A 57671-nucleotide genomic window follows, 5' to 3' on the forward strand; every position below is an offset into this window, starting at 1 on the left:
TTGCGTATTTTGCCGCATTGCCTCGACCGGAGGCGTAAGTGCCGCCGCGCGGGCAGGCCAAAGGGAACCGATGATCGTCACCAAAATGCCCACGGTTAAAGCCAGGAGGGTAATGGACCATGACCAGCCGATTCTTAGCGCGTCGAAGCCGGATTTTGCCAAACCCCAAGAAACCGCGCGGGTGAGCAGATATCCGGCTCCTACCCCGATTACGGAACCTATGATGCCTACTAGCAGGCCTTGCAGAGCCACTATCGAAAATACTTGTCCCCCACCAGCCCCAATAGCCCGTAGCATCGCGAACTGGGATTGCTGGGCACGCACCATCATCTGGAAAGTGTTGGTAATAATAAATGCCCCTACAAACAGGGCTATGGCCGCGAATACCAGTAAAAACACGTTCACAAAATCTAGAGAACTGGCAGCTGCGGTATTGATTTCATCGTTATATTCCGCCTGGGTCATCACCTCGGCAGTGTCCGAAAACTCTTTATTGAGTCCCGCGCGCAGCGCTTGGGAAGACACTCCCTTTTCAGCGGTGATAGCAATCGCGGTAGTGGCTACCGGCTTTTGAGCCAGGACTGCAAAAGCGTCCTCGGCTACGAAAACATAGTTAGTAAAAGCCACCGGGGAGGGGAAACGATAAATCCCGGTAACCCTTACCGATTTCCCCTCGCTGGAAACATAAACTTTCAGGCGCTGATCAGTGGTTACCCCTAGGCGTTTAGCTGCAGATTCCTCTAAAGCAACCTCGCCGTTACTCTGGGGAGCCTGGCCTTTTACTAGGCGCGGCTGAGCGGAATGACCCGGATAAATCGCTTGTAAAATCGAAACTTGTTTGCCGTTACCCAGACGCTTATTGTCCTGGTCAGCCAGCATACAAACATCTACCAAATAGGGGTCGGCATATTTAACCCCAGAAACTTTCTCGGCCTCACGCGCCGCCTGCACGGGCACGCTGGATCGCACCGGTGCTTGCCCTTCCACTTTTTCGCCTTGCACCTTTCCTACCAGGTAATAGTCGTAGGTGTTGGTGGAGGAAATCAGAGAATTGTAGGAGTCGGCGAGGGTGGCGCGGAGGGCGAAAATCCCGGATAAGAAAGCCACCCCCAGCACTACCGCCAGCAGTGCCATTTGGAAACGTAGCAGGTGGGCGCGTAGATTCCGCCAAGCTATTCTAATCATGCTTTATCCTGGGGAGCCTCAAAAGATGCAATCGCGTCCTGAGAGGAATCGAGCAGTGCCTCCGCCTTCTTGATCATGGCCAGTAGGCGCTGTTTTTCCTGATCCAAGGTTTCTTCCGGAGTCCGCGGTATCGGCCTGTTCTTTTCGCTTCCCTCAGCTTTTTTGTCGGTTTGGACATTAAAATCACCGGTGCTACTGGTTTTCTTAATAGGGGTATTGCTGGGGTTGGCGACTGCACTTGTCGTTTGGCGCTTTGCTGCCGCCTCGCTATTGGGACTTTCTCCCGAACTTACTGGGCTTTTAGTCGCCGAAGTTACCTGCTTCCCGGAGGGTTGTACCTCGCTTTTACCCGTGGGCGTGTCCTCCCAAAAACCAGAAGTTTCGTTCACGGGATTAGAAAATACTGAATAAAGGTTTGACCAGCGTTTATTCTCGTCTGGTTGGCGAGAATCTTTCCCGGAGGGACTTTTTGACGACTGCTGGGGGCGGGTAGCAGCGACTGGCGAGGCAGAAGACTTAGCAGGCGTCGGTTTTTGACTCTTTTCTGGCTCGGGCGCCGGTACCTGCTGTTTCTTTACCGGCAATTTCCTGGTGTCGCCACTACCAGTAACTTTGCTCTTAGAGGTTGCCAGATTCGGTTGTTGCTTACGTTGAGGTAGGAAAGAATCTGCAGGCTTGGGGGAGGCTCCCCCTTTATTCTTGCTGGTTTTTACCGGCTCTTGGCCCGGTTTAGGAGTCCACCCCTGCCAAGTGGTACCCCGCTCATCATGGGTTTCCCACACGCTGCCACTAAGTTGTGGCGTGGTTTTCTTAGAGAGTGCCGTGGGTTTGGCTGGAGGGGTAAGTTTGCCGGTAGAGGGGGTTGGTCGCTGTGAGGCAGTTTTCTTAACTACTTTGGGGGCTAGCTTGTCTCCTGCGAGGGCGCGTCGTGCTCCCTCCTTAGTACGAAGTTCCGCAGGTACCACCGGTTTAGCTGGCCCCATTAAAGCATTTAGCGCCCCGGGATCTATACCTGCTACCGAGTTGGCGCTTGCCGGGGTAGAAAGCGGTGGGCTTAGCTTCGGGCTAGTTTTAGCTTCGATTTTGGCTCCCCGTGCCACCTGTAAGTTTGCCAGCTTTTCTTGCATCTTTTCGCGATCAGGCCAAGACCCCGGTTTACCACTTGCCGGTAAAAATTCCTTACCTTTTTGCGCAGTGGTTTCTAGATCGCTAGAACGCTCCTGCGACCTTCCCAAAGCATGTTTTTGCACGAACTGTGGCAGCTCGGTTTGTGCTGCCAACACCCGTTCGCGTTCAGGATGATCTAGTTCGGCAACGATTTTGCCGTCTAAAAGGAAAAGTACCCGGTCGGCATAGGCGGCAGCCGACGCCTCGTGGGTAACCATGACTACTGATTGCCCAAAATTATTGACTGCTTCCCGCAGATAACGCAACACTTGCTCAGAGGATTCAGAATCTAAGTTTCCGGTGGGTTCATCCGCAAAAAGCACTACTGCATCTTGCATTAAGGCACGGGCGCAAGCCACCCGCTGTTGCTGGCCCCCCGATAGTTCTGAAGGGCGATGAGTTAAGCGATCTTCCAGCCCTAAAGCCGCAACCACCCGGTCAAAACGTTCTTGCGGGACTTTGCGGCGGGCAATCTCGAAAGGTAACAGGATGTTCTCTTTGGCGCTCAGCGTGGGAATTAGGTTAAATGCTTGGAAAATAAAACCGATATGGTCGCGGCGCAGCCGGGTTAGGCGGCGTTGATTCATCCCTACGATTTCGGTGCCATCAATCTTGATAGAGCCAGAAGTAGCAGATTCGAAACCCGCTAAACAGTGCATGAACGTGGATTTTCCGGAACCAGACGGTCCCATAATTGCGGTGAAGCGGCGCCGGGCGATCCCTATGGAAATATGATCGAGGGCGCGCACCTTGCCGGCACCAGAAACGTAATCTTTGGTCAAGTTATTGACCGTAATTACGGGATCAGAAACGCTGGAAGGCAATTTGAGTCCAGTTTTGAGGCGGGCGTCTGCGGGGTTCACCATGTGTTTTATGTTATCGCATCTGGCAAGAGGTGCTGGTAGTGCCACTCGCGCCATCCGTGCACAAGGGTGAATAATCCTTCGGTTTCCTGGCTTAGTTATCGGGCGGTAGCCCCCAAAATATTCTGCGGCTATGGTGCAAACAGCTAGCTGAAAGGGGAAAATATGGCGAGCGAAGTGGCGATAGCCGCCAGTATCAGCTCCGATATGAGGCAGGCGGCAAAGCTGGCTGCTACCAGTGCGGGGCAACTGGGGGGAATGGATTTGCGGAATCAGTGGGAATCTCGCGCAGCTGATCATGCTCAACGAAAGTTGCGAGACAGCGAAACCGAAATGTCCGGGCTTGCGCAGGCGGCAATGACAGCAGCCAGGTTAGCAGAACAATCTGCGCGCGTATTGCTGGCGTTGCAGCAGGCGGGAAAGATGTAAGCAAGCCCGTGTCTAGCAATAGTAAACTGCCACCTATCAGCGTTATTGGCGGGCATCAAATGGGTATTGATACCGCCACTATCCGCGCCAGTGCTCACGGTTTAACGCAACCGGCAGCCAGTGCCTCGCGGATAAACCAGACCGCGAACGACGCCCTCGCGGCTGCCGCCAACCTGCCGCGCATCCCTGCAGTGGAAGCGCTAATCCAATCCTTGCTGACACTGCAGCAAGCAGCCGCCGATACTAGCTCCCACATTGCTGTCCTGCGACGCAAGCTACTGACGACAGCCGACCGTTACGAAAACAGCGAAGCTCGCTCACGGAAATATATTTCCTCCCTAGACTCGTTTCCACTTCTGGTACTTGGCGGGGGCATGATTGGCACCTTAGCCTGGAAAGAATGGGATAAGAAACTGGCCGCTGATCCGCTGTGGATTAACCGACCCACCTGGTGGAACGATAATCCTCTGCTGGCATTTATAGGAAACGCGAATCAGGAATACCACGGAATGCTGCTCGCTTTCCCTTCTGCCGCTTTAGCCGGGGACATAAAACAATCCCGCGGACCGAGCAGCATTAAAGTAGCGCCAAAAATTGGCGGTAAACGCAGCAAACTTCCGGTTCCCCTGGATGCTTACGGGTTGGTTAACCAGTTCAACCAGGCGAAAGCCTATCAAGATCATGGGGAAATCCGGGTAGTTAAATACCGTACCGGGAAAAAGATTGCCTGGCGGGTTGATATTCGCGGCACCCAGGTGTGGAGCGCTCGCGGGCCGCATCCACAAGATATGCGCACCAACCTGCAAACTAATGCTTCGGGATTGGCGGGCAGTTCTGATATGACAAAAGCGGTTACCCGCGCCCTCGATCAGGCCGGATATCATCGCGGACAGCCGGTAGAACTGATTGGACATTCCCAAGGGGGAGCCGTGGCCGCGCAGATGGGATCGAATCCCTATTTAGCGAAGAAATATAACGTTAAAAGCGTGGTGACTATGGGATCTAATATCGGAAGTTTTCGCCCGGCGCGGGGAGTGCATATGGTGGCGTTGGAAAACGGTGCCGATGTGGTGCCCCGTCTAGATGGGCGAGCCAATTCCAATGTTCCTAACCTGACTACCGTGCAGACCTACAAGGATCATCAGTCTCTGGGTGCCAATCACTCTAAAGAACTCTATGCGCAGATAGCGAAGGCTTGGCAACGCTCGGGTGATGGTGACTATTACCGTTTTGTGGAGGCGCGTAACCGCAACTTAGGGATAAATAAGAGTACTACTGCCAGCGCGCAATCCTTTGTAGTGAATCGGGTGGAAGCTCCGCAGCCGAAAAGTTCAAAGGCTTTTGAAAAGTTGGTGCAATCTTGGGGAAAGAGTTAGCCCAGTAAAGCGGTAGCTTGCTTTTAAAAACAAGTGACCCAAACGGCGGCGATTAGGCGGGAGAAAATCTGCGGAACTTAAACCAGCAGGGTAATTAGCGTCAGCATCGCCACTGCAATCTCGCAGAATCCTACTCGCGAAACTGTAACTAGCTGCGGAGAGCGCCGCTGGAGCAGGGGTACTGCCAATGAGCGCGCAAATAGCAGCACCCAAACCAGCAGGTGCCACCAGGTTACCCAGCCCAAAATAAAGAACCCTACGACGACTGCGGTTAAGACGGCGTGACAGGCGACCGAAAACGCCAAGAATGACTGGGAGCCGCGTTGGCGTATTAGGGAACGTACATAGGGAACAGTTGACCAATAGTAGGAGGTGACTATCCAGGCCACTACCAGCATCCAACTCCAGCCTTGCAGGTTGCCAGTGGGGGAAACTACCCATTCAATATTGCTGGTGGCAGTATGTTCTAGCCAGGAAATCGGGGCAAAAGAACGAGCAAATTGAGTCCCAATGTCATAGGCGACTAGGGTCATTACTCCGGTTGCCAAGATGGTGCTAGTGCGTGCCAATAGGGAACGTTCGCGGTGACGTACTGATTCGGTAACCGCAATTATGATCAGCGGGAAGAATACTATTGCCCACTCCAGTAAGGGAGGGGCTAGCAAAAGGCAAATAATTCCTAAAATCAGGGTTATTGTCCCGTAGATTTGCAAGGGCTTGAAGTAGCGGTCTTTACGACGGGAGCGCAGCCAGATTCCCCCCACGTTAAACGCGAAATATCCGCAAATCCACAGCGCGAACACTAACCAGTGGATCCAGCGCAGTGAAGATTCGATGACTCCAATCCAGTAGGGCAGCAGTGCCATCGCATAGGCACCCTCTTGCGCAGGTACCCACCCGGCACGTGCCCACCGCCCCCAGCGGTAATCGCTTTTACCTGTTCGCTTTACTGATTTACTGCTTTTGTCTTTACCTGCTTTTTTCTCTTTGAAGGAGGTATCGTCGCTCTCTGAGGGCTTAGAAAGTTGCGAAAACTCGGTGCTAGTAACCCGCCGAAACCGAGAAGTACGCGCTTTTACTCCCGGCAGATGCAGTTTTTCTAAGGCCGGTGACACTTCTTCCTTCACCGACGTGACCTCGGAAGCAGCCGGAGTGTCTTCTACAGGCTTCTCGGAGTTGCTATGAACGGCATCTCTCAGCAGAGGAGCCCGAACCTTTTGAATATTTCCGGTGTTGGGTACGGCAGTCACCCCGCCAGTGGCGGTAACTGCCGATCCGTCCTCGGCGCTAAATCCCTGAGGTTTTCGGGCTAATAGTGAGCGACGTTGTGGATGATTCTTAGGGTTCGGAAAAGCATCTTGGGCGGCGGGCGCATTTAGAGAAGAGTTGGGAATAGTGCTGTGCGGCTCTAGCTCCTGATAAGGGACATTAGCTCGCTTTTCCCCATCCTCGCCCGAAATATTTTCGGGTTTTTCGGCTCCGTACGCTTTTGACACAAGGGTAACGGTACTATGAACTAATGAGATTCGGCTTAACGCTGGCTCACGAAGCGGCAACGATTCGGTATCAATTAGATATATAAGCGCCGGCTACAGTACTTAATAACACTTTGGTCACAATTTTAACAAGGGTTCAAAGCGCGATTTTTCTTATTTAAGATACATTTGCGTCAGGGAATCCTGTGCTTTTTATCCGAGCTTTGATTATTAAAAGTGCTGGTAATCGCGTTTTAAAAAAGAGATAGCTTTTTGGCGGGATCGCCGCCCTAAGGTGAAAGCATGACTGAAGTTCGTATTCATGGCAGAGGCGGACAAGGGGTCGTAACTGCAGCTGATCTCATTGCCTTCGCGGCGTTCACCGATGGGCATCATGCGCAGGCGTTCCCTTCCTTTGGTTCCGAGCGCACCGGCGCCCCGGTAGTTTCCTACTGCCGTATTGAAGATAAAGAGATCCGTACCCGCGAACCCGTTCAGGAACCTGACCTGGTGGTGGTACAGGATGCCACCCTGCTGGCAATCATGGACGTATTTTCGGGGCTGAAACCGGACGGCTTCGCCCTGGTGAACTCGGCAAAATCTGCCTCTGAACTGGGGATCGAGGAAGTGGTTGCTGCCCACCCGCAAGGGCATGTGGTGATGATTCCGGCCACCGAGATCGCGAAGAAACACCTGGGGCGTCCCCTACCGAACGCGGTGATGCTGGGGGGAGCGGCCGCCCTCACCGGGCTGGTGCGCCTATCCAGCGTTACCCAGGCGATTCAAAACCGTTTCCACGGCAAAGTGGGCGAGGGGAACGTGGCCGCCGCGGTTGCCGCCTACGAAATGGTCAGCTCGATGAAAGAAGAGGCCAAGTAACGTGCTAAAACAAATTGAAGGTTCGCAAGCTATTGCGCAATCAGTTGCCGCCTGCAGCCCGGAAGTTATCAGCGCCTACCCGATTAGCCCCCAAACCCACATCGTAGAAGCACTATCTGCGCTGGTAAAAGCGGGCAAAATGGGCAGCGCCGAATACATCAACGTTGAATCCGAGTTCGCGGCCATGTCGGCGTGCATCGGAGCTTCGGCAGTGGGGGCGCGCACCTATACCGCCACCGCTTCCCAGGGACTGCTCTATATGGTTGAAGCCGTCTACAATGCCTCGGGCCTGGGCTTACCAATAGTAATGACCGTGGCTAACCGGGCAATCGGTGGACCAATCAATATCTGGAATGACCATTCCGATACTATGAGCCAACGTGAATCCGGGTGGCTGCAACTATTCGCCGAGAACAACCAGGAAGCCTCGGATCTGCACGTGCAAGCCTTTAGGATCGCCGAAGAACTTTCGGTTCCGGTAATGGTGTGTATGGATGGCTTCATTTTGACCCACGCGGTGGAACAGGTAGATGTACCGGAAAAAGAGCAGGTAGAAAAGTTTTTACCTCCCTATAGTCCTCGCGTCGTCCTCGACCCGGCTGATCCCATTACTATTGGGGCAATGGTGGGTCCGGAGGCCTTTACCGAAGTTAAGTACCTTCAACACGTAAAACAGTTGCAGGCCTTAGAGCTCATCCCCAAAGTACAGGCAGAGTTTAAGGAGGTTTTCGGGCGCGATTCGGGCGGTCTAGTTCGCCCCTACCGGCTCGAGGACGCCGAAACCGTAATCGTGGCGATGGGATCGGTGCTGGGCACCATCAAAGACGTAGTCGATGAGCGGCGGGACAAAGGTGAAAAGATTGGGGTGCTGGGGATTTGCTCCTTCCGTCCCTTCCCCTTCGAAGAGGTAGCAAAATATCTCGGGAATGCCAAACGCTTTGTGTGCCTCGAGAAAGCCTTCAGCTTAGGGATCGGCGGAATCGTGGCTTCTCATTGTCGCTCCGCCCTCTCGCGAGCCGGAAAATCCGTTCGCGACTATGAAGTAATCGCTGGTCTGGGCGGGCGAAACATCACGGAGCGTTCCCTAAATCAAATGCTAGATCAGGCAGTCGCGGACCAGCTTGAGCATTTGACCTTCCTGGATTTGGATCAGGAACTGGTCGAAGCCGAACTGGAGCGGGAGAAAGCTACTCGGCGTTCTGGTCCGATCAGTGAAAACATTCAACGTCACGCCACTCAGCGTGCCAATGCGGCGCGCGGAATCTAGGAGGCAGGCAATGTCATCAACTATGAGTGTTCCGCTTCCGGAACCGCAGTTTCGCGAAAGCGTTGAAACCGCGATTCCGGCACGCGAAAATGTAAAGTTTTATCAGGTGGGTTCCTATGCGGTCGGTAACCGACTGGCAGAACTCGATTACCGTTCCGTTCAGTCAGACCCCAACCGGATCAATTCCCTAACTTCCGGTCACCGCGCCTGCCAGGGCTGCGGGGAAGCCCTGGGGGCACGCTACGCCCTCGACACCGCAATGGAGGCGGCGGGAAAGGACCTGGTAGCAGTCAACGCCACCGGCTGCCTAGAGGTTTTTTCTACCCCTTACCCGGAAACTGCTTGGACGATTCCCTGGGTGCACTCCCTTTTCGGGAATGCTCCCGCAGTTGCTTCTGGGGCGGCGGCAGCTTTGCGCGCCAAAGGCAAGAACACCCGGGTAGTTGCCCAGGGCGGAGATGGCGGCACCGTAGATATCGGCATGGGCTGCCTGTCAGGCATGTTCGAACGCAACGACGACGTCCTCTATATTTGCTACGACAATGGCGCCTATATGAATACCGGGGTACAGCGAAGCGGCGCCACTCCGCCCGCGGCACGTACCGCCACCACCCAGCCGGTAGGCGAACATCCTGGAAACGTGTTTGGCCAGGGTAAAGATGTGCCGCGAATCGCGATGGCGCACGAAGTTCCTTATGTGGCCACCGCGACGGTAGCGGATTTGCGCGACCTGGAATACAAGGTACGCAAAGCGATGCAGTTCCACGGTTCCCGCTATATTCACGTATTGGTGCCCTGTCCCCTGGGCTGGGGCTCGGCCTCCAACCTAACTATTCGCCTGGCGCGCCTGGCCACCCAATGTGGGCTGTTCCCAGTGTATGAGGCCGAGAACGGGGAAATCACTTCGGTTACCAAATTGCGCCGCCCGGTACCGGTCACCGAATATATGCGTCCGCAGCGCCGCTTCGCCCATGTGTTTAAGAAGGGGCAAGAGGAAGTGCTAGAGCGGATGCAGCAAATCGCGGATCGTAATATCCGCCGTTACGGCCTGATTGATCCGGATCAGCTGGATGAGGACGTGCTGGAGCGCATCCTGGCGGCAGGCGAAGATCCCGAGGGTCGCTACACTCAACGCATTATCGAAGAAGCCTCGAAAGCTAAACGCACCCAAAGCGATGCTTTTTCAACAGATGATCACCCCGTTTCCGGGGCAACCTCTGCTTCTGCGATGCGTCATCTTGCCGGAAACTCGGCTGCAAAGGGGGAAAACTAAATGAGTGAAACTGCTCTGCCTACACCGGAGGTACGCAGCGAAGATACCGCTCCTTGGGCGGTGACCTTGAACGTGGGGTCTTCGCTGGCGAACGAAACCGGGTCTTGGCGTACCGAACGTCCGGTTTATGTATCCATGTTGCCCCCTTGTAATAAGGCTTGCCCGGCGGGTGAGAATGTCCAGGCTTGGCTTTATCACGCCGAAGAGGGCGACTACGAATCCGCCTGGCGTGAAATCATGGTAAATAATCCACTACCTGCCACGATGGGCCGGGTTTGCTACCATCCTTGCCAAACCGCCTGTAACCGCGGGCAAATGGATGAAGCCGTAGGGATCAACGCTATTGAACGTTTCCTGGGCGATAAAGCTATTGAAGAAGGCTGGAACGTAAGCGTAGATGCGGCTCCCAGCGGTAAACATGTGCTAGTGGTGGGGGCGGGCCCTTCCGGGCTGTCCGCTGCCTATCACCTGCGCCGTCTCGGCCACGAAGTTACCGTAAAAGATGCCGGTCCGATGGCCGGCGGGATGATGCGCTTTGGGATCCCGAAGTATCGTCTGCCCCGCGAGGTGCTCGATGCCGAGATTAAACGGATCGAGGATCTGGGGGTACGTTTCGAGTTCAATGCCAAAGTCGAAAATGTTGACGATGTAGCAGATGACTTTGATGCCGTGTTTTTGGCGGTGGGTGCCCATATTGGTCGTCATGCCGATATTCCTGCTGGTGGCTCTGCGAAAGTTATGGACGCGGTTCAGCTACTTGCCGATATGGAGGGCGAGGACAAGCCGATGCTGGGGCGGCGGGTTGTTATCTATGGCGGGGGTAATACCGCTATTGACGCTGCTCGGACTGCAAAACGCCTAGGCGCGGAAGAAGCGGTGATTGTTTATCGCCGTAACCGTGACCGGATGCCTGCCCACGATTCTGAGGTTACAGAGGCCGAGGAAGAGGGGATTATGATGCGCTGGCTGTCCACCATTAAACATATTGATGGTGGCAAGCTTACGGTCGAGAAAATGGAGCTGGATGAGAACGGTTTCCCCCAGCCGACCGGCGAGTATGAAGAACTCGGTGCCGATTCGGTGGTGATGGCGTTAGGCCAAGAATCCGATTTGGGTCTAGTCGAGCGCGCCCACGATATCGAAATCGAAAAGGGTGTAGTCCAGGTCAACTCGCAAATGATGACCGGGCGTCACGGCGTTTTTGCCGGTGGTGACATGGTGCCTTCCGAACGCACCGTTACGGTAGCGATTGGTCACGGCAAGAAAGCTGCCCGCTATATTGACGCCTTCTTGCACGGCACCGAATACCACAAGCCCCCGGTCACCGGGGACGCCACCTATGACCGCCTTACTAACTGGTATTACGCGGACGCTCCCCACCGGGTACGCGCCAAGATCGAATCTGCCCGCCGGGCTTCTACCTTTGACGAGGTGGTGCAGGGCTTAGATCAAGATTCTGCCCTCTTTGAGGCGCGGCGCTGTATGTCTTGTGGCAACTGTTTCGGCTGCGATAACTGTTTCGGAGTCTGCCCCGATAACGCCATCACCAAGATCAAACCTGGCGAGTACGAGTTCAAGTATGACTACTGTAAAGGCTGCGGGATCTGCGCCGAAGAGTGTCCTTGTGGCTCCATCATGATGATTCCAGAGGAAAGCTAGGGAACTTCGGGGGAAAGCGCCCTGCACCGGGCGTTTCTGTCCCGCCGCCCGCTGCGTCCTCGCGCTAGGTTTGGGTGCGTAAATACGTCCTGGTTTAGGGCAGTGCGCTATTTTTGCCTGCGCCTTCGGCTGCACTTGGGACGCATGCGCCCTTAACCGGTAATCAGGCGTGCCAGCGAGTAAATCGGCACCGAAATAAACAGGGTGGGCAGCAGGGCGAGTGCCAGTTGTCGCCAACGGTAATTCTTACCTGCCGGCACCATAAACAATACGTTGATGCAGGCCACCAAGAGTCCGGAGCCAAATCCCAACCCCAGAGTCATAACCCAGATGGCCAAGGCGGGGTTACGGTAGGCAAAGGGAATCGCCAGCGCGAGATCCGAATATCCGTAAAGTAAGAAATAGGTGAGGAATCCGGCGGCAATTATTCCACTCAAAACACAGTACAACCAGCGGATACTAGCACGTTTAGCAGGCAGAGCCAGGGATAGGGAAGCTAATCCCATAGCCGGAAGGGCCGCCATTGCCAGCAGATTCATAGTGGGGTAGGCGGTGGCTAGTCCCCAGGCTGAACCTGCAGCTACCAGCGCACATCCGGTAATAGTGCTGGATAGCGACCAGGTAGTCAGGGGGCGATGTTTCCCGCGGGTCATTTCCGCGATGAACGCTGCCAATACGCACCAGGAAAGCACCAGTGGTACCCAGGTGAGATTAGTAGTAATTAAGGTAGCGAGCAGGCACCCGATTCCGGTTAGCGCCACCACGATGCCGGTGCGCGCCGGGCTGGGAGCTTGAGAAAGGCCGCCCCAGGTGAGGGCAACGGCGATAGTTACCGCGGCGGCGATGAGCACCACCAGGTAGGGGTTCCAATGCAGGAAAAACAGCATTGCCAGGGGAGGCAGTGCGGCCAGCAGCGCCACCCACCAGCTGCGGGCAGCTATGGGGGAAACGGATTTTTTCGCCGACGAATCTGGCAGTTTCGATGACTGCGGTAGTGCGGAAGCATGGGGTAGGTTAGGCTCACTCCCTTTGCGGGATGCCCCCTGAGGACTAGCTGCCGAATCTTCCATATTTTTGATGTTCTCCCGATTTTGCTCTTCGCCCAATTACGCCAGATTTCTGGCTTGCTGCTTCCTTACTCTACTAGGCTATAGCCCATGATGGATTTACCTTTAGGTTTGGCGAAAGAATTAATCCCCCTGGCCTGGTTATTAGGCTCGTGGCGGGGCTGGGGAACCGCATATCTGCCTAAAGACCCGGAAAATGAAAACGGCGAGCGCGAAGAATGTTTTATTTGGCAAGAAACTACTTTCCGCGCTACCGGCACTAACTTGCAGCAAGTAACTCTTACTTGGCTGGCCGAACCGGTCGCAGAAAAACCTGATATGCAGGCCGATGCGGCTACCGGGCTTTCGCAGCTGCGGCGCGGCGCTTTGATATGGCGGGAGGATACTTCCTGGCGAGTGACCGCTTCGGCAGTCGCCGATAGTGAGCAAGAGGCGAGGTCGCGTTGCCGCCTGACTTCCTCCGGCGGTCCCTACACCGCAGAGGTTTCTTGGGAGGCAGTCTCGATGGGGCCGCGGATCATGATTTCATCTCGCCGGGCTCCTGCCCCTTTCGAGCAGCTTTCGCGAATGATGGGGCTGGTTTCTTCGGAGCTGTTCTGGGCACAAGACTCGGTGCTGCCAGGTAAAGACTCCGAATCTGATTTTTCGGCGCGCCTGCTACGCCTGCCCGCGGGAGAGGAAACCTTAACTGCCCCCGGGGTGACTTCTTTACCTGCCGGAGAGGACCCTCGCGGGGATCTAGATAAAGAGGAAGCCGCGGCGGGGGAAGAGAAAAAAGATAACGGCCAGGCAGCCGAAGGGGAGCGCGAGGAAACTCCCGACAACAATGGGGAAGCAGGAGCCTAAACGTGACTTTTGTAGACAACCAAGTGGCTCTGCGCTGCGGATATGGGATTGCGGAAACCGGCCTCGAGGTACTGACGGTTTATGGCTCGGATGCGCCCTCCTGGCTAACCACTCTATCTTCGCAGGTAGTAACGGATATGGAGGCAGGGGAGAGCCGGGAAATGCTGTTCCTGGACGCTAATGGTCGTATCTCCTATGCGGCCGGAATCGTCTGGTCGCAGGATATTGCCTGGCTATTTACCACGAATGCGCAGGCTCTAGCGCAATTCCTAGAATCCATGAAATTTATGTCGAGGGTGGAAGTTTCGGTACGCGCAGACCTCACGGTTTGGGGATTTTTCAGCCCTAGCGTTGCCGAAGAAGTGCTCGCAACTTTCGGCCCCATCTGGACTGACCCCTGGCCAGGGATAACTCCGGGCGGAACCGCCTATTCCCCGCGTAGTGAGGAGCACCCCGGGCAAGATTACCCGGCGCGTCTGGGGGTTATTCCCGATGCGGATACTGCCCAGGTGCACACGGAATTGCGTAAACGCTGGGAAAATATTTCTTGGTCGCTGGAAACTGAGGACGGCTACAGTCTTTCTACTCCGGCGTTTGCTACTGAGGCTGATTGGCGGGCGCTGCGGATCGCGGCTTGGCGCCCTTACGCCACCGATATTGACCCGCGCACTCTGCCGCATGAACTGGATTGGCTGCGCACTGCCGTGCATCTAAATAAGGGATGTTATTGCGGGCAAGAAACCGTGGCCCGGATAGTTAACCTGGGGCATCCCCCGCGGCGGGCAGTCTTCTTGCACCTTGACGGCAGCTCCTCGCTACTGCCTCCTGTGGATGCCGAGCTTTATTCCGGCAGTCGCAAAGTGGGTACTGTGCGGGCAAGTGCTAATCATTTCGAGGACGGTCCGATTGCCTTGGGTCTAATTAAACGTACTGCTCCCAGTGGAGAACTCACTGTCCGTTGGCAAGAGGGCGAGGAAGAACATTCCCTGGCGGCTGCGACTACCGCGATCGTAGATCCTTCTGGGGTTTCTTGGCTGGGACAGTCGCGGATTGATCGGAAAGCCTTTTCGGGCGCCTCGCCGCGTGCGGGTTCCGGGTCGTTAACTATCGGGGGCTAGGGGATTTCATGCGTACCTTAATTCAAAGAGTACTGTCTGCCGAAGTCACGGTGGACGGTAAAAGCGTCGGTAAGTTGGAGCGCCCCGGAATAGTAGCTTTCGTGGGGATTACCCCCGGTGACGGGCAGGCACAGATTGATTGGACAGTGCGCCGCCTGCTTAATCAACAAATTTTTGAGGACGGGTCTTCGGTTCTGGAATCGGGCGCGCCGCTCCTGGTGGTTTCCCAATTCACTCTGTATGGGTCGGTGCGCAAGGGGCGGCATCCCTCCTGGACTTATGCGGCTAAAGGTGAGGTGGCGCGTCCAGTATTTGAGAAGTTGGTGGCAGATTTGCGCGCGAAGGGCGCACAGGTGGAAACCGGGGTGTTTGGGGCGATGATGCAAGTGTCCTTAGTTAACGACGGCCCTTTTACCTTGTGGTTGGCAAAAGAACCCGAGGGTTTTGCCGGTTAGCTCGAGGCTTTGGTGACACTTAGTCAGCTAAAGTATTGTTTGCCCTGGTAGCGGTGTTGTTTCTAATAATTAGGGGTGCTCGCAGTGGTCGCCCTCGTCTAATGTTCACGAAACTCTAATGTTTCTTGGGGTATTTTCCTGGGGCTTTTGTCCTGTGAACCTCTACACGTTTTTTGGCGTAGCTAGGAATGTAGTGAAGCTAATCTCCCTGGTAGCAGGGGATATGCTGGCAAGAATGCCTAAAAAAGTTTGAGAAAATCTTAAGAATTTGTTGCGTCGTTCTATGAAAATCTTGTAAGATGGTAAGTGCATTAAAATATATTAACTGCACATAGACAAGTTAATAGTGTTCCTGTCGGCATTGACAACAGGCCAGGTCCCTCCAGGCGGGGCGTTTGGGCGTGACATAACCCAGACGAACGCCTCGTCAGGATCTGTTGGTGGAGATGCCGATCCCTCCCTTCTAGTAGACACAGGATAAATGATGATTAACAGTCAAACTGCGAAGTTGTTGCGGCGTTGGATCGTCGCTGGATTAGCTGCCGCATTAGCCCTGGCATGGACTATCACCACCTTGGTAGCCCCCTCCCAGGCCTCGGATACCGAGAATGCCCAATTGGCGAAAGATTTCAAAGCCGTTGAAGCGGGTATGAGTTTCGAAGAGCAAGAGGACGGAAACTGGGATATACCTAATCCGCCTTTCGCCGCGGGTACTAAATTCTGGCCGGAACAATTCGGTCAGAGGAACGAGCATTGGTACTCTGATGAGGAAAAAGCCGCGTACAACAATGCGTTAACCGCAAGCAATGGGTGGTCAAATGACTGGGAGGTAGAATTCCCCGACACGTTTCGGATGCATAACGCGAATTACCTGATGGTGAAGAATCGCGGGGATGTCTATCGCGATGCTAATAAACAGGGAGTTCTAACTAAAGCACCGGAATACTATACCAGTGCATTCTGCGTTCAACCCGGAATTGCGATCGACCGGTCTTGGTTAGACCCGGGTGAGCCCGGACACGCCAAAGAACCAGGCTTGAAAGTATCTATTGATGCTGATGAACGTGTTGGCTATGTCGACACAAAATCCAAACGCTTGGTGTCTGACCCTGATATTCAGCGCCAGTTGAAAGCTCTGGCTTATATCTACAACGGCGGGGATCGCCGTCTAATGGATGTAGACACCCGTTTCCCGGCAGGCAAAGATTTTTACACGCAAAACAAAGTGCTCATTGAAGAGCACAAAGCCGCTCTTGAGCTAATGAATCAGCTCGACCAGTACCAGAAGAATGGAGCTGCCCAGGCTTTAGTGTGGGCAATCGAGAAGAATTCTCCCGCAGAGGGAATTACTGTCTATCGACATGGTGCCATCGACTGGACGGTTACCAATGCGGCTCGGGCGATATTGCCGCATATTAAGAACATCGCCAATGCCGAAATCAAAATGTGGCAGGCATATCAAGCGCTTAAAGAACAGCAAATCGCTGATGAGCAAGCCTATAAAGAGGCATTGGCAAAGTGGAAAGCGGAAACCGCCGCCAGTATGGCCAAGGATGAAGCCACCTATCAAACCAATAAGCAACTGTTGGAGTCAATTAAACTCAGCGTTACCCGTGCCGATGATACTCACTTCCGGGTAAACCTGATTGGCAGTTCCGAAGCAATCGCGCTGCTGCAAGAAGCTAAGGGCAAATTGGAAATTAGCGGATCTAGCAACCTCGAGTTACCCGCCGACACTTCCATCGCCAAGGCAGCTTCCCCCGGAGGGATTTTAGTAGGCATTAAGTTCGATGCTGGCGCTGCCTGTTCCGGTAAAGCGCAGACAGCGAGCATCAATGCCTCATTCAATGGCAGCATTGAGCTCACCCGCACTTATATATTCAAGAACTCTAAGAAATTTGTTCAGTTCCAGTCCCAGGTGAACTTGGGTAAGTATGCCGTAGCCGTTTCCGGCTCCGCCTCCAGCTCGTTTGAATTCACTTCTACTTGCCCGGAGGAACCTAAGCCGAAGATTGGGACCACTTTGGAGGGCGAAGATGGAGCCAAGCAGATCGATACCGCTGGTAAGGCAGGTACCGACAGCGTAACTCTCATCGATAAGGTCAAGTTTGAAAACCTTAAGGGCGGACAGAACTACGTCATTAAGGGTGAATTGGTAGACGGTAATGGCAACCCCGTTAACGTGACCGGCACTAGCAAAGCCTTCGATCCGAAAGCCTCGGGTGCTACCGACAACGGCAGCGGCTACTATTCCGGAACCATTGATATGACCTTCCAGGTGCCGGTGCAGAAGATTCGGGACAACGAGAAGCTAGTAGCTTACGAAACCCTATACAAAGGCACCACGCCTGAAGACGGCAAAGAAGTCACCAACCACAAGGACAAAGATGACGCCAGCCAGACCGTAACTGAAAAGCCACGGATTGGCACCACTGCTAAGGTGACCAGCGAATCCGACGCTAGCGGTAAAGATGCACGTCCCGCCGAAGGTGCGGATGTGACGATTACCGATACCGTGAAGTGGCACAAGTTGCAGCCTGGTAGCTACACCCTCAGCGGAAAGCTGATGAAGAAGAGCGGCGACCAGGTAACCGAGGTTCCCGGAACCGCGACTGAAAAGACCTTCAGCGTTTCTGGTGGTAAGACCGGCACGGTGACGATGGATCTCAAGCTACCTGCAAACCAGGTAGAAGCCGGTGCCTCCTATGTGGTGTTTGAGAAAGTCTATAAGGGCGCAAACAACACCTCCGGTGAGCCGGTTGCTACCCACGAGAATCCGAACGATGGTGGTCAGACCGTAAGCGTCAACCCCAAGCCGCATAAGCTGCCCAGCATTGAAACCAAGGCGTGGGTGCGTGATGACGGAAACTCGCTGATCAGCTCGGTGGAAGCCGATGGGAAAGACTTCAAAGTCAAAGACCAGATCGACTACAAAGATCTCAAGCCGGGCACCTACACGGCCTTCGCCTCCCTGGTAGATGCCAGCAACCCGAAGAACGTGATTGCCAGCGGCAGCAAGGTATTTACCAATGGCACCGAAAACGGCTCCGCTAAAGTTGAGCTGAAGGTTGATGGCTCCAAAGTCAAAGCTGACGGGAAATACGTCGTTTACGAACGTATCTACCAAGGCGAACAGACCACTGAGCCGAAGAGCGACCCCTACGCGAAACACGAAAATATTAACGATGGATCGCAGACCATCACGGTAACCCCGAAGAACCCGGTACCTGCCGAGTTTAAGATCGTGAAGAAGACTGTAGACGATAACGCGAATACCGATCGAGTGTTCGACTTCGATGTATCCTGCGATGGTTACAAGACCACCGCCACCGTGCTGGTGCGCAAAGGCACCACCCAGGGTGAAACCACGGTTTCCAACCGCGCACTAACCAGCGGTCAGAGCTGCCAGGTAAGCGAGAAAGAAGTAAGCGACAACCTAAATACGGTGAAAGTAAAGTTCTCCGGAACTGACACCAACCGTGACGGCACTGTTGCACAGTTCAAACTAACTGAGGGCAACGCCAAGACCGTAGTGGTGACTGCGACCAACACCTTCACCCCGAAACAGGCGAAGTTCACCGTTCGCAAGAACGTAGAAGCAGCCGAAGTAAAGCACTTCAACGTGCCGAACTCTTTCGACTTCTCCTACAAGTGTGACGGTGATAGCACCTGGACTTCCCTACCTGCTTTGAAGGCTGGGGAGACCTCGCAAGCTATTTCGGTTAAGCCCGGCATCCAGTGCCAGGTGAAAGAAAATAGCGCCACCCCGCAGAACCTCAATCGCACCCTGGAATGGACTGGTGTGCAGAGCCAAGCGGGCGGGATTGCTACTTTCCGTACCGATGCCAATAACACGGTGGCACTGGTAGCCACTAACACCTACACCGAGAAGACCGGGAAACTGGAAATCTCCAAGCAGGTAGTGGACCAGACCGCCGGTGCGGGTAAGATTCCTGGTACCTTCCAAATGAAGTACCTGTGTGCTACCGGACAAAGCGCCGATAGCATTACCGTGCCGCTAACCTCGGTAAGCGTAAACAAGAACTCTACGGTAACCATCACCGGTATTCCCGTAGGTTCCTGGTGCGCGGTAGCCGAGGACACCACCGGGATTAACGTAGCGAACACCACTTTGACCACCAGTTTCGATGGCAAAGCTCCGCAGATGGTAACCATCGGGGGACAGACCCTGCATAACGCGGCACTGTCCAACCCGATTCAGGCTGGGGAAAGCCAAAAGGCGACTATCAAAGTCGAAAACAAGTACGTCAATGAAAAAGTTGGCGGATTCGAAGTTAAAAAACTAGTCTCCGGAGTAGTTTCTCCCGAAACCGTCCTCAAAGACGTAGCCTTCGACTTTGGTTACTCCTGCACCATTCCCGGTAGCACTTACCCGGTAAAGGGCAACTTCAAGCTCGAGCATGGCCAGACGTTCTCCAGCGCCGATCCCACTCGCCCGCAGCTTAACAACCTGCCGGTAGGTACCGAATGTAAAGTTTGGGAAGAAACTCCGAAATCGGTAGAAAACGCCGATTATGCTGGCTCTAGCATGGAGGTAAGTGGTACCAATGGCGCCGAAGTGACCGGAACTGACGGCAAGCTGGAAGTAACCCTGAAGCTGACTGCTCCGGCCGCGAAAGTTAAGATCCTGGCTACCAACAACTACACCCAGAAGCTTGGTGCCTTCACCTTGAAGAAGGTAGTTAAAGGCAGCGCAGATCAGGGGCTAGATATAAAGGACTACAAGTTCAAGCTGACCTATAAGGATGGCACTACCACCCACCAGAAAGAGCAAACCATTTCTGCTGGTGGATCCTACTCCTTCTGGGGATTGCCGGTCGGAAGCCAAGTTAAAGTTGAAGAACTCGGCGCTGTCGACAGCAAGGGTAAGTTCATTCCGGTAAACGAGCTGTCCACCGCCAAGGTGAAGCACTCCATCAGCTGGAACGGTAGCCAGAACGATTCTTCAACCGCAGCCTCCAACACCTTCACTATCGACAAACCGATGACGAAGGCACAGTGGCTTAATAACGGCCAACAGGGGAACGTGGTAGTTGAAGCCACCAATACCTATAAGCCGATCGAACAAAAGGGTACCTTCTCGGTACAGAAGACCTCGGTGAGTGTAGCCGGCGAGGGCAAAGACAAGGTCAAGAACCTGCCCACCAGCTTCAACTTCACCTACAACTGCACCGATGGCGCCCACGGTAATATTTCCAACGTGAAGCCGGGCGGTGAGCCGGTAGTGGCGAACGCCCAGTTCCGCGCAGGCACCGTCTGTACCGTAACTGAGCAGCAAGTGCTACCTAAAGGCACCAACGCTCAAACCGTTAGCTGGACAGTTGACGGCAAGGGCGCAGGAGTCGGCCCGGCCTCCGGACAAAGCGCGATTATCACCATCGGTGATGATGCCAAGACTCCGGTAGCCGTGCAGGCCGCCAACGAATACCAGACCCCCGATCAGCCGAAGATCGCGACCGAGCTGAAAGGCGAAGGACGCGGCGGCAATATCGACCTGGTAGAGGATGCGGATCATACCTACACCCTGACCGACAAGATCAGCTACTGGAACCTGCAGGTCGGTAAGACCTACAAGTTCTCCGGCGAACTGGTAGTGCCCAACGCAGATAAGACCGATGCCACCGGCACCGGGATTACCGCCGAAAAGGAAGTAACCATTACTTCCCCCAGCGGCGTGGTGGAACTACCGTTCAAGCTGAGCCGGGCCGATGTAGCCAAGTACTCGACACTAGTAGCGTTCGAACAGTTGGATCTGAAAGTCAACGGCGGATTCGAGCCGGTCACCGACCACAAGAATCCGAAGGATGAGAACCAGACCAAACAGGTTAACCCCTGGATTGCGACGGTACTGACCGACGAGGGTGAAAACAAGCAGATTGACACTACCGGTAAAGCCGATACCGATCTGGTCACCCTGGTTGACACCGTGAAATACCGGAACCTGGAAGCGGGTAAGACCTATCACTTGACCGGGAAACTGGTTGATGGTGCTGGTAACCCGATTGGTGTCAGCTCCACCTCCAAGGCATTCACCGTTCCGGGCGAGGCAGGAACCCTGCAGTCTGGCGAAGCCCAGATGACCTTTAAGGTAACCGTGGCACAAATCCGCCAGAACGCGAAACTGGTAGCCTTCGAATACCTCCATCCCGGAGAGCCGAACAACCCCGGTGACGAAACCGTGGTCACCAAGCACGAAAACCCGAATGATGAAAATCAGACGGTAAACGAAGGGCCGCGGGCGGCAACTACCGCTACCAGCTCGACTGGTACCAAGGTATTTGACGCCAAGACCCCGGCTAAAGTGCTTGACCGCGTCAGCTGGGCGAAACTGCCCGCCGGCAACTATGTGCTGGTTGGAACCCTGATGGATAAGGCAACCAAGCAGGCGGTACCGAACGTTAAGGCGCAGGTCGTCAAGTTCTCGGTTGCCAGCGGTGAGCTGCAGGGCACTCAAGGAATGACCTTCGAGGTGCCCGCGGATCAGGTGAAAGCCAAGTCGCAGTTCGTAGCGTTCGAGAAGATCTACCGCCAGGGCGATGTCGATGAAAACGGCAACGTGATTGGTGGAAAGACTCCGGTCGTTGAACACTCGGATATTAACGACGAAGCACAAACCGTAACTATTGGTGAAGAACCGCAAAGCCCGGTCACTCCCAAACTCACCTTGGAAAAGGTAGTTAAGAGCGAAGGACTAGAGGTTCCCTCCACCAAGCAGTTTGCCTTCACCTTGAAGTGCTCCAGCCCGATTGATGGCAAGTCGCAAGAAAAGACCTACCAGGTAACTGCTGGGTCGCCGATTGACCTGCCTTACGTCAAGGGCGCTAACTGCACCTTGACCGAGGATAGCGCAGCAGCCAAGGTAGCGGGGATTGCCCCCTCTCAGGTAGAGTTCAGCGCGAACTCTAACAAGATTGGTCTGATTAGCTCTGATAACTCGGCCTCCTTCAAGATGCCGAAAGAAGAGCTCACCGAAGTAAGGGTGGCGTTCACCGCGACCAACACCTACCCGGCGCCGAAGAAGCCCACGGTGGCGACCTCCGCTAAGGATGCCGAAGGCACCGCGGGTATGTACGGTCAAACCAAGCAGGCTAACCAGGTTTACGCTGGAACCTCCGCCAACATTGTGGACGAGGTATCTTGGGCGAACCTGCTGCCCGGTGATTATGTACTGATCGGCAAGCTGATGGACAAGAAGACCGGCGAAGCGGTCACTTCCTACTCTTCCGCCCCCGCACCGTTCACGGTGAAAGAGGGCGTGAAGAACGGGAAGTTGGAGAACACCTTCACCGTCAGCGGTGACTCGTTAAAGGCTGGCAGCCACTACGTGGTTTACGAATACATTTACCGCGCAGGTGATGTAGAGGGTGTAACCCCGAACAATGGCGCCAAGCCGGTTGTGGAACACGCAGTACTCACTGACGCAGACCAGACGGTGGAGGCGATTACGCCTCCGACCCCGCCGGCTGCGAAAGTCAAGATTAAGAAGCAGGTTGTGGCTACCGGCATGGATGTGCCTGTCAACCGCGCCTACTACTTCACCGTGAGCTGCCTGGATAAGGACGGCAAAGCCGCAACCACCAGTACATTAGCGGTACGTTCCGGCGAGGAAACCGAAGTTACCGGTTTGCGGACTGGCTACCTATGCTCGATTAACGAGGATTTGCGTAACGCCATCGACCAGCAGGTAACCCCGGCAATCGCGCTGACCAGTGGAACTAACGGTTTCACTGTGCAGCAAGACTCCACTGCGGGTTCGGCTCACTTCACCGTGCCGGCGGCGACCGACCAGGTGCCCGAAGTGCTGGTGAACGTGACCAACACCTACAACAAGATGGGCAAACCGGAACTGCAAACTCGGGCGGTAACCGATAACGGCAGCTCTAGCGTGCAGGCGGGAACCGCAACCACGGTAACCGATACTGTCACCTGGAAGAACCTGCCGGAAGGCAAGTACCTGCTCACCGGTAACCTCATGCACATCACGGATAACAACGCTGCCCCGGTAGCGGGAGTTACCAACGAACCAGTGGTACTGGAAATCACCAAGGACAACTCCTTGGCGGGCAGCACCACCATGAAGTTCAATGTGCCTACGGAAGCCATCGGGAAGGCCGGAAAGTACGTAGTGTACGAACACCTCTACAACTACGAAGACACTGACGGCACCAACCCCAAGCCGAACACCTCGACTGTGGTTTCCCACAATGACCCCAGCGATGATGCGCAGACCGTGACCGTTACCGAGGCTCCCTCGGTAAGTACCACTGCCACCACCAATGGGGAAAATGAAAAGGAAATCCAAAAGGGTAAGGATGCGGTAGTAACCGATACCGTCAACTGGAAGAACCTGCCTGCAGGTAACTACCAGGCGCTCAGCCAACTGGTTGATATGAAGGGTAACTCGGTTGCCGGTGCCACCACTAAGGCGGTTCCTTTCACCGTGAATAACGGCGAAACTGCGGGCAGCCTGACTACCAAGATTCAGGTACCGGCGTCAGCGACCGGAACCTCGGGTGCAAAGTTCGTAGTATTCGAACGTATCTACCGGGCTAGCGACGTTAACCCCAAGACCGGGCAACCGGCTGAGGGCGCCGAGCCGGTAGTATCCGAGCTGGATCTGAACTCCATCAACCAGACGGTGACGGTAGTTGAGAAGCCCCAGGCTCCACCCAAGATCAGCTTCACCAAGGTGACTGAAAAGGTCATGGACGGACAGGTGCCGGACAAGGATCGCAAGTACCAGTTCACCATTAGCTGTGACAAGAACTTCGGAGGAGCCTTCAGCTTCGAGATGCCAGCGGGCGTATCGGCCGGTCTACCGGGCAAGCATCAGCCGCAAAGTGGTGCGGTATGTACCTTGACCGAGATGCTGACCGATGAGGCGAATCCGGATGGCATCATGCCGAACGCGATTAGCTTCAGCTCCTCGCATCCGGAAATGATGGCGGTTTCGAAGATCAACAACCAGACTGCCCAGTTCACGGTACCGAATGTGGATACTGATGTGATTCCGGAAATCCAGGTCACCATCAAGAACGTCTACAGCAAGGACTTCCCAGAACTAGGCACGGTTGCGCGTGACAACGCTGACCAGGACAAAGTGTTGAACCTCAAGAAGGGCGAAAACGCTCAGGTTCAAGATGTTGCCACCTGGAAGAACCTAGCTCCTGGCAAGTACACCATGATTGGTACCTTGATGGATAAACTGACCGCTAAGCCGGTCGTAGGGGCGAACACCCCGACGGTTAACTTCGAAGTCAAGAAGGGCGAGAAGACCGGAACCATCAATGCACTATTCACCGTGCCGGCAGATAATATCTCTAGCAACTCCAGCTGGGTAGTCTTTGAACGGGTCTACAAGGCCTCCGATGTTAAAGATGGCAAGGTTGTGGGTAAAGCTACTCCGGTAGTTGACCACTCCAACTTTGAGGACGCCGATCAGACGGTTCAGGTGGTAACTCCGCCGGCCTCACCGGAACAAAAGACTCCGGAGATCGCCACGGTTGCTAAGAATAGAACTACCTTCAACGATGGAACTAAAGATTCCCACCTGGGTACACCGGTATTGACTCCGGGTCAAGATGCGGTAATCGAAGACACGGTCAAGTGGAAGAACCTGGAGCCCGGTGAATACACCATTACCGGAACTCTGATGGATAAATCCACCAATGCTCCGCTAACCTACCTGGACAAGAATGGAAACCAGCAGGATGGCGCGAAAGCTGAACGTGGCTCCTTCCACGTAGCGGAAGGCCAAACCAGCGGAGAGGCGAAAGTCTACTTCACGGTTAAGGGTGAAGCTATCGAGGCTAACCGCCAGTACGTGGTGTTCGAGGATCTCTACAAGACCTCGGATATCAAGGATGGTCAGCCCACCCCCGGTGCTGAGAAGGTTGCTTTCCACCGTGACATCAACGATGCGGCACAGACCCTGAGCGGGGACAACCCCACTCCGGGAACTCCGCCCGAGACACCTAAGACCCCGAACACCCCGGGAACAACGCCTCCGACCCCGGTGACCCCCTCTCATGGGTTCCCGAATGTGGTGCGCACGGTACTAGCTAAGACCGGCTCCACCACTGGGATCATGGCAATGACCGGTGTTCTGGCAGTGGTTGCGGGAATCGGATTAGTACTAATCCGCCGCTACCAGCGCGAAGAACTCGAGGACTAGGAAAGACACATAACTAAATAACTAGAAGGATCTCGGGGTCGGAAGCCAAGCTTCCGGCCCCGAGGCTTTGTATCCGTGCCTTTTTCGGGGGTTGAAAATCTCGTGGCAGTCGACTAAAAATGCTGGCGAAAAAGGAGGGTCTGGCTCGGTAAAAGCACCAAATCTGAGGGCGGGGGAATAGCTTTTTCCTCCTGCCCAGAGTCCGGGAAATACCTGCGGTATTTTCCGGACTCTGGGCAGGAGGAAAAACTTAGGCCCGCTTTGCGTTAGTTAGTGTGTAGCTTGCTGCCGAGCCAGAGCCGCGCGAAGGTAGTTTACATGGTTATAAAGGCAAAAATGGTAATACAATGCCCTCCCTGCAAAAAGCAGGGAGGGCATTGTTTATAAGATTTCAGAAACTATTTGTCTAGTTTGTCTTTTACCGCGTCAACGGCTTCATCGGCCTTCTCGGCTACATTGTGCGCAACCTCTTTGGCCTTGTCCTGAGCCTTCTCTGCCGCTTCTTCCGGATCGAACTCGCTCACTTCCACGTCCTCCCAATATTCTTCTGCCCAGGGGTCTTCAACCGGCTGGGAACGACGGTAAAGCAGGTAGCCAACGCCACCGGCCACAGCCGCCAATACCAGGAATAGTAGTGCTTTACGACCCCGCTTCGGAGCTGGTTTACTAATCTTGTCTGCTGTTTGTTTCTTCACTTGCTTAGCAGCCTCCTTCAAAGACTCTTCAGAATGCTTCTTTACCTCGTGGAACTGGTCGCGCATATTACCTACTGCGTGTTCCACATTGGGCACTAGGTCGTTGCTGACCTTTTCCTGCAAATCCTGTGCGCCCTCAAGAACAATATCCTTGCCTTGATCGGCCAGGCTTCGCGCCTGCTTGAATAGCTTATACGGGCAGCATGTTTTCATGGTAGCTCCTTTAACTTGGATGAGCCGAGGCTCCCCCGCTTCGGCAACGACAATTAGTACGCTTCCAGTTTAGACGTTCAAGCCGAACTTGTGGGAAGAATAAGCCCTGGGAATAACGAGATTTAGTAAGGTCGAGTATCGGATTTATAGCTTTCATGAGAGAATAAAAGCTATGGAAGCAACAATTCACACTTCAAAAGGCGACATTAAGGTCGAACTGTTTCCGGATAAAACTCCGGTGACTGTAAACAATTTCAAAGGTCTGGCTACCGGCGAACGCGAATGGCAAAATCCCGCGACTGGACTTAAATCCAATGAACCCTTCTATGACGGAGTGATTTTTCACCGTGTTATCCAGGGCTTCATGATCCAGACCGGCGACCCCCTGGGTACCGGTACTGGTGGCCCCGGTTATCGTTTCGGCGATGAAATCGTTCCCGAACTAACCTTTGACGAACCCTACGTACTAGGAATGGCGAATGCTGGGCCGGGAACCAACGGCTCCCAGTTCTTTATTACCCAGGTGCCTACCCAGTGGCTAAACGGCAAACACACTGTTTTTGGAAAAGTCACCGACCAGGCTTCTCGCGAGGTAGTTGACGCCATCGCCGCAGTCGATACCGATGGTCGCGATCGTCCCCTCGAAGACATCACCATCGAATCCATCGAAATCAGCGAGTAACTTTCATTTGTCCGCCACTTCGGTGGCGGACAAATTTAACTTTTTGGAGAAATGACGAATCCTAACAATCGGCTCAATGTAATCAACGTCCTCATTATTGCTTGCGGTATTGTCTACGTGGCGTCGTGGCTGGTTCCCAGCCTGGTAGATCAATTCCTGTTCTACCCCACCTTGGGCTTTACCGAGCCTTGGCGGTTTTTGACTGCCGCGTTTTTACACGGCGGTATCGTGCATTTGGCCTCCAATATGGCGTTCCTGTACATCTTGGGGAGTTTGGCTCGACGAGTGCTTAGCAGCTATCAGATTCTCTTGATCTACCTGCTGTCAGCCTGGGGAGGCTCGCTAGGCACCTTGGCGTGGGCACTACTCACCGGGCAACAGCAAGCGGTAGTGGGCGCCTCCGGGGCAGTCCTCGGGCTGTGCGCGGGCGTATTCGTCTACACCCGCAACCTGCACGCCTCCTCCGCTGCCCTGGGCGGACTGCTGATAATCAACCTGTTAATCGGGTTCGTAATCCCCAACGTGTCTTGGCAAGGACACCTAGGAGGCGCCCTGGTGGGAGCACTCATCGGGTGGGCCTTGCACCTGGTGGCAGTGATCTCGGGCAGGCGAGGACGCAAGCAACTGGGGCAAGCTATCCCGGATATTGTCGATCGCCAGCGCGCCACCGCCACTGTCAAACGCACCCAAATCATAGGAAACCTACTGGTAACCGTGATTTCGGTTGTGGTGTTATTCGCTGCAACTCTCGCGTGCTATATCTAGATTTATTCCCGCGTAATACTGGGGATAGAATCGGCGAACTTTCCTTATCTGCGCTCTGGATAACTGCCTTTTCCAAAAATTCTGCCCCGCCGTCCTCCTCCCGGGAAAAAATTAGCCTTAGCCGGTAGTGAAACCAGGTGAGAGCGAGGGCAAAAACCTAATAATGTACATAGTGGAGTCAATTCCCTAACCGAAAGAATCCTCCCCAAAGTTCAAGGAGCAAAATGTTCGAACGCTTTACAGATAGGGCGCGCCGGGTAGTAGTGCTGGCGCAAGATGAGGCGCGCAGCCTGGAGCATAACTATATCGGTACCGAACATATTCTGCTGGGGCTGATCCGCGAGGGCGAGGGCGTAGCTGCAAAAGCCTTGGAAATGGCCAACATTTCCCTTGAAGGTGTCCGGAATCAGGTAATTGAGATTATCGGCAAAGGTGAAAACGATTCAAAAGATCATATTCCTTTCACTCCCCGCGCCAAGAAAGTCCTGGAACTATCGATGCGGGAGGCCTTGCAGCTGGGGCATAACTATATCGGTACCGAACATATCCTGTTAGGGCTGATCCGCGAGGGCGAGGGCGTAGCCAACCAGGTACTCACCAATCTGGGTGCTGACCTGGGAAGCATTCGTCAAAACGTGATTCACCTGCTGTCGGGCTATCCGGGAGCAAACCAAGACGAAACCGGCGGAGAAACCGTGGGGGTCGGCACCGGCACCCAGAAGCCGCAAAAGTCCGGCTCGGCGATTCTGGATCAGTTCGGGCGCAACCTGTCGGAGGCGGCCCGGGAGAACAAGCTGGATCCGGTGATCGGGCGTATCAACGAGATGGAACGGGTCATGCAGATCCTCTCGCGGCGCACCAAGAACAACCCGGTACTGATTGGGGAACCCGGGGTGGGTAAAACTGCCGTAGTAGAGGGGCTCGCGCAGGCGATTGTGCGCGGAGACGTCCCTGAAACCCTTAAAGACAAGCATATTTATTCCCTAGATATGGGGTCGCTGATTGCAGGCTCGCGTTACCGCGGCGATTTTGAAGAACGCCTCAAGAAAGTTTTGAAAGAAATCCGTACTCGTGGGGACATTATTTTGTTCATCGACGAGATTCACACCCTGGTGGGTGCGGGTGCCGCTGAGGGTGCGATTGATGCGGCCTCGATCCTCAAGCCCATGCTGGCACGGGGAGAACTGCAGACCATCGGCGCCACCACCACCGAGGAATACCGCAAATATATTGAAAAAGATGCGGCTTTGGAGCGACGTTTCCAGCCAGTCCAGGTGGAACAGCCCAGCGTGGAAGATACCGTGAAAATCTTGACCGGTTTGCGTGACCGTTACGAGGCGCACCACCGGGTAATAATTACCGATGACGCGATTCGCGCGGCAGCCTCCCTGTCTGACCGCTACATTTCGGATCGCTACCTGCCCGACAAAGCAATCGATTTGATTGACGAGGCCGGGGCGCGTCTGCGGATCCACCGGATGACCGCTCCTCCCGAGATTCGGGAAATGGACGAGAAAATCAATGAGGCGCGGCGCGATAAAGAAGCCGCAATCGATGCCCAAGATTTTGAGAAAGCGGCGCGCTTACGCGATGAGGAAAAACAGTTGGGCGAAAAACGCGCCCAGCTAGAGGCTGACTGGAAGTCCGGGGAGGGCGACCGGATTGGCACCGTGGATGAAGATTCCATTGCGGAGATTTTGGCGATGTCCACCGGTATTCCGGTGTTCAAGCTGACCGAGAAAGAAAGCGCGAAGCTGCTGCATATGGAAGATGAGCTGCATAAGCGGGTTATCGGCCAGAATGAAGCGGTCAGCGCCCTCTCCAAATCTATCCGGAGGACGCGCGCGGGGCTTAAAGACCCGAATCGTCCCGGCGGATCCTTTATTTTTGCCGGCCCCACCGGGGTGGGTAAAACCGAGCTGGCGAAAGCCCTGGCCGAGTTCCTCTTCGGTGACGAATCGGCGCTAATCCAACTAGATATGTCGGAGTTCGGCGAAAAGCACACTTCGTCGCGGCTGTTCGGAGCGCCGCCCGGATATGTTGGCTATGACGAGGGCGGGCAGTTGACTGAAAAGGTACGCCGTAAGCCCTTCTCGGTGGTGCTTTTTGACGAGATTGAAAAAGCCCATGCCGATATTTTCAACACTCTTCTGCAGGTGCTAGAGGATGGACGGCTCACCGACTCCCAAGGGCGGATGGTGGACTTTAAGAACACCGTAATCATCATGACCACCAACCTGGGCACTCGGGAAATCAATAAAGGGGTGCAAACCGGATTCCAGGTGGATAATGACCAGGTCGGTTCCTACCAGCGGATGAAGAATCGGGTACAGGAAGAACTCAAGCAGCAGTTCCGTCCGGAGTTCCTCAACCGTGTAGATGAAGTAATCGTGTTCCCGCAGCTGGGGATGGAAGAAATCCGCCAGATCGTGGATTTGATGATTGCCAAACTTCAAGAACGCACCCAAGAACAAGATATGACCTTGAAGCTCACCGATGCGGCTCGCGAAGAACTAGCCACTCGCGGTTTCGATCCGGTTTTGGGGGCGCGTCCTTTGCGGCGCACTATCCAACGCGATATCGAGGACGCCCTCAGCGAAAAGATTCTCTTCGGAGATATCGAGCCCGGTCAAGAAATCTTGGTGGATGTGCGCGAGGGCGAGGACGGAGAAAAGGAATTTACCTTCAACGGCAAGTAGCCTCCACGTGGTGACGCCCGCATCCAGGTTGCCTGAAAACAGCAACTGAGTATCTTTCGTGTCTAAGTTTTCTCGGCAAGTCTCCTTTGTCTATCATCTCGCGATAATGTGGAGTTAGCAGTTTTTAAGGAGGACGGGTGGGCACCGCGGAGGAACAGACAGTAGAGGCGCCAGACAGCGCCCTGGATACTGCCGTCTGCTCCCGCCTGCCTATCCTATTCTTGGATGTCGACGGCCCTTTGAACCTTTGGGGTCGGGTCGGGCGACGCATCCTTAATCCGTTGCTGCGCGCACACCTGGTGCATTTAAAACCCGATGATTCTTTTAATGTGAATGTGGTGCTGTCTCGTAGAATGGGCTCTCGCCTGCGAGACTTGGGGAAATATTTCCAAGTTCACTGGGCCACGTCCTGGAATGAATGGGCGAATCAGCACCTGTCTCCACTGCTAGGCATTTCCGAAGATCTACCCTGGGTGCGGTGCCCCAACGGGGATCCGCGCTCGAAGTTCCCCGCCGTCATGACTTCTGCGGGAAACACCAGTTTTGCCTGGGTAGACGATTATTTGTCAGAGGAAGTGGCACAGGCGACCCGCAAAAAGTTGCAGTGGCCGCAATGTGCTCTCTTGGTTTCACCCCACATTATGTGCGGTATCGATAGCGAAGTTGTCCACCTGCTAAAATGGTTTTCGCAGATACAGCGAGGGGATCGGGAACCAGGAAGACGCGAAGCTCGTAAAGCGGTCGCTATCGTCAGTTCTGGGCGGGTTGATGCGTGGCTGGTTACCCCCTCGATGGTGACTTGTTTGAGTTTACGAAAGGGGGCGAAGCGCCATGGCTAAACTGACGGTTACCAAGGTGGCGCAGCGCTGCCTAGAACTAGCTGACCAGCTAAAACCTCAGCTTGCTGACCCTCGCTTGCAGGATTTACGGTCCGGTATCGAGCAAACGCGCCGCGCTCTCACTTCCGGGGAGTTACCGCGCTGGCAAGTAAAAAGGCTGGTAGATACAGTGGCTTTGGTGGCCATGTTGAGCGGTAAAGGTGACCTGGCGGAAAAAGTTTTCGGGCTCTGGATGAAAGCCGGGCAGTCTATTTCCCAAAATCCAGCCTCTTTGGTCTTGCATGCTATCCCAGATTTAGGAAAAAAGGGTTCTGCTCAGGCAGAGAAAAACGCCCCGCCCGTGGCGCAACCACAGGTAAGGCCGGCACCGGCACCACCTTCGGTACAGACGCCGCCACTGACATCAGTTCCCTCAGGTGGTGAAGGCGCAGTTGCAGCGGTTCAAAGTCCGCAACCCACCCCCGAACACTCCCCGGAAGATGAGGGAGATACCCAAGCGCTGGGGATGGGGCTAGCCGCAATGATTTCGGAGGCCTATGCTTCCGCCAATCCAGAATCAGCAAACCATTCTGGGGCTGCGCACGCAGAATCTTCGCCGGTAGGGGCGCAAACCTACCCGGTTTCTCAGGCCAGTGCCAACGTTGCAGCCCCGGCAGCGTCTTCTGCCAATTGGCGTACTCCTAGCGGAGAAATGCCCTGGATTCCCATGGAAGCTGGCGCGAATGCTGCTCCCACAGTGGGCGCCAGCCCCGCTGCCAGGCCGGCAGCCCCAGTGAATAACTCGCCTGCTGCTGTTTCAGCCCACCGGTTCCCTTCTCGTAGCTCTCTTCAACGGGCGGAACTGTTCCCAGAGCATTCGCCCGCTAGGGATAGCGGGTCACGTCCCGCGCCGCCGCCACCCCAAGTTTCACCCTTACCGGCCGCGCCGCCGGCAGCTGCGCCGACGCCAGCTCTAACACCGCCGGCTTCACCAGCGGCTCCACTGCCTGGAAATGCGCCTGAACCGGTGGTGACAAACGAAGCTCCGGGAGCTTTTTCGATGTCACCGGTAGTGTCCGAACAGTCCCTGGCTACCAGCTATCCGCAAGAGCCGGTTAACCCTGCCCCTGCGCCGGCAGTTCCCACCTATCCTGCCCCTGCGGCACAGATGCAACCCGCTCCTGCGACACCTCCAGTAATGCCCACGTCCGCCCCCGCACCGCTTCCCGCGGCTGCCCCGGTATATTCACCTACTCCTACCCCGCAAACCGCCCCCGCCCCGGCACCGGACGTGGACTTGGCAAATGCCGCCGCTGGCTGGGAATATTTCCAGGCTCTGGGTCTAGATTCTCAGCTAAACATGAGTTTTGACGAGTTTATTGCCCGCAATAAACACGCCACCGATAGGGGGCAAGCGGATGTCCACTCTAGGGCGCCACGCTCAGCTTTTGCAGAGATAGAGGACGAAATGCCAGATTCGGCAGCTCTCTACGGTGCTGAGTTCCCAGAGGAGGCGCCCTCACCGGCAGATTCTGCCTTACGGAGGGCGGCACAAAGCCCACTGTTACCATCGCAGGTACCACCCGCGGCTCCCCACAAACCTCGGGAAATACTGGCGGAGGCTGACCGCCAACCCTCTACCCGGTTAATCACTATCCGAGTGCGCGGTTATTTCGACTACAGGCCCCGTTTTACCCGACCTAAGCAGAGCCTGGATGAACCGGCAGTTGCCGGGTCTACCGCGTCCTTCGCCAAAAGTATTATTCATGCCGAAGGCCCGATGCCGCTAGAGTTCTTGGCGCGTCGGTTGTGCCAAAAATATCGGGTTGGTTATAACGATCGGCGCCCCGATGAGGTCGCCCGTTGTTTGGGTCCAAGTTTAAAACTGGTGCCTGAACCGGGAATGCGCACGGTTTGGCCTGCCAAAATAGACCCCCTCACCTGGAACACTGCCCTGCAATCCCCGGTGGGGTTGCCCCGCAAACTAGGGTCACTGACTTTGACCGAGGTTGCGAATGCGTTGCGGTGGCAGATTTCGCGCACCAATAGCCTGGAGCGCGCAGAAATCGTGCGCGCAGCCTTCCAGCTACTCTATGGAATTTCTCCGGTGACACCGCAGGTTACTCAGCTTTGTGATCGGGCGATTTCTTATGGAATCGCGAATAATTTGCTGGCGGCCGGGGATGGCACTTTGTGGCTGCCCTGATATTTCAGGTATTTTCGGAGCCTCTAATTTTCGAGAAGTAAAATAGCTCTTAATAATTAGACGCAGCGATATATCAATCCTGGTGGCACTGGCAGGATAAAGTTGAAGTTATTAGGTTCGCAGCAGAATCTAAAAGTTCCCCGGTTTAAGGAATAGATAAGATGGCTTTTTGTGCGCAATGTGGCAATAACAATTCCGATGGAGCCACCATTTGTAGTATATGCGGGGCTCAGTTAGTCCCAGGAAGCCCAGATCAGACAGCCGGTTTCAGCGAGAAAACCCAGAACATGGATACCACCCGGTTTGCCTCGCAAAATCAGCCAAATTCTAATAGCGGATACCCCGGGTATAGTGGCTATCCCGGACAGTATTCGCCGGCAGCATCCCCATATCCGACAGTGGGCAGCCCCCAGGCGGCACCCTATTACCCGGCACCCGGTGCCTCCGCTGCCAACTATCCCTATCAGCCAGCTGGCGGCAATTATCCTTTGCCGGCTCCTATGGCGGGTGCGCCCTCGGGAAAGAACAACCGCCTACCGATAATCGCGTTGGTGAGTGTGCTGGTCATAGTGTTAGTGGTGACGGTGGGAGCATTGCTTTACACCTTTGGTCCGGGGTCCTCTAACGTTGCTGCCGATTACGATACTTTGCGGGCAGATTTGACCGAGAATCACGCCGACTATGATTTTGAAATCGTCAGTAGCGACGTGTCGGAGTATCCCACAGTGCGACTGTATTTATCTTTAACCGATAGTAACCATCAAGAGTTAACTCTGAAATCACCGACGGCCGCCATAAAAGAGAAAATCGCCGGTGGACAGGAAATCGAGAGGTCGATAAGGAAAGTAGAGAGAATAAAAAACAATCAGGGGGTCGGGTTCGAGGTTCTGCTCGATAAATCAGGGTCAATGGATGAAGACCTTGGGGAAATGCAAGATGCGATGCGTAACTTTATTAATACTCTCGACTATAAAGTGGGAGATAAAGCCGAGTTGATGGCTTTCGATACCTACCTGATGTATATGTCTACTTTCACCGGCGATAAAAATCTTCTGTTAAACGGGGTTTCTAATATGACCGCCGATGGTCAAACTGCGCTTTACGATGCTCTTTACGAGGGGGTAACTAACGCTGGCAACCGCACGGGATCTAACTGTGTGATTGCGTTTACGGACGGAATTGAGAATGCCAGTTCGCACAGTTTAGAGGAAGTTATTGCTTTGGCGATCGAAAAAGCAGTACCTATCTATTTGATTGGGAGTGCCGAATCCGATTTGGATACTCTGCAGCAAATCGCCGATGAAACCAAGGGTTACCTGTGGGATATTGATTCGATTGCCGATATGAGTGAAGTGCTGGAAAAGATCAATGCTCGGCAAAAGAATCTTTACACTATCGAATACACATCCGACGCCAAAGCCGATGCCTATGCCGAACGCACCATTTACGCGTTAATCGGTGATTCTGATGATTACAGCCTGGGGGCGGTCATGGACGGGGTTTCTTTTACGCCGGTGAAACGTTCCGGTATCGAGAAGCATAAGACCCGCTATGAGGCCTTTAAAGAAGATAAGACCTGGACCGATTCCAACGCTGCCTGTATGAGTAGGGGCGGGCACTTAGTCACCTTAACCAGTGAAAAAGAAGAACAACAAGTTATCTCGCTAGTTGAATCTAAAGGAATAGATTTCGTGTGGATAGGCGGGTACACCTCGGAACGCGATGACGGTATTTTTGCCCACTGGGTAACCGGAGAAAAATGGTCTTATGACAACTGGTTCCCGGGAGAACCCTCGCATACCGATTTAGATGGCGAACCAGAGTTCTATCTAATGTTGTGGAAGATTCAAGGCCAGTGGTCGTGGAACGATGAACGTGACGATCTCTTTTCTTCCTCGGAGGCTGTGAAGAAAATGAGTGGGAAGACCGGTTACGTTTGTGAGTACGAACAGTAGGAACTCTGGGTAACAATGGCGAAAAAATATTCGCTTCATAACGGTAATTCCGGGGCCAAGGGGCGTCTGCTAGTCACCGCCATGCTGCTTGCGGTAACTCTGGTGATGGTAAGCGCCTGTAGCAGCGCCCCGGATCCTTCCAGGGCGAAGCCGAAAAAATCTACTCCCAGTCCCAGCGCCACTACCTTGGTGTATGATCCGGTTCCAGCGCAGGCCAAAGCTTTGGTAGAGAAAATGTCTCTAGAAGATAAAGTGGCGCAGATGTTTATGGTGACCCCGGAAGCATTCTTACAGCGCAACCAGTGGGTGGTTGCTGCTGGGGAACCGGCGCAGCAGGCTTTTAATAGGCGACCGGTGGGGGGCGTTATTTATAACAGCGCTAATCTGCAATCCCCGGAGCAAGTAAAAACTATGCTCTCTGAAATGCAAGAATATAGCCAAGAGCGGGTCGGGCTCCCGGTGTTTATTGCGGTGGATGAAGAGGGCGGGACAGTTGCCCGGGTCAGTGGCAATAGCGCGCTGGGGATTAAGCCTTATCCGAATATGAGCGAGGTAGGCGCCGGGAAAGACCCCAAACGCGCCCTAGAAATTGGTACCGAAATGGGGAAGTACTTGGCCGATCTGGGTTTTAACATTGATTTTGCGCCCGATGCGGATGTGCTGACAAACCCGGAAAATGATTTGCTTAAAGAGCGCGCATTTGGCTCTAAAGCCCGTACTGTTACCAAAATGGCGGCTGCTTTTAGTAAAGGTTTGCAGACCAGCCCGGTGCTAGCCACCTATAAACATTTTCCCGGTCACGGTTCTACCAGCACTGACTCCCATAAAGGAGTAACTGTTTCCCAGCAAGATGTCAAGCAGCTGGAACGCGTAGATTTAGTGCCCTTTAAAGATGCGGTGGCAAAAGATATAAAACTGGTGATGGTTAGCCATGTGTCCTTCCCGAAGGTGGTGGGGGATAACACTCCCGCCAGTTTGTCGAAAAAGTTGGTGACCGGATGGGCACGAGGAAAGCTAAAGTATCAAGGGATTTTGATTACTGATTCCATGAGGATGGGGGCAATCAGTAGTAACTATCAGCCTGCTGAGGCAGCGGTAATGGCAGTCGAGGCAGGTATTGACATCGTGTTGGATCCCCAGGATTTCGAGGCTGCCTATCAGGCAGTGCTAACGGCGGTTAACAGCGGGCAGATCAGCGAAGACCGGATTAACCAATCAGCAACCAGAATCGTGGCCACCAAGCTGCGGCTAACATCCGCTAATGCTGCAAAGTAACGGCGGATAATCAGCACCAGGTAGCGCGCGGAAGCGCAGGTAGTTAGCAGTAGAAAAATTTGAGTGCAGGACAAAACTTTCGCGGGGGTTGGGAAACATTTCCCAACCCCCGCGAGGCATTTATTTAGTTATTGATCTAAACCAGCACCTAGATTTTCACTTGCTCCGAAAGCGGAGTGTGATTACCGAAGCGGTGGTTCGTAAAGGCTACCGCCTGCTCACGTACAAATGGAATCATTTCTACGCGTCCACAAGCGGTGACCGGATGCGACCATACTGCCACGTTCACATTGCCATTGACAGCTTCGTTAATTGCTTTGACATCCCCACCAATCAGGCGGATACGAGCATCCAGTCCGGCACCGGCTGCCCAGGCGGGTAGACGGTCACGGAAGGATTGATCGGATTCAACCTCGTAATCGATGTGCTGTACTCGCAGGTACTGCAAGAGAGCGGAGTCAGGTTCTTGTGGCATCGACACCGAAACCTTGGAACCAGCGGCGCGACCGGCAGCTGCCAGCATTAGCACCTGGGAGGCGTCCTCGCCCTCGGAAAGCCGGATGAGTACCGGCAGCGGACGGTAACGCAACACGTTGCGCTCTACCCGCAGATCGGAGGGGTCGTGCCCGATAGCAAACTCGGAGTCCAGAGCCTGCTGGGAGGAGCGCAGCGACGCCATCACAAACTCTTTATTAGAGTCCAGAGAGCGTGCCACCTTAGCGGCCTCCACCAGAGCGCGGTTACGTAGTTCCACGCCCTCATTCGCAGGAACCCCGTCAACTTCCCATTCGCCCATGCCGAATAGGTAGGAGGGACCGCCCGCCTTGGTGCCCGCACCAATCGCGGAGTTCTTCCAACCGCCGAAGGGCTGGCGGCGCACGATAGCGCCGGTGATACCGCGGTTGACGTAGACGTTACCGGCCTGTACCCGATCTAGCCAGAGGTTGATTTCATCGGCATCCAAAGAGTGCAAACCGGCGGTCAAACCGTAATCGGTCGCATTTTGAATCTCGATGGCCTCTTCCAGAGTGTCACACCGGATAATACCCAGAATCGGACCGAAATATTCGGTCAGGTGGTATTCGCTGCCCGGCTGCACACCAGCGCGAATACCCGGAGTCCAGAGCTTTCCGGAATCATCTAGCTGCTTGGGCTTTAGCGCCCAATGCTCGCCCGGTCCCAAGGTGGTTAGGCCGCGGAGCAGCTTGCCTTTGGCCGGGGTGCACAGCGAACCGGTCTGGCTGGAGGGGTTGGAGGGGTAATCCACGATTAGGGAGCGTACGCCGTCAAGTAGCTGGCGATGTACCCTCTCGGAATAACCTACCGAACCGACCAGAATCGCCAGCGAGGAGGCGGAGCACTTTTGCCCACAGTGGCCAAATGCCGAGTTGATAATATCTTTAACCGCCAGATCCAGATCCGCCGAGGGGGTAACAATAATACCGTTCTTGCCGGAGGTTTCCGCCAGCAGACCCATATTGTTGTCCCAGGAGCGGAACATCTTGGCAGTGTCGATAGAACCGGTCAAAATGACCCGATCTACTCGTTCGTCAGCCATCAGGTTCTTACCCAGATCCCGGTTGCCCAGCTGCACGAACTGCAGAACCTCACGCGGAACTCCCGCATCCCACATAATCTTGGCTAGTAGCGCACCTGTACGAGCAGCTTCTTTAGCCGGTTTGAAGATTACGGCTGAACCGGCAGCTAGCGCCGACACGGTAGAACCGGTAGGAATCGCAATCGGGAAGTTCCAGGGCGGGGTAGAAACTGTTACCCGCGCTGGCTTGAACTTGGCTCCTTCTTGCTGTTCTAGCTCTAGGCACTGCTGACCATAGTAGTGGCAGAAGTCCACGGCCTCAGATACCTCAATATCGCCGCCATCTAGGGCTTTGCCGCATTCGGCAGCTGCGATTTCCATCAGCTCCGCGCGATGTTCGCTGAGCCCGATACCTACGCGGTGAATAATCTCGGAGCGTTCCTTGGCGGGGCGCGCCGCCCAAACCTTGGCAGCGGCCTCCGCACCTGCCAGCATCTGATCTAGTACGTTGGCATCGGAAACGGTGGCCTCTTCGACCTCTTTAATCCCGATCTGGCAATCGGGAATAGCCTTAACAATCTGGCGAGACCATTCGATATTTTCCGGCAAGGAAGGATCCGAATCCGGGGTGTTGGCGAAAGTCCACTCCCCGTCCTTTTGTACGAAAGATTTAATATCGTCGGCGGTCTCGGTGAGACGATTTTGCTGACGTACCGGACCAACCTTGACATCGTAGACCCGATCCAGGGCGCGACGGAAACGTTGTTCTTCCTTGTGGAGAACATCCGCGTCATCCAGATCGAAAATATCGGACATGAAGTTCTGATCCAGCGAGTTTTCTTCCAACCGCCGCACCAAGTAGGCGATAGCCACGTCGTATTCATCCGGGTTTACTACCGGCACATAGAACAGGAGGTGACCGGTGTCCTCGGCTACTGCCTTGGACTGGGGAGAAGCCATACCGGTAAGCATCTCGAACTCGACCCCACCGGACTCTAGCACTCCACGCTCATGCGCCAGCTCGAACGCAAAGGCCACGGTAAACAGGTTCATGCCTGCTACCCCGATCTTAATGTTCCGGGTGTGCTCTTTGGTGAGGGCGTAGTCCAGTACCTTCATGTAGTTGGAGTCGGTGTCTTGCTTGCTCTTTTGGGTGGTGAGTTTCCAGCCGCGCTCGCGAGCATCCACGGTTTCCATCGAGAGGTTCGCGCCTTTTACTACGCGAACTTTAATCCGTCCGCCTCCATTGGCTACGCGCTTAGCTGCCCATTCTTGCAGGTGCTTCATAGCGGGGAGGGCGTCGGGCAGGTAGGCCTGCAGCACGATGCCGGCTTCCAGTTTTTCTAGGCCGGGGGTTTCCAGAATCTTCTTGAACACATCAATGGTCATATGGAGGTCTTTGTATTCCTCCATATCCAGGTTGATGAACTTCTTTTGTTCATAGGAGTTAGCGCGGCGATATAGCGGCAGGAGAGCGTCTACGGCTCTATCTACCACGTGATCATATGCCCAGGGGTTGTGCGGGCCGGTAACTGCCGAAACTTTCAAAGATACGTACTCTACATCCGGACGCTCCAACAGCTCCATGGTGTCAGTTAGCCGTTTATTGGCTTCCTCGTCACCGAGAATTGCTTCGCCCAGCAGGTTCATATTGAGCCGCATTCCACCCTGCTTGAGCCGCTCAATCGCCGGCCCGAGCTTGGCATCGGATACGTCTAGCACCAGATCCCCAACCAGTTTCGCGAACACGGTACGGGTAATGGGGATTACTACCTTGGGTAGCACCGGAGCTACGGCGCCGCCCAATTTGAAGGGTAGACGCAGGTACCAGGGGAGGAAACCGACGGAGGAGGAGGCAAGGCGGTTCATCTCATCCGCCGCGACCTGCAAATCCTCTGGTCGGATAACTCCATCAACAAAGGCAACTGTAAAGTCCAAACCAGCTTGGTCTTCTAGTACCTGGGACAGGAGTTTAGCTGCCCGATCTTCCGGATATTTCTCGGACTCCCGTACCCATTTCTGGGCACGAGCGACCGCCAGATCCGCAAGGTGGCGGCAATCGCCGGTTTCCCCACCGACTTTGGGGGGAGCCACGCTTTCTGACATTTGTTTCAGTCCTTTCTTAGGAAACTGTGAATAGGTATCGATCGCACCTAAGGGCGCAGAGAGCCGGGCTTGGTATCGCCCGACCCTCTACGCACTTATATTTTCAAGGTAACACTAGATGCGTGGGAGTGTACCCCGATTGCAAGGACTTTTTTCCTAGTCCCTTTTTTTATTTAGTTTTCGTTTAGGAAATGGCTTAAGCTTTGCCCTCAACCTCTGCCAAGGGCACGACGGTTACCGGGGTAACTTTGCGTCCTTCTAAAGTAGAGTTAATTTCCTCTTGCGAGGCATGAGCCAGGTTGACGGCAAGATCGAACTCTTCGTCGATTTCCTTATTCGGCTTGTAGGTGGCGCGAGACACCAGCCAGGAGACCAGCAGGTTCAGTAAGAACCCGGGTAGGATCTCGTACACCTGGAAGAACATCGGCACGGTGTCTGGTAGATTGCCCCAGATACCAACGGTAATAGCACCCACGGCCATACCGGATGCAGCTCCCTGCCAGGTGTACTTGCGCCAGTAGAGGCTTAATACCACCACCGGACCGAAAGCAGCCCCGAAACCTGCCCAGGCAAAGGCCACCAGACCCAGAATCGAGTCGGTACGGAACCAGGCAAAGAAAGCGGCGATAACCGAAATCGCTAACACCACCATCCGGCCCGCGTTAATACCTTTGGCACCCAATAGACGCTTCTTCTTGATACCGCGGTAAATATCCTCAACCACTGCGGAGGAAGTTACCAATAGCTGTGAAGAAACAGTAGACATGATGGCGGCCAAAATCGCGGCCAACATGAACCCGGCGAGCACGGCGGGGAAGAGCTTTTCCCCCATAACCAGGTAGATGCTCTCTTGCGGGTTAACTTTCACCCGAGCTAGGGCTTCTTTAATGCCACCGAGGCCATTTTCGACGAGGGCGCGCCCGATTAGAGCGGTCAAAGTAGCGCCTAGCACACACAGGAACATCCAGCCGATGCCCAGGCGGCGAGCCGCCACCGCTTCTTTGGGGGAGCGCAGCGCCATATAGCGCACAATCACGTGGGGCATACCAACATATCCCAGCCCCCAGGCCAGACCGTTGAGCATCGACAACTTACCAGCAGCGCCATCACCTACGATCGAGAACATATGACCTTCTAGGCCGTTGAGGGTGCCAGTCATAACTCCGAAGCCGCCTAGGGCAACTACGCCGAAGATCGGCACTAGCAGCAGGGCGATAAGCATCATGATGCCCTGTACCATATCGGTCCACGACACCGCCAGGAATCCGCCTACCAGGGTGTAAAGAATAACTACCCCGGCCACGATTACCATGCCTACGTGGTAGTTAACACCGAAGATGGATTCAAAGAACACGCCTCCGGAAACCATGCCGCTGGCCACGTAGATGGTGAAGAAGAAAAGAATAATAATCCCGGCTACCATCTGCAGGACATATTTGTTGTCTTTAAGGCGTGCCGACATGAACGAAGGAACGGTAATCGAGTCTCCGGCTACCTGCGAATAGGAACGCAGGCGGGGGGCTACCCATTTCCAGGCACACCAGGAACCAATCAGCAGCCCGATGGCAATCCAGGATTCCACCAGACCGGTCAGGTAAAGGGCGCCCGGCAGTCCCATCATTAACCATCCAGACATATCCGCGGCACCCGCCGAAAGCGCGGCTACCAGCGGAGGCAAGGAACGTCCTCCCACCATGTAATCATCCATGGTTTGCGTACGGGTGTAGCCATAGATACCGATCAAGATCATGGCTACGAAGTAAATAACCATGGCAATCGCGATACCGCTAGTACTCCCGCTACTAATAAAATCTGCTGCACCTACGGTGGGCAACACTAATGTTGAGAATGTACTTATCATTTGCTCTCCATTGGGATAAGTGCCGAAACTTTCGACTGCGCAACATACTATCTCGCTGTCAAGCTAATCACAATATGACACGGGACTTTAGATATGTGAGAGGTGGAAGTCTTTTTGGCTCGCCTCGGGTAAAATAGCAGGAAACTCTGGGTTTAAAGAACCTTTTTTCGAGCTAGAAGTTTCCCCAAAAGCCTAGGCCTAAAGACCCGGATGTTTGTGATTTAGGTCGCTGAAATCAGCGGCAGAGGGGCCGTGGGCAGGCATACTGAAATAGCGGTTAGTACCTATCTTTTAATAAGGAGGTGTTTTCTTTACTTGGAGGCGAAGTAGGCATTACTACAAATTAGGTATCCAGGTGAAACTAGGTTCAGTGCCGAGGATAAACCAGAGCAGTAGCTATCGCGGCCGCGCCCTCCCCACGTCCCGTGAACCCCAGATTGTCCGAGGTAGTCGCAGAAATCGACACCGGCGCCCCCACCGCTTCCTCAAGAGCTGCTCGTGCCTGCTGATACCGTGCCCCCATTCGCGGGCGATTAGCGATCACCTGAACAGCGGCGTTTCCTAGCTCCCATCCTGCCTGGTGAATAAGCTCCATTGTGGCCGCCAGTAGCTGTTTTCCAGAGGCTCCCCGCCACTCGGGACGGTCAGTGCCAAAGTGGGAACCCAGGTCACCTTGACCGGCAGCCGATAAAATTGCATCACAAAGTGCGTGCGCGGCCACATCCGCATCAGAGTGTCCCTTTAAGGGTGTTTCCCCTGGCCAGGAAAGTCCCGCCACCATGCAGGGGCGGGAAGCCGTCTCCGGGTCGGCGGGATCGGCAAAAGCGTGAACATCGCTGCCAATCCCTACTCGGGGTAAGAAAGCAGGCGCAGAATCATCTGCGCTGGCAGCGGGGATATCTACCGAAGACTCTGGAGGCAGCTGGTTATGGGAATCGCTCATACCTCCAGTTTAGCGGGGCTCCCTGCCCAGAAGCACTAATACTTGCCTCTCGGGATGGCTAAATCCGTCGCTAGGGATCTAGACGAAATACTTCCAGGTCAACGACTCGCGGCTCCGGGTAATCCGCAATATGTACTAGCAGCATTCCCGCAGTCTTCAAATAGGGGTCGTTCTGGGGTAATAACCTACCTAATTTGTTAGGAGTGAGCGGAGCTAGTTCCCCAATAATCCCCGGTATGGTGGGGCGATGGACGCAAATCGCCAGCGGCGCGGCGGGGGCATCTAAGTGACTTTCCGTAAGTAATCCGCGCACGACCGCGCGCATCTGCGAAGGATCATCGCGATAGGCGTCCTCGGTAAAGGAGGCCTCGGTCTTTAAAGGCGTACCCGACAGCGTGGCGTAGGGAGCCACAGTGGCCACGCAACGCCGCCACGGGGAAGTGATTATCTGGTTAATCCCCAGAGCCGAAAGTGCCGGGATCAGCCGCAACACTTGGGAGGAACCCCGTCGTGAAAGCGGGCGAGTCATTTCGCCGTTTTCCCAATGGGAGCGCTTAATAGCTTTTGCATGGCGCACCACCGCCAGGGTGCGAGTGTATAAGGTGCGTTCTGCCAAGCGGGTGAGCAGTTCCTCGAGCAGACGCCGGTCACCGCGGCGAGTTAGCATCCGCATCGCTTTGCGCGGCCCTACCCATTGGCATTTATCAATCTCTTTGGTAGAAGCGAGGGGAGCGAGGGGGCGAGCCCGCAGAGTTTGTTTGGAAACATCCGGGAAACCTACCCAGTAGTGAACCTCTTTGGTGACCCGCGCCCCCAGGCGGTACCTCTGCACTGTCAGTGGTGCCCCTAAACGAATGGGAACCCCGGTTTCTTCTTCAACTTCGCGGACTGCCGTTGCCGGTATTGCTTCACCTGGTTCGCGTTTTCCTTTCGGCCAAGACCAGTCATCGTAGCGAGGTCGATGCACAATCAAGACCTGAATATCTTGACGCTTTTCAGGAACCATAGTGCCGGGAATGGGGTTAGCTTCTGGTCGCAAACGCCATACTAATGCGCCTGCGGACCGCACTATCCGCATATGCGGTGGCTTAGGTCGAGCCGTCATAGTAGCCACTTGCCTTTCTTGTAATCTGTTTCCATTGTCTAACAAATTACCTATAAGGTCATTCCTCGAGGTCACCGGGGTGTCAATTGCTTTAACGGTACAAGGTAGCGAGGAAAAATCTGCCCTAGCGTCCCTTCATCCGCGAATTGGCTTTATTAATTAGGTACTCTTGGATGTCCATTAGGGCAGAGCCGTCTTTGGCCTCAATATGACGCCGCCAAGTTCCATCCCGGCGCAAATGCCAAGAGGAAACCTCTGGGGAGGCTTCGAGTTTCACCAAATCCATGAGCTCCGCGGTCATCTCGGCATCTTTAATTAAAATCAGCGCCTCCACCCGGCGATCCAGGTTGCGGTGCATCAGGTCAGCAGAGCCGATCCACACTTCCGGCTGTCCGGAATTTTCGAAAGCATAAATCCGTGAATGCTCCAGGAAACGTCCCAAAATAGAGCGCACCCGGATATTTTCGGATAGGCCGCGCACTCCAGAACGAATCGTGCAAATCCCGCGAACCACAATATCGATAGGCACACCTGCCTGGCTGGCGCGGTAGAGGGCATCGGTTACTGCCTCGTCTACCAGGGAGTTTACTTTAATCCCGATATAGGCGGGCAGACCCTTACGGTGATTATCGACCTCGCGTTCAATGCGTTCGATAATCCCGGGACGGATAGAGCGCGGTGCCACCAATAAGCGGTGGAAGGAGGTACGGGGCGCATAACCAGAAAGCTGATTAAACAGACGAGTAAGGTCTTGAGCTACCTCGCGGTCACAGGTCAGCAAGCCGAGATCCTCATATCCGCGTGCCGTCTTGGGGTGATAGTTACCGGTGCCTACGTGGCAGTAGCGGCGCAGACCATCGGCTTCTTCCCGCACCACCATCGACAGTTTGCAGTGGGTTTTCAACCCCACCATCCCATAGACCACGTGTACCCCAGCGCGCTCTAGTTTGCGCGCCCAAGAAATGTTGGCGTCCTCATCGAAACGGGCTTTGATCTCTACAATCGCCAGCACCTGTTTCCCGTTTTGTGCCGCCTCAATTAGGGCAGAAACAATCGGAGAATCTGAGGAAGTGCGGTAAAGCGTCTGCTTTATGGAACGCACTTTCGGATCTTTAGCGGCGTAGGTGACGAAATGTTGCACCGAGGTCGAGAAAGAATCATAGGGGTGATGCAGCAGCACATCGTGGCTACGAATCATCGCAAAAATATCGGTGGGTCTGGCCGATTCCACTTCCGCAAGCCCGGCGGCGGTGGCCGGAACGAACTTCTTGTACTTGAGTTCCGGCAAATCCAGTTCGTGCAGTTCGTTCAGGCAGCGCAGGTCAATAGGTTCGGGGAGGGCGAAAACATCCTCCATCCCAATCTCTAGTTTGGCAACCAGGAAGTCCAGGACTGGACGGGAAATCCCCTCTGCCACCTCTAGGCGGACTGCCGGGCCGAAACGGCGCCGCAAGAGTTCTTGTTCCATTGCGGTCAGCAGGTTCTCGGCGTCGTCCTCTTCTACTTCCAGATCTTCGTTGCGGGTCAGGCGGAACACGTGATGCTCCAAGATTTCCATCCCCGGGAAGAGGTGATCTAGGTGCGGACCGATAACGTCCTCCATGGTAACGAAAGTGGCTTCTCCCTTGGTATCTAGCGCATCCTCCGGGATTACCTGGTCTATTGCCTGTTCCACGCAGATCAGCCGGGGCAGGCTTTCCGGGATTTTTACCCGCGCGAAGTGCTGTTTTCCAGTTAGGGGATTGCGCAGCACCACCGCCAGGTTTACTGACAGCCCCGAAATATAGGGGAAGGGGTGCGAAGGATCGACTGCCAGGGGGGTGAGAATGGGGAAAATTTGGCGCCGGAAATATCCATGCAGGAATTCTTGCTGTTCGGGGGCAAGATCATCCCAGCGGCGCAGCTTAATCCCCACTTTTTCTAGTTCGCCTAGCAAAGTGTTCTGCACAAAACCGGCTTGCCGGGCACAGAGAACCTGGGCGCGTTCAGTCACCAGGTCAAGTACCTGGCGGGGGGTGAGGCCGGAGGCGGCGGTGCGGGCGATTCCGGCAGCAATCCGGCGTTTAAGCCCGGCCACGCGCACCATATAGAACTCGTCCAAATTGGAGGAGAAAATAGTGGTGAACCAAGCGCGCTCCAAAATCGGGAGTCGCTCATCTTCTGCCTGCTCTAATACCCGCTGGTTAAACTGCATCCAGGACAGTTCCCGATCCCCAAACCGTCCCTTGGGGAGAGGTTTATCTTGACCGAGGGGGCCAGCTTGCGCGAGTTTGTCAATGCCGGGAGCCTCCCGCAAAGTGGAGGGACTGATGGTGGAAAGATCTTCCGGACCATCAGTTTGGGCGTGACCACCGAAAGTCTTATCTTCCTGCGAGGTTTTTTCGGTTGATGAGGAGGTCTTTGACTTCTTAGTGGTCTTTTCGCGGGTAGCTTTGGACCCGCCTGCCTGATCCTTCACTTTTGTTTTCGGGGTGGCAGTTTTTTCTTTGGCGCCGCCTGCTGTTGAGTTTTCCTTAGCGGCTGCTTTCCCGCTATCTTTACTGGTAGTTTTAGCGTCTTTACCAGATGTTTTGTTCTTAGTGCTCTTATCTGAAGCAGGGGTGGCAGTTTTTTTCGGTCGGGGCAAAAGCTCATCGTCTGAAGCTATTTTCTTGCCGTCTACAAATGGAGAAGCGCCCGTAGGCAGGTCGTAGTCGGCGTCCTCGTAATCGGTACCGGGAAACTGTTCGGGAGAGGTTTTTGAAGAAATCAGCTCATCCGCAGTCGCGGTCTCAAAATTAGATTCTGCCGCCACCCGATCTACCTGCGGGGTTGGTTCAGTCTGCGGATTTTCCTTATAAACCCGGGCGATATCGGCAGGAGAGGGTACTACGTGCGACTGGCCGGTCGCGTCCTCTTTAATTTTGGCCTTCCCCACTTTGGGTTCTGGCCTGTTCTCAGCGTCCTGTTTATGTTCCATGCCGACCCCTTCCAAAAATAACGGCAGTGTTTCTTAAGGAATATTCCTAAAGGATTTGTTTCTAGTCTAGGCGATTTGCTTTCGCGGCACGTGCTGAAAGTTTCAGGTCGTCCGCGGTTTGTAGCAGCGCTTCGGGACGTAGAGTTACCGGATCCGCCAGTTCGTCCCGGGCGTCCTTAATCCATTCCGCGCTCACCCCGCTGGCAAGTACCTGCAGGAAATCACCGATGCGATCTAGCAGGGAAGCCAGCTCAGCCATCGATGCCTGCGCCCGCCACAGGGCAGCCAGTTTATCCATGAGGGCGGCTACCGATTTATCGGAGTGCTCCCGAGAAAAAACATCCCCGATATCTAGGGCGGCAAGTCCCTGCTGGAAACGGTTGTTGACCAGCTGTGGATCCCGTAAATACCACTGATATACCAGGTAGAGCCGCCACAGGGTGCCCGGTAAAGTGCCCGCCGGAGAGGAGGACCACAGTTCACTGACCGTATCTATCCCGCCTGATTCCAGCAGCTGCCGCAAACGCTGGACGTTCTCATCGCTTTCTTTTTCTATCCCCAGCAACGTCTGGGCTACTAGGTGAGCGACTTCTGAGGAGCTCGCCCCGTCCTCGGCACCGGGAATATTTTCTGCTTGTTCGGCATCCAACATCGCTGGCCTGCGCGGAGCCTTCCGTGTACTCATTTTTCCTCCTTTAATAGCCCTATTGTCTCTCAGCCACCCTTGCTTGCGCGCGGCTTTGCCTTGATTGGACAGATAAGCTCGCGCCCGCACTTCGCGCTGCTGACTTGGCCTAAGGTTCGCCCAGGTGTTTTTCGCAGGTTCCGCGCCGCTGTCTTGCGATGCGCTCCATAGTGTGAGACCGCTCAACAAAATGCAAGATAAAGCGCTTTCCTGGCTACAATAGGGGAGGTTTGAGGTGCTAAAAATCGGCGCCGCCAGGTTAATAATGCAAAAGGAAGGATTTTAGTGTCTGACCGTCCGCTTAGTGTTGCTGTGATTGGAGCCGGTCCTGCCGGAATCTATGCCTCCGATATTTTGTCCAAGTCTGGTCTCAATGTAGAAATTGACCTATTTGAACGCCTGCCTGCGCCCTATGGCTTGGTGCGTTACGGGGTGGCTCCGGATCACCCCCGGATTCGCGCGATTATCACTGCCCTTTACAAGATTTTGCAGCGCGGAGATATTCGTCTGCTGGCCAATGTGAATGTTGGTGGCGAGGACGCTGATATTACCGTTGATGACCTACATGAACACTATGATGCGATTATTTTCGCCACCGGTTCTGACCGGGATAAACCGATTGATTTGCCTGGCCAGGATTTGCCGGAATGCTATGGGGCTGCTGATTTCGTTTCCTGGTACGACGGCAACCCGGACTATCCGCGTTTTTGGCCGCTAGAGGCGAAAGAGGTGGCAGTTATCGGGGTGGGTAACGTCGCCCTGGATATCGCTCGGGTAATGGCCAAACACCCGGCGGATATGTTAAAAACTGAAATCCCCGAAAATGTGGCGAAAGAACTCTACAAATCCCCGATCACGGATGTACATATTTTCGGGCGGCGCGGACCTGCCCAAGTGAAGTTCACTCCCTTGGAGCTGCGCGAACTCGGTCAACAGCCGGGAGTAAAAGTTATTGTTTCCGAGGAAGATTTCGAGTTCGACGAAGGCTCGGAACAGGCGATTGCGGCTTCGAAGCAAACCAAAATGGTAGTCGATACCTTAATTAATTACGCGATGGACGAGGACGATAGCGAGGCTGACCGCCGCATCCACCTGCATTTATTCTCGGCTCCCAAAGAGATTTTGGCCGATGAAGACGGGCACGTGCGCGCCCTAGTTACGGAACGCACTCAGCTGAACGGGGACGGAACAGTTTCCGGTACTGGCGAACTGCGGGAAACCCCGGTACAGGCGGTTTATCGCGCGGTCGGGTATTTCTCGTCTCCGATTACGGGGCTGCCTTTCGATGAGGCGCGCGGGGTGATTCCGAATAAGGAAGGACGGGTTACCGACCTAGAGGGAACCCCCTTGAACGGCATTTACGCTACCGGTTGGGTAAAGCGCGGCCCGGTAGGGCTGATTGGCTCTACCAAGTCGGATGCCCAGCAAACTATTGCTCACCTGGTAGAGGACGCGGAAGCCGGCAGGCTAGTGGCTACCGGGAAAGCGGTAGGTCACGATGCCATGATTAAGCTACTTGAGCAGCGAGGGGTGCCTTTCTCCACCTGGCACGGCTGGGAGCTACTGGACGAATATGAAAAGCAGTTGGGCTCGGACTTCGGTGAAGTTGAGGGTGGCCGCGGAGCGCGCGAGCGGGTCAAAGTGGTGTCCCGTAAAGCTATGAGCGCGATTTCCCGCGGCGAGGACGTGCCTGAAGATTTAATTGGTAAGGACGGCGAATAGCCTTCTGTATTGATGCTGTGGCTGGTGGCGGTTAGTAGCCTGCCATTTCCTCTAGGCGTCGAATCCGCTGCTCCATCGGCGGGTGGGTAGAAAATAGCTGCTGTACGCCGCCTGCCCTAAAGGGGTTAGCGATCATCATGAATCCAACTTTTTCGGTTTGCGGGTTTTTCGCCAGCGGTCGAGCGGTAGTTCCCGCCTCCAGTTTCTTGAGGGCGCTGGCCAGCGCCAGGGGATCGCGGGAAAGTTCCGCGCCGGTTTGATCCGCATCGAACTCACGGGTACGAGAGATCGCTAGTTGGGTCAAGGTGGCAGCCAGTGGTGCCAGGAATACCATCAAAAGCCCTCCGATAGCCCCCAGGGGACCAGAACTTTCCCCGTCACGGCGTCCTCCTCCGAAAAAGAACATCATTTGGGCAGCGGAAGTAATCAAACCCCCGATGGCGGCGGCAACCGAGGAGGTCAAAATATCGCGGTTGTACACGTGCATCAGTTCGTGGGAGAGTACCCCGCGTAATTCCCGTTCATTTAGCAGCTGCAAAATCCCTTCGGTGCAGCAAACCGCCGCGTTAGAAGGATTCCTGCCGGTAGCAAAGGCATTCGGGGTAGCGGTAGGGGCAATATAGAGGCGCGGCATCGGTTGTCCGGCGGTTTGGGACAGCTCGGTGACAATCTTTACGATTTGTGGGTATTGCGCGGGGTCTAGCGGGTAGGCACCCATGGCCTTAATTGCCAACTTGTCCGAGTTCCAATAACTATAAAAGGTCGAAGCCAATCCGATGGCCGCAAAAATCCATAGAAATGCGGAATTATTGGTGCCGTAGGCAATCAGGTACCCGATCCCCAACAGAATCGCCCACATGATTCCCAGTAGCAGCACGGTCTTTATACCGTTTCCAAAACGTTTTCCCGCCATATTTCCTCCTTGTAGCTCAAATCTAACAGTGCAAGCTGAGCGGTACCTGGCAGCGAGCTTAGCTTTCTCTATTAGCGATTCCTCTATCGCTCAGCCTGGCGATACCGAGGTCAAATAGCCACTGGCGGTGCTTCTGATCCTGATGGTGAATCCGAGAGTTGCCGCCCCAATCAGGGAATACCTAAAAAATATATAGTGACTAAATCTCTAGTAATGAAAGTTTTAGCAGGAATTAGGGGCTAAAGAAATCGGTAAATTAATAACGGCACAATGAAAGTAACGGCGCCCTAACAGATTAGTTTCAATTGATTGAAACCTGCTTTACCTGCATAATCATAAAAAAGAGACCGAAAATAAACCCACAATAACACTCAACTAAATAATTGAATATCTATATGCATATATTCAACTGTATTATTGAATATAAAAATTTATTTCTATAATGATCACTAATACAAAAAGTTTTGATAGGCTAGCGGGTATGTTAGCTAAAACATCTGGGGGAAATAGTGCCCCATCTCCTGTAAAACATGTCAGTCACGGTAAGGCTGTTTTCGTCCTTCTGCTCGGTACTTTGTTTTTGTCGGGTACTCCGCTTTGGGTGAAAGCATCCAATATGGATCCGGCCACTCAGGCCTGGCTCCGCGTCATCCTCGGGTTCTTATGTCTATTGCCCTTGGGCATCATGGAAATCCGAAAGAAGCAGTCACTGCCTAAGCAAGGCATCATCCTGGCCGTAATCTCGGGTCTGTTCCTGGGGGTGGACTTCACTGCCTGGAACTACTCCATCTTCCTAATCGGCTCCGGGGTGGCCGCAATTCTGCTTAACCTGCAGGTTGTAATCGTGCCCATGCTGACTGCAATTATCGACAAGTTCCGCCTGCCCCGTTCATTCGCCTTCGTATTGCCCATCATGATTGTGGGCGTGCTCTTTACCGGTGGTGTTTTTGAAAGTGGCGGCGAAGCGTTTGTCGGCCCCAAAACCATCACCATGTTTGGAATGGAGCTCAAGACCGCAGTCTTAGGTACCGCCTTCGGTTTGACCTCTGGTATCTGCTATTCGTGCTATTTGTACTTCTCGCGGAAGGCCAGTACTTCGGCGCCGCGTAAGGATCTCTACGTCCAGCCGATGATGTACACCATGCTGGCGCAGGCAGTATTCCCCACCATTTGGATGTTTACTGGCGGCAACGGCTTCAATATGACCCAGGGCGTTATGACCAAGAACGCCGAGGGGGTAATGGTGTTGCCGCAGATGGCCGATGGCATTAGCATGTCCGAGGCAACCCTGATGGGCGACCCCATTAATATGGGTAACTGGATTAACTTGATTATCCTGATTGTCATCGGTCAGGCTGCCGCTTGGACCATGGTTCAATATGGTTCCGTATGGATGGATCCGACTTTGTCTGCGGGCATCCTGCTCCTGTCGCCGGTCACCTCAGTTATTATTGCCGGTCCGCTGTTCTCTGAATGGCCTTCTGCCCTGCAGTGGCTAGGTGTGGTTATGATTCTGGGTTGTGTGGCCTATCAGAATGGATTGATACAAATAGTCATCTCCAAGATAACGGGCAAACCCCTTGCTACGGACGAATACACTGAGGAGCCCGAAGATGTCGCTCCCGCAGAAAGCAGAGAGTAATCCGTAAAGGTATTGGTCAAGCTGTTTTACTCTTAAATCTTTAAAAGTGCTTGCCAAAGTCATCACAACAAAATAGATCTAGCGCAAGGGCTAATGCACCTTGCAACAGCTAAATAAAATGGAGGATTTTCATGAAACTCACTCAGCGTGAGCAAGAAAAGCTGCTTATCGTCGTCGCTGCCGATGTCGCGCAGCGACGCAAGGATCGCGGTGTTAAGCTCAACCATCCTGAGGCGGTCGCTTTGATTTCCGCCGCCATTATGGAAGGTGCTCGCGATGGCAAGACCGTTGCCGAGTTAATGAGCGAATGTGTAAACATTTTGACCCGCGATGACGTAATGGAAGGTGTCCCCGAAATGATTCCCGACGTTCAGTTGGAAGTTACTTTCCCGGATGGCACCAAACTTGTCACCGTACATAATCCGATTCGCTAACTGAAAGGGAATTAACAATCATGATTCCAGGTGAATACTTACTACAAGATGAGCCGGTAAAGCAGAACGCAGATCGTGAAGCGATTACCCTCGAGGTAACCAATACCGGTGACCGTCCCGTGCAGGTTGGCTCCCACTTCCACTTCGCAGAAGCTAATAGTGAGCTTGATTTTGACCGCAAGGCTGCTCTTGGCAAGCGCCTCGATATTCCCGCTGGCACCGCAGTCAGGCTAGAACCGGGCGACTCCCGTACGGTCAACCTCGTTGATTTTGGCGGAAAGCGCGAGATCTACGGCTTCAATGGGAAAGTTAACGCCCAGGTTGACTAGGTGAATAATAAAAGTTATTGAGCAGTAACAGACCTAGCCCGAGTTTAGGTCAATAAATACAGACGAACTTACGAAAATAGGAGAAGATAATGGCGTTTGATATGGCGCGACGCTCGTACGTCGAGCTGAATGGCCCAACGGTGGGCGACGGCGTTCGACTTGCTGATACTAACCTGATTGCCCGGATTGAGAAGGACTACCTGACTCCCGGTGAAGAAGTCTCGTTCGGCGGTGGCAAAGTTATTCGCGACGGCATGGGACAAGATGGCCGTTCGGTTTCAGCCGACGACGTGGTTGATCTGGTGATTACCAGTGCGACAATTATCGACTACACCGGCATTTACAAGGCTGATATCGGCGTAAAAGACGGCAAAATCTACAAGATTGGACAGGCCGGTAACCCCGACACCCAGGACAATATTGACATCAAAGTCGGCGTGGGCACCGAGGTTATCGGCGGCGCAGGCATGATTGTCACCGCCGGTGGGGTCGATACCCACATTCACTACATATCCCCCGACCAGATAGAAGCCGCTCTCGACAACGGTATTACCACCCATATCGGTGGCGGCACCGGCCCGGTGGATTCCACCAATGCGACTACGGTTACGGCTGGTCCTACCAACCTGCGACACATGATTCAAGCCTCAGAGAACTTTCCGATTAACGTCGGTTTCCTAGGTAAAGGGCATGCTGGTGGTCCAGAACCGCTGCGTGAACAAATCTTGGCCGGAGCTGTGGGTCTAAAGATTCACGAGGACTGGGGCGCAACTGCAAATGTTATTGACCAGGCTCTAACGGTAGCCGATGAGATGGATTTCCAGGTGGCAATCCACACGGACACCCTGAATGAGGGCGGGTTTGCCGACAACACCATTGCGGCATTCAAGAACCGGGTCATTCACACTTTCCACACTGAGGGCGCCGGCGGTGGCCACGCCCCCGATATTTTGAAGGTTGCGGGTCTGCCGAATGTGTTGCCGGCTTCTACTAACCCGACGCTGCCCTACACCATTAACACCATGGACGAGCACCTCGACATGATTATGGTGTGCCACCACTTGAACCCGGATCTTCCGGAGGACGTGGCTTTCGCTGATTCTCGTATCCGTAAGGAAACCATTGCAGCAGAGGATGTACTGCACGATATGGGCATCATGTCGATTACTTCCTCTGACTCCCAGGCCATGGGTCGCGTGGGTGAGGTTGTCACCCGCACCTGGCAGGTTGCGCACCGGATGAAGGAACAGTTCGGTCCGCTGGCTGGCGATTCGGAAGGCAATGATAACGAGCGCATTAAGCGTTATGTTGCGAAGTACACCATTAACCCGGCGATTGCTACTGGTGTCAGCCACGCTGTCGGTTCCGTTGAGGAAGGCAAGCTAGCTGACCTGGTTATTTGGGAGCCGGCTTACTTTGGTGTGAAGCCGAAGATGGTGTTGAAGAACGGCTACGTCATTCGCTCGGTTATGGGTGACTGCAATGCCTCCATTCCCACCCCCGAGCCCAGGACCATGCGTTACTCCTACGCGGCGCGTGGCGTGCTGGCGGCTAAGACTTCGGTTACCTTCTTGCCAACCGCTGCTATCAATGCTGGTTTGGAAGAAGAGCTACGTGCCGATGGCATGAACCGGATGTTCGTGGAAGCGAAGAATATGCGTAATATTTCTAAGGCAGATATGAAGCACAACACCGCTACCCCGAATATTGAGGTTGATCCGCAGACCTATGAGGTACGGGTAGATGGCAAGCTGATTACTTCGGAACCAGCTTCCGTGCTGCCAATGTCTCAGCGTTACTTCCTCTTCTAATAAATAAGTAAGCCTGGCTGGGGGATCGCTAACTTCGGTTGGCGATCCCCCACATTGGCGCTAAACGGTGGTTACCAGCTACCTTTACATTAATTTACTGCTCGTCAGAGCGCTGATTTTTGCGGTTTCTCTAAAACGTCAATGTTCTATCATCCAATTGAATGGTGGACATGTAAAATGCTAACCTGGGGTTTCAGGGTCATGATGACGCTGAGAAGATCGACAGCCGTTATAGCCATCAATTATCAGTAGAGAAATTGGTGTGCCCTCAAGTAAGAAAGAAATATATGACTGTATCTGAAATTTTAGGTAACGTTGCCGAATTGCCTGCGGCAGATCGCGAGAAACTACAAATTGATTACGTAGTTTTCGATAATGAATCTCGCCTCAAGAGAGTTCAGCGGGCTCGCACTGAATCCGGTCGCGAAATCCCTATCAAGTTTAAGCCGGGATTCCGGGAAATTAAAGACGGCGATATTTTAAGTCGTGAAGGCAATGCGGTAATCGTCGCCAAGATGGAAACCACCGATGTACTGGTTATCAAACCGAAGACTATCCGGGAAATGGGCGTCGTCGCGCACACCCTGGGAAATCGTCATATGCAAGCGCAGTTCTTTGATGTAGACAGCCAATTTGGGGCGCCAGTAATGGTGGTGCGTTACGACCACACCGTTGAGGACTATCTAGATCACGTCAAAGTAGACTATGAACGCGGTGATTACGTGATGCCCGAAGCTTTCCGTCATGCTGAGCACACCCACTGATATTCGGCGGAAACTGGTAACTTGGCACCTTACCGATTCCGCACTGCCTACTGGAGGATTTGCCCACTCCGCTGGTTTAGAAACTTTTGTACAAGATGATCGGGTGGATAACCCGGACAGCTTTTCAAAGTGGTTGCACGGCTACCTGCGACAGGCGAGTTTTAATGACGCGTTAGCTGTCAAATGTGCAGTGCAGTTGTATCAGCGCGAATCCAGCCAGGAAGGTAAACTGGCAGCACTTCGAGATTTAGACACCCTGCTGCACGCTTGCCAAGCGCCGAAACAGGTACGTGCCTCCATGAATTCGATGGGTAAGCGCATGGCTAGAATTGCCTCCTTTATCGCCCCCGACGATTTCCTGGTCAGTCAGTACGCAGCGGCAACCGAGGCACACCAGATGCATGGTAACCCCGGGATTGCCGCGGGCCTCGCTCTAGCGGCCACGGGTATTGGTCTAGAAGATGCCATTTCCGCATATCTAATGCAGATGGCGAACTCGATTACCCAAAACGCTATCCGGGCTATTCCCCTGGGGCAGGATGCGGGGCAGAAAATTTTAGTCGGCGCGTACCCACTTGTGGTGAAGGCAACCGAAATGACCTTGGATCATGATATTAGTGATCTTGGCTGTGTGGCTCCCCAATTGGAGATTGCGCAGATGGCACATGAGGATCTGCGGTCACGAATGTTCATGTCATAGCAAAGTATTTTCTATAGTTTAGAGACAATTTTTATTTTAGAGAGAAGGAAAAAATGAGTGCAATCAAAGTTGGCGTTGGCGGTCCGGTAGGATCGGGTAAAACTGCATTAATTGAAAGAGTTACCCGCGCCCTAGACGGCAAAGTGTCAATGGCGGCAATTACCAACGATATTTACACCACTGAGGACGCGAAAATTCTGGCTCGTGATAGCGTCCTGCCGGAAGACCGGATTATTGGGGTAGAGACTGGGGGTTGCCCCCACACCGCGATCCGCGAAGATACTTCCATGAATGACGCTGCCTACCAGGATTTGATTAAGCGTAACCCGGATCTGGAGTTGGTCTTCATCGAGTCGGGTGGCGATAATCTTTCCGCTACGTTCAGCCCGGAACTGGTGGACTTTTCGATTTACATCATTGACGTTGCCCAGGGTGAAAAGATTCCTCGGAAAGCAGGGCAAGGGATGATTAAGTCCGATCTTTTCGTTATCAATAAGACCGATTTGGCTCCCCATGTCGGTGCGGATCTAAATGTAATGGTCGAAGATTCGAAGGTTTTTCGTAAAGACAAACCCTTCGTATTGACGGATCTGAAAACGGACGAGGGTCTAGATGGCGTCTTGGACTGGATTCGCCATGAAGTACTAATGCAGGATCTCGTCTAATGCAGATTCCCAGCGGAGTCTTTATTCATAATCCACCGCATGAAGAAATCGGGGTTTTAGAACTAGGGGTGGCAGTCAGCGGCGGAAAGTCGATTGCCACCCGCCAGTTCAATACCCGGGCAATGAAAATCATTCGCCCGCATTACCTCGATGACTCCGGGCAGGTTTATTACATTATCGCTAATCCGGGCGGCGGTTACCTGGGTGGAGATGCCTATCGCATGGATATCAGCGTTGCGGAGGGCGCCTCGCTATTGCTGACAGATCAATCAGCTACCAAGGTGTACCGCACCCCGGGTGATTTTGCGGTGCAAAATATCCATTTCACGGTGGAGGATGACGCAGTATTCGAGTATATTCCGAACCAGTTAATTCTGTATCGGGGAGCTGATTTTCGCCAGCACATAACCGCGAATATCTCTGAAAAGGGTTCGCTGTTCATGGCGGACATCATCACTCCCGGCTGGTCACCGGATGGTAGTCTATTTAGCTATGAACAGGCCAGACTCCGCAATCAGATAACTGTTGGCGAGGAATTGGCGCTGGTAGACAACTTGCGGATTAATCCCACCCTAGCTGATTTTAGTGACGATAAAGATTTCTTTATGGCTGGGCGAACCCACGTGGCAACTGCTATCTGTTTTGACCCCGGGGTTGATTCGGACCTAATAGACGAGGTTAAGACGCTGGTAAAGGAACGTTGTGCAGCTAACCCCGATATGACGGGTGCGCTTAGTGAATGTGACCGTCCTGGTTTCATGTTGCGAGCATTAGGCAGCAGAACTGAAGAACTACATAGCCTAATCCTGGCGGCAGCGGATCACGTACGGTTGAAGTTGCGGGGGCAAGGTCCGATAGATCTGCGTCAATACTGAGTGCTAGTTCTGGTGGGTGACGCCCATCCAGTGCAGTAGTTTGTGGATGTCATCGTTA

At 54.1% G+C, this 57671-nt stretch carries 39 protein-coding genes and 1 pseudogene (2 of these 40 cut by a window edge); 27 read left to right on the forward strand and 13 right to left on the reverse strand.

What is annotated here, in order from left to right; translation table 11 throughout:
- Both KO216_RS00245 and KO216_RS00250 read right to left on the reverse strand, forming a co-directional pair.
- On the reverse strand, positions 1 to 1185 hold the start of the coding sequence (locus tag KO216_RS00245; protein ID WP_215522274.1) for an ABC transporter permease. It extends 1365 nt beyond the left edge of the window; 1185 of the gene's 2550 nt are visible here — the first part of the coding sequence; the start codon lies at positions 1183 to 1185; its stop codon lies beyond the left edge, outside the window.
- The gene (locus KO216_RS00250) at positions 1182 to 3218 is read right to left on the reverse strand and encodes an ATP-binding cassette domain-containing protein (RefSeq protein WP_215522275.1); all 2037 of its coding nucleotides are present in this window, start codon (positions 3216 to 3218) and stop codon (positions 1182 to 1184) included. Before KO216_RS00250 ends, KO216_RS00245 begins: the two co-directional genes overlap by 4 nt.
- Positions 3219 to 3380: 162 nt before the next feature.
- Here KO216_RS00250 and KO216_RS00255 point away from each other — a divergent pair, with 162 nt between their 5' ends.
- On the forward strand, positions 3381 to 3644 hold the full coding sequence (locus tag KO216_RS00255; protein ID WP_215522276.1) for a hypothetical protein: 264 nt from the start codon (positions 3381 to 3383) through the stop codon (positions 3642 to 3644).
- Between the two features lie 8 nt (positions 3645 to 3652).
- Positions 3653 to 5020 carry a lipase family protein gene (locus KO216_RS00260; RefSeq protein WP_215522277.1) on the forward strand — a complete coding sequence of 456 codons (1368 nt, stop codon included), beginning with the start codon at positions 3653 to 3655 and terminating at the stop codon, positions 5018 to 5020.
- Positions 5021 to 5097: 77 nt separating this feature from the next.
- On the opposite strand, the gene KO216_RS00265 is transcribed toward KO216_RS00260, so the two are convergent.
- Positions 5098 to 6516 carry a YwiC-like family protein gene (locus tag KO216_RS00265; protein ID WP_215522278.1) on the reverse strand — a complete coding sequence of 473 codons (1419 nt, stop codon included), beginning with the start codon at positions 6514 to 6516 and terminating at the stop codon, positions 5098 to 5100.
- 282 nt (positions 6517 to 6798) lie between these two features.
- On the opposite strand from KO216_RS00265, the gene KO216_RS00270 reads away from it, so the two are divergent.
- From KO216_RS00270 to KO216_RS00285, 4 genes are read left to right on the forward strand one after another with little or no spacing between them, the layout of a single operon-like run.
- The gene (locus KO216_RS00270) at positions 6799 to 7374 is read left to right on the forward strand and encodes a 2-oxoacid:acceptor oxidoreductase family protein (protein ID WP_215522279.1); all 576 of its coding nucleotides are present in this window, start codon (positions 6799 to 6801) and stop codon (positions 7372 to 7374) included.
- Position 7375: 1 nt separating this feature from the next.
- Entirely contained in the window at positions 7376 to 8641 is a 1266-nt protein-coding gene (gene porA / locus KO216_RS00275) for a pyruvate ferredoxin oxidoreductase (RefSeq protein WP_215522280.1), read from the forward strand.
- Positions 8642 to 8651: 10 nt separating this feature from the next.
- Complete coding sequence (locus KO216_RS00280) at positions 8652 to 9914, forward strand: thiamine pyrophosphate-dependent enzyme (RefSeq protein ID WP_251451690.1); 1263 nt, start codon at positions 8652 to 8654, stop codon at positions 9912 to 9914.
- Positions 9915 to 11573, forward strand: a complete 1659-nt coding sequence (locus tag KO216_RS00285) for an NAD(P)-binding protein (RefSeq protein WP_215522281.1) — start codon at positions 9915 to 9917, stop codon at positions 11571 to 11573.
- 152 nt (positions 11574 to 11725) lie between these two features.
- Here the strand turns inward: KO216_RS00285 and KO216_RS00290 are convergent, their stop codons facing one another.
- On the reverse strand, positions 11726 to 12679 hold the full coding sequence (locus KO216_RS00290; protein WP_215522282.1) for a hypothetical protein: 954 nt from the start codon (positions 12677 to 12679) through the stop codon (positions 11726 to 11728).
- A 51-nt stretch (positions 12680 to 12730) separates the two neighbouring features.
- Here KO216_RS00290 and KO216_RS00295 point away from each other — a divergent pair, with 51 nt between their 5' ends.
- The 4 genes from KO216_RS00295 to KO216_RS00310 all read left to right on the forward strand — a co-directional run bounded on the left by KO216_RS00295 (position 12731) and on the right by KO216_RS00310 (position 25254).
- Complete coding sequence (locus KO216_RS00295; protein WP_215522283.1) at positions 12731 to 13486, forward strand: heme-binding beta-barrel domain-containing protein; 756 nt, start codon at positions 12731 to 12733, stop codon at positions 13484 to 13486.
- 2 nt (positions 13487 to 13488) lie between these two features.
- On the forward strand, positions 13489 to 14604 hold the full coding sequence (ygfZ, locus tag KO216_RS00300; RefSeq protein WP_215522284.1) for a CAF17-like 4Fe-4S cluster assembly/insertion protein YgfZ: 1116 nt from the start codon (positions 13489 to 13491) through the stop codon (positions 14602 to 14604).
- 8 nt (positions 14605 to 14612) lie between these two features.
- Positions 14613 to 15059: a D-aminoacyl-tRNA deacylase gene (gene dtd, locus KO216_RS00305; RefSeq protein WP_215522285.1), complete on the forward strand. Its 447-nt coding sequence runs from the start codon at positions 14613 to 14615 to the stop codon at positions 15057 to 15059.
- A gap of 481 nt (positions 15060 to 15540) precedes the next feature.
- Positions 15541 to 25254 carry a VaFE repeat-containing surface-anchored protein gene (locus KO216_RS00310; protein WP_215522286.1) on the forward strand — a complete coding sequence of 3238 codons (9714 nt, stop codon included), beginning with the start codon at positions 15541 to 15543 and terminating at the stop codon, positions 25252 to 25254.
- A gap of 398 nt (positions 25255 to 25652) precedes the next feature.
- Here KO216_RS00310 and KO216_RS00315 read toward each other — a convergent pair whose 3' ends face one another.
- A complete protein-coding gene (locus tag KO216_RS00315) occupies positions 25653 to 26162 on the reverse strand; it encodes a hypothetical protein (RefSeq protein WP_251451693.1) in 510 nt (169 codons plus the stop codon).
- A 172-nt stretch (positions 26163 to 26334) separates the two neighbouring features.
- On the opposite strand from KO216_RS00315, the gene KO216_RS00320 reads away from it, so the two are divergent.
- The 8 genes and pseudogenes from KO216_RS00320 (at position 26335) to KO216_RS00350 (ending at position 36562) form a co-directional block, all read left to right on the forward strand.
- Positions 26335 to 26844 carry a peptidylprolyl isomerase gene (locus tag KO216_RS00320; RefSeq protein ID WP_215522287.1) on the forward strand — a complete coding sequence of 170 codons (510 nt, stop codon included), beginning with the start codon at positions 26335 to 26337 and terminating at the stop codon, positions 26842 to 26844.
- A 51-nt stretch (positions 26845 to 26895) separates the two neighbouring features.
- Positions 26896 to 27609: a rhomboid family intramembrane serine protease gene (locus KO216_RS00325; protein ID WP_215522288.1), complete on the forward strand. Its 714-nt coding sequence runs from the start codon at positions 26896 to 26898 to the stop codon at positions 27607 to 27609.
- 224 nt (positions 27610 to 27833) lie between these two features.
- Positions 27834 to 30308, forward strand: a complete 2475-nt coding sequence (locus tag KO216_RS00330; RefSeq protein WP_215522289.1) for an ATP-dependent Clp protease ATP-binding subunit — start codon at positions 27834 to 27836, stop codon at positions 30306 to 30308.
- Positions 30309 to 30445: 137 nt separating this feature from the next.
- Complete coding sequence (locus KO216_RS00335; RefSeq protein WP_215522290.1) at positions 30446 to 31147, forward strand: hypothetical protein; 702 nt, start codon at positions 30446 to 30448, stop codon at positions 31145 to 31147.
- Positions 31140 to 33332: a hypothetical protein gene (locus KO216_RS00340; RefSeq protein WP_215522291.1), complete on the forward strand. Its 2193-nt coding sequence runs from the start codon at positions 31140 to 31142 to the stop codon at positions 33330 to 33332. Before KO216_RS00335 ends, KO216_RS00340 begins: the two co-directional genes overlap by 8 nt.
- A 161-nt stretch (positions 33333 to 33493) precedes the next feature.
- Positions 33494 to 33562: pseudogene (locus KO216_RS09630) on the forward strand (zinc-ribbon domain-containing protein); the annotation flags it as partial.
- 57 nt (positions 33563 to 33619) lie between these two features.
- A complete protein-coding gene (locus KO216_RS00345) occupies positions 33620 to 35287 on the forward strand; it encodes a VWA domain-containing protein (protein ID WP_215522292.1) in 1668 nt (555 codons plus the stop codon).
- A gap of 15 nt (positions 35288 to 35302) precedes the next feature.
- Positions 35303 to 36562, forward strand: a complete 1260-nt coding sequence (locus KO216_RS00350) for a glycoside hydrolase family 3 protein (RefSeq protein ID WP_215522293.1) — start codon at positions 35303 to 35305, stop codon at positions 36560 to 36562.
- 148 nt (positions 36563 to 36710) lie between these two features.
- On the opposite strand, the gene KO216_RS00355 is transcribed toward KO216_RS00350, so the two are convergent.
- From KO216_RS00355 to KO216_RS00380, 6 genes are all read right to left on the reverse strand, one after another.
- Positions 36711 to 40205, reverse strand: a complete 3495-nt coding sequence (locus KO216_RS00355; protein ID WP_215522294.1) for a proline dehydrogenase family protein — start codon at positions 40203 to 40205, stop codon at positions 36711 to 36713.
- A gap of 196 nt (positions 40206 to 40401) precedes the next feature.
- A complete protein-coding gene (putP, locus tag KO216_RS00360) occupies positions 40402 to 42066 on the reverse strand; it encodes a sodium/proline symporter PutP (protein ID WP_215522295.1) in 1665 nt (554 codons plus the stop codon).
- A gap of 367 nt (positions 42067 to 42433) precedes the next feature.
- Positions 42434 to 43009: a 2-C-methyl-D-erythritol 2,4-cyclodiphosphate synthase gene (gene ispF, locus KO216_RS00365; RefSeq protein WP_215522296.1), complete on the reverse strand. Its 576-nt coding sequence runs from the start codon at positions 43007 to 43009 to the stop codon at positions 42434 to 42436.
- Between the two features lie 70 nt (positions 43010 to 43079).
- A complete protein-coding gene (locus KO216_RS00370) occupies positions 43080 to 44114 on the reverse strand; it encodes an NUDIX hydrolase (protein ID WP_215523985.1) in 1035 nt (344 codons plus the stop codon).
- Between the two features lie 124 nt (positions 44115 to 44238).
- Complete coding sequence (locus KO216_RS00375) at positions 44239 to 47073, reverse strand: RNA degradosome polyphosphate kinase (protein ID WP_215522297.1); 2835 nt, start codon at positions 47071 to 47073, stop codon at positions 44239 to 44241.
- A 61-nt stretch (positions 47074 to 47134) separates the two neighbouring features.
- On the reverse strand, positions 47135 to 47758 hold the full coding sequence (locus KO216_RS00380; protein ID WP_215522298.1) for a hypothetical protein: 624 nt from the start codon (positions 47756 to 47758) through the stop codon (positions 47135 to 47137).
- Positions 47759 to 48043: 285 nt separating this feature from the next.
- Here KO216_RS00380 and KO216_RS00385 point away from each other — a divergent pair, with 285 nt between their 5' ends.
- Entirely contained in the window at positions 48044 to 49480 is a 1437-nt protein-coding gene (locus KO216_RS00385; protein ID WP_215522299.1) for an FAD-dependent oxidoreductase, read from the forward strand.
- A gap of 31 nt (positions 49481 to 49511) precedes the next feature.
- On the opposite strand, the gene htpX is transcribed toward KO216_RS00385, so the two are convergent.
- Positions 49512 to 50393: a zinc metalloprotease HtpX gene (gene htpX / locus KO216_RS00390; RefSeq protein ID WP_215522300.1), complete on the reverse strand. Its 882-nt coding sequence runs from the start codon at positions 50391 to 50393 to the stop codon at positions 49512 to 49514.
- A 481-nt stretch (positions 50394 to 50874) separates the two neighbouring features.
- On the opposite strand from htpX, the gene KO216_RS00395 reads away from it, so the two are divergent.
- The 8 genes from KO216_RS00395 (at position 50875) to KO216_RS00430 (ending at position 57613) form a co-directional block, all read left to right on the forward strand.
- Positions 50875 to 52035, forward strand: coding sequence for a DMT family transporter (locus tag KO216_RS00395; protein WP_215522301.1), 1161 nt, complete (start codon positions 50875 to 50877; stop codon positions 52033 to 52035).
- Positions 52036 to 52166: 131 nt separating this feature from the next.
- The gene (locus KO216_RS00400) at positions 52167 to 52469 is read left to right on the forward strand and encodes an urease subunit gamma (protein WP_215522302.1); all 303 of its coding nucleotides are present in this window, start codon (positions 52167 to 52169) and stop codon (positions 52467 to 52469) included.
- Positions 52470 to 52489: 20 nt separating this feature from the next.
- Positions 52490 to 52798 (forward strand): urease subunit beta, encoded by a 309-nt coding sequence (locus KO216_RS00405; RefSeq protein ID WP_215522303.1) that lies wholly within the window; start codon positions 52490 to 52492, stop codon positions 52796 to 52798.
- Between the two features lie 89 nt (positions 52799 to 52887).
- On the forward strand, positions 52888 to 54609 hold the full coding sequence (gene ureC / locus KO216_RS00410) for an urease subunit alpha (protein WP_215522304.1): 1722 nt from the start codon (positions 52888 to 52890) through the stop codon (positions 54607 to 54609).
- Between the two features lie 287 nt (positions 54610 to 54896).
- The gene (locus KO216_RS00415) at positions 54897 to 55373 is read left to right on the forward strand and encodes an urease accessory protein UreE (RefSeq protein WP_215522305.1); all 477 of its coding nucleotides are present in this window, start codon (positions 54897 to 54899) and stop codon (positions 55371 to 55373) included.
- Positions 55354 to 56073, forward strand: a complete 720-nt coding sequence (locus KO216_RS00420; RefSeq protein ID WP_215522306.1) for an urease accessory protein UreF — start codon at positions 55354 to 55356, stop codon at positions 56071 to 56073. Before KO216_RS00415 ends, KO216_RS00420 begins: the two co-directional genes overlap by 20 nt.
- A gap of 53 nt (positions 56074 to 56126) precedes the next feature.
- Positions 56127 to 56738 (forward strand): urease accessory protein UreG, encoded by a 612-nt coding sequence (ureG, locus tag KO216_RS00425; protein ID WP_215522307.1) that lies wholly within the window; start codon positions 56127 to 56129, stop codon positions 56736 to 56738.
- Complete coding sequence (locus tag KO216_RS00430) at positions 56738 to 57613, forward strand: urease accessory protein UreD (protein ID WP_215522308.1); 876 nt, start codon at positions 56738 to 56740, stop codon at positions 57611 to 57613. The genes ureG and KO216_RS00430 overlap by 1 nt, the downstream gene beginning before the upstream one ends.
- 3 nt (positions 57614 to 57616) lie before the next feature.
- Here the strand turns inward: KO216_RS00430 and KO216_RS00435 are convergent, their stop codons facing one another.
- Positions 57617 to 57671 carry the 3' portion of an ArsR/SmtB family transcription factor gene (locus KO216_RS00435; RefSeq protein WP_215522309.1) on the reverse strand. Its footprint extends 251 nt past the window's final position, so 55 of the gene's 306 nt are visible here — the last part of the coding sequence; the start codon falls outside the window, past its right edge — the gene reads right to left on this strand; its stop codon occupies positions 57617 to 57619.

The organism is Varibaculum prostatecancerukia, assembly GCF_943169825.2.
GTDB classification, from domain to species: Bacteria; Actinomycetota; Actinomycetes; order Actinomycetales; family Actinomycetaceae; genus Varibaculum; species Varibaculum prostatecancerukia.

Coding starts and splice junctions, on each gene's coding strand:
- KO216_RS00250 (WP_215522275.1), bottom strand. CDS start 3,218: ATGGTGAACCCCGCAGACGCCCGCCTCAAAACTGGACTCAAATTGCCT.
- KO216_RS00255 (WP_215522276.1), top strand. CDS start 3,381: ATGGCGAGCGAAGTGGCGATAGCCGCCAGTATCAGCTCCGATATGAGG.
- KO216_RS00270 (WP_215522279.1), top strand. CDS start 6,799: ATGACTGAAGTTCGTATTCATGGCAGAGGCGGACAAGGGGTCGTAACT.
- KO216_RS00280 (WP_251451690.1), top strand. CDS start 8,652: ATGTCATCAACTATGAGTGTTCCGCTTCCGGAACCGCAGTTTCGCGAA.
- KO216_RS00285 (WP_215522281.1), top strand. CDS start 9,915: ATGAGTGAAACTGCTCTGCCTACACCGGAGGTACGCAGCGAAGATACC.
- KO216_RS00295 (WP_215522283.1), top strand. CDS start 12,731: ATGATGGATTTACCTTTAGGTTTGGCGAAAGAATTAATCCCCCTGGCC.
- dtd (WP_215522285.1), top strand. CDS start 14,613: ATGCGTACCTTAATTCAAAGAGTACTGTCTGCCGAAGTCACGGTGGAC.
- KO216_RS00310 (WP_215522286.1), top strand. CDS start 15,541: ATGATGATTAACAGTCAAACTGCGAAGTTGTTGCGGCGTTGGATCGTC.
- KO216_RS00315 (WP_251451693.1), bottom strand. CDS start 26,162: ATGAAAACATGCTGCCCGTATAAGCTATTCAAGCAGGCGCGAAGCCTG.
- KO216_RS00320 (WP_215522287.1), top strand. CDS start 26,335: ATGGAAGCAACAATTCACACTTCAAAAGGCGACATTAAGGTCGAACTG.
- KO216_RS00325 (WP_215522288.1), top strand. CDS start 26,896: ATGACGAATCCTAACAATCGGCTCAATGTAATCAACGTCCTCATTATT.
- KO216_RS00330 (WP_215522289.1), top strand. CDS start 27,834: ATGTTCGAACGCTTTACAGATAGGGCGCGCCGGGTAGTAGTGCTGGCG.
- KO216_RS00340 (WP_215522291.1), top strand. CDS start 31,140: ATGGCTAAACTGACGGTTACCAAGGTGGCGCAGCGCTGCCTAGAACTA.
- KO216_RS00345 (WP_215522292.1), top strand. CDS start 33,620: ATGGATACCACCCGGTTTGCCTCGCAAAATCAGCCAAATTCTAATAGC.
- KO216_RS00350 (WP_215522293.1), top strand. CDS start 35,303: ATGGCGAAAAAATATTCGCTTCATAACGGTAATTCCGGGGCCAAGGGG.
- KO216_RS00355 (WP_215522294.1), bottom strand. CDS start 40,205: ATGTCAGAAAGCGTGGCTCCCCCCAAAGTCGGTGGGGAAACCGGCGAT.
- putP (WP_215522295.1), bottom strand. CDS start 42,066: ATGATAAGTACATTCTCAACATTAGTGTTGCCCACCGTAGGTGCAGCA.
- ispF (WP_215522296.1), bottom strand. CDS start 43,009: ATGAGCGATTCCCATAACCAGCTGCCTCCAGAGTCTTCGGTAGATATC.
- KO216_RS00370 (WP_215523985.1), bottom strand. CDS start 44,114: ATGACGGCTCGACCTAAGCCACCGCATATGCGGATAGTGCGGTCCGCA.
- KO216_RS00375 (WP_215522297.1), bottom strand. CDS start 47,073: ATGGAACATAAACAGGACGCTGAGAACAGGCCAGAACCCAAAGTGGGG.
- KO216_RS00380 (WP_215522298.1), bottom strand. CDS start 47,758: ATGAGTACACGGAAGGCTCCGCGCAGGCCAGCGATGTTGGATGCCGAA.
- htpX (WP_215522300.1), bottom strand. CDS start 50,393: ATGGCGGGAAAACGTTTTGGAAACGGTATAAAGACCGTGCTGCTACTG.
- KO216_RS00395 (WP_215522301.1), top strand. CDS start 50,875: ATGTTAGCTAAAACATCTGGGGGAAATAGTGCCCCATCTCCTGTAAAA.
- KO216_RS00400 (WP_215522302.1), top strand. CDS start 52,167: ATGAAACTCACTCAGCGTGAGCAAGAAAAGCTGCTTATCGTCGTCGCT.
- KO216_RS00405 (WP_215522303.1), top strand. CDS start 52,490: ATGATTCCAGGTGAATACTTACTACAAGATGAGCCGGTAAAGCAGAAC.
- ureC (WP_215522304.1), top strand. CDS start 52,888: ATGGCGTTTGATATGGCGCGACGCTCGTACGTCGAGCTGAATGGCCCA.
- KO216_RS00415 (WP_215522305.1), top strand. CDS start 54,897: ATGACTGTATCTGAAATTTTAGGTAACGTTGCCGAATTGCCTGCGGCA.
- KO216_RS00420 (WP_215522306.1), top strand. CDS start 55,354: ATGCTGAGCACACCCACTGATATTCGGCGGAAACTGGTAACTTGGCAC.
- ureG (WP_215522307.1), top strand. CDS start 56,127: ATGAGTGCAATCAAAGTTGGCGTTGGCGGTCCGGTAGGATCGGGTAAA.
- KO216_RS00430 (WP_215522308.1), top strand. CDS start 56,738: ATGCAGATTCCCAGCGGAGTCTTTATTCATAATCCACCGCATGAAGAA.